Below are 46,376 nucleotides of genomic sequence, written 5' to 3'. Positions count from 1 at the left end.
AAGAGACAGAAACAAGCCATCTTATTACCTCCTGTGTCTAAATCAAATTTATACAGTGAATTTACCTGGATTTCCGGCAAATCTTCAGTCCATTCAACTATACTACCTGTCATAAGCCGCTGTCAAGAATTCATCAGCCAAAACCTCTTCTTTCCCGGCAGATTTTGGTGTAAAATAGAAATATCAAAGAAAAGGAGCCCAATATGAACACCCTTGCGTCATTCACAGCGACCGATACTCTATGGATGCTGGTCTGTGCCTGCTTCGTTTTTTTTATGCAGGCCGGATTCACCTGCTACGAAGCCGGTCTTGTACAAAGTAAAAATGTGATTTCCGTGGCCATCGAGAACATCTTCAATCTGACTATCTCGATCGTACTGTTTTCCCTGGTGGGGTTCCCGATGATGTTCGGGGCAACCATTTTTTCAGCCGATTCTTCTGCAGAAACTGCATTTGTATTCCTGCAGATCATGTTCGCGGCAGTTTCTGTCACTATATTCGCAGGGGCTCTCTCTGAGCGCACAAAACTGGCGCCGCTGCTTGTCGCCGGTGCCGTCAGCGCCGCCCTGATCTATCCTCTCTTTGGCAGATTGGCCTGGGGCAGTCATCTCAGCGGAAACGCCTCCTGGCTGGAAAAGCTGGGATTCCTCGACTTTGCCGGAGCCAGCGTAGTACATATGACTGCCGGTTTTGTCGCACTGGCCGGACTGCTGGCCGTGGGAAGCCGCAGCAGGCAGCACACCGGTAAATCCAATATTCCTCTGGCCGTTTTAGGGGTATTCATCCTGTGGTTTGGCTGGTTCGGATTCAACGGAGGCTGCATCCGCCCTGGAGATCCTGCACTGTCAAAAGTATTTTTAAACACCTGTATGGGAGCAGCTTACGGGACTCTGGGAGCACTTTGCAGCAACCTGCTTCTGAAACGCAATGGCGGATATCTGATTTCGCTGTTCAACGGAGTTCTCAGCGGACTGGTCTCCATAACCGCTTTGTCTGCCTACTGCAGTTTCTGGGCCGCTATGATCGTGGGATTTATCGCCGGGATCCTGGCGGATCTCACATCGGTGCTTCTGGAAAAACTCCACATTGATGATGTAGTCAATGTGATCCCGGTGCATCTGATCGGCGGGCTGACCGGGATCCTTGCACTGCCCTTCTGTATCCCGGTTTCTGCACTTCCGACCGACAGCCGGCTGGAACAGTTCGGAGTACAGATTATCGGAGCATGCATCTGCTTCTCCGCATCCTTCGGCATATCCTTTATCGTGTTCCTGTTGATGAAACACACGACAGGTCTTCGCGTCACAAAAGAAGAAGAAGAAAAAGGACTCAACATCGTAGAATTCAGCGATATCTACTCCTGGCAGAACTACATCGAAACATCATCTTACGAACAGGAGATACAAGAAAAAAATGATCTCCTCCGCAAGCAGACCCGGCTTCTGGCCGTTACCGAAGAGCAGGAAAAAAAGAGACTGGCCAAGGATCTCCACGATGGTGTAGGGCAGAGTCTCTCCGCCTTGAAAGTGATTCTCGGCATGGGGAAAATGCAGGCGAAAAAAAGCGAGAATCCATCGTTACAGAAAACTGCAGAAAAAGCAGCTGATCTTGCCGATCTTTCTCTGAAAGAAATGCGCAATGTCCTGAACAACCTGAAACCGGAAGCACTTGAAAAAGGCGGTTTGAAAGCCGGGCTGTCTGCCATGACTGAAAACCTGGATCAGATCGACGATTTTACCTGCCGCCTGAACCTGATAGATCCTCTGCCGGATTTCGATGAAACCGTAGAGCTGAATCTCTACCGACTGGTGCAGGAATCCCTTACCAACGTAGTCAAACACGCCCAGGCAAAAGAAGCCGTAGTCACCGGTCAAAGCAGTCAGCGGATCGGATTCTACACCATCCGCATCAAAGATGACGGCATTGGCTTTAACCCTGAATCTGAACAGCTTGGCGTCGGTATCCCGTCAATGAACGACCGTGTCAAAATGCTGGGTGGAACCTTCCATCTCTACAGCATGGAAGGAAAAGGAACGGAAATCATCATGGAGGTGCCACATCATGGAAGAAACCAATAATATCAAAATTTTTCTCGCAGATGACCACAAGATCCTTCGAGAATCATTGGAATTGCTCCTTTCTCAGGAAGATGACTTCACCGTCATCGGACAGGCTGAAAACGGGCTGGAACTGGAAAGCCGTTTTATCGAAGAGCAGCCGGATGTGCTGCTGATGGATATTTCCATGCCGAAACGAAATGGATTTGATACTGCAAAAGCGATCGTAAAGGCGTTTCCTGACATCCGCATCATCTTTCTGACCATGCATAAAAGCGAAGAAATGCTCTCCAAAGCATTCCACAGCGGATGCCGCGGCTACATCCTAAAAGAAAATGCCTTTGAAGAACTGGCTACTGCGATCCGCACCGTTATGAACGATGAGATCTACGTTTCCAACGCTTTGACGCCGATGATGCTGTCAGGCTTTCTGTCTACAGAAAAAGAACCTGGCGAACTTTCCGGGCGGGAGCATGAGATTTTAAAACTGCTGGCCGAAGGCTACAGCAACCGGGAGATCGCTGATATGCTCGCCATCTCCGTAAAAACTGTAGAAACACATCGCGCCAACATCATGCGAAAGCACAACTTCAAGAACATCACCGAGCTGGTGCTCTTTGCAGTAAGGAACCACATCATCGAACCATAACGCCCTGCAAAAGCTTTGCAGAAACTTCGACGCTATGCTTCCGGCAGCGGTCTCGACAAAAAATCAGGGATTTCCCCATAAGGTATCAGGGTTTCCCTGTATTTTCTTTTTTTGACCTTTCTTTTATACTGTAAACAATCAAAAACAGATTTGAAAAGAGAGGTGATTTCTCATGATTAACACTGGCGATACTGCGTTTATGATGATTTGTGCAGCGCTTGTTTTCATTATGACTCCGGGACTGGCATTCTTCTATGGCGGTCTGGTTTCCAGAAAAAACGTACTGACCATCATGATGCAGAGTTTTATTTCAATGGGTGTCGTAACGATTCTCTGGTTTATCATCGGATTCTCGCTGACATTTGGTCCGGATGTACACGGGTTGGTCGGAGGATTGAAATACATGTTCCTTCACGGAGTCGGCATGGAAGCCAATCCGGATTACGGAAGCACGATCCCATTTATGTCCTTCTTTAGTTATCAGCAAATGTTTGCGATCCTGACACCTGCTCTTATCACAGGTGCTTTCGCAGACAGAGTAAACTTTAAAAGCTATCTGGTATTCCTGGTTTTATGGAGTCTGCTGATCTACATCCCTCTGGCACACTGGGTATGGGGCGGCGGTTTCCTGCAGCAGATGGGAGTCGTTGACTTCGCAGGCGGGATCGTTGTTCACGCAAGTGCTGGTCTGGCTGCTCTGGCTTCCGTTTTCTTCGTTGGAAAACGTACTGTTGTCAGCAAAGTGGAAATGGAGCCGCATAATGTAACACACGTTGCTCTGGGAACGGCTCTGCTTTGGTTCGGCTGGTTCGGTTTCAACGCCGGCGGAGCTTTAGGTGCAAATTCCCTGGCTGCGACTGCATTCATCAATACCGACCTGGGCGCATCGGCTGCTATGGTTACCTGGCTGATCATCTCCTGGATCCGTGAAAAGAGTCCAAGCTTCGTTGGAGTTCTGACTGGTGCTGTTGCCGGTCTTGCCACGATCACACCTGGGGCTGGATTTGTAAAGCCATGGGCTGCGATCATCATCGGTGTTCTGGCAGGTATCATCTGCTACGCCGCCGTGCAGTTACGCAAAAAGCTCGACTGGGATGACGCTCTTGATGTTTGGGGCGTTCATGGTGTTGGCGGTATCATCGGAACGATCCTGTTGGGCGTATTCGCTTCAAAAGACGTCAACGGGATCAGCGGTTTGATCGAAGGAGATGTACATCAGTTCGGAATACAGATTTTCGGAACACTGCTGGCTTCTGCTTACGCATTTGTGATCACGATGCTGATTCTGAAGGTAGTCAACAAATTCCTGCCGGTACGTGTTACACCGGAAGAAGAACGAATTGGACTGGATGCATCCTTGCATCACGAAGAAGCATATCATTTATAGCCTATCAATACATCTAACATAAAAAATACACTGCGCTGCATGGTTCAGATCTTTCTGCCATCGGCACAGTGTATTTTATTTTCGGTCTTATTCCAGCGGTTCATCCAGGACGATACCTTCCACATACAGTCGTGCGATCTGTTCCATGACGCCAAGCTGCCTTGCAGAACACACGCTCAAGGAGCCCATGATATTTTCCTGCAGGATCTTGATCTCCTTTTCTTCTGAGATCCCGTCTTCCGCACCTTCTAAAAGAAAGTCAGCACCAACTCCTAAGATCTGTTTCAGCCGGTACAGATTTTTCATGGAAACACCTTTTTCTCCATATTCGATATCGCCAATAAATTTCGCCGTAACACCCAGCTGTTCTGCCAGTTCCTCTCTGGAAAGCCCCAGGAGTTCACGCCGCTTTCGGATTCGTGCTCCAATAGCTGACTTGTTCAATTCTTTAAACTCTGCCATACATATTCCTCCTCATTCTCGCGGCTACTCCTTATAGTTTACACGTTTCCCCTTCAAAAGTCGTCTAACTATCAGCGTATTATACATACACTTTTAAGGGATTTTGCAAAAAAATAAAAAAACTTTCGTAAAAAATGCAACATTTTTCTACAAATACATTCTATTAAAGAAAGAACCTTTTTTCATTATGAGACAAAGAAAGGAGCAACCCATGTATCATTATGACGCTGTAAACCCCGATGCGAATCTTGATGCTCAGCATCGGATTGCTAAAAATCTGCGGTTTCTACGTATCGCTCACACTATGAGCCAGGAAGAAGTCTGCAAAAAGATCGACATTTCGCGTTCGCAGTATTCCTGTCTGGAAAGCGGGACAAAAGAAGCCACATTCCCGCAGCTTTATGCATTATCCCTGTTATATCACATCAGCTTCGAGTATATGATTTCATTTGATCTGTCTGTCGAAGCAACAGATCTTCTGCAAAAAAAGATCCATTCTATAGAAAGCCGTGAATTTCAGAAAAAATTTCTCGCCCTCTCTTCTAAAAACCAGCTCCGTATCACAGAGGAGCTCTTTCAGATCTCTACTGCCGCGAAAGGAGGGAATACAAATGAAAAATGACTTCCATACACTGATCACTAATATGAAAGCTCTGAGAATCTTTTCCGGCAGCAGTCAGGAACAGACATCTGCAAGCCTCCATCTGTCACGCAGCACATATGCCTCCTATGAATCAGGACTTCGCACGCCGGATCTTGATACCCTCCAAAAGCTTTCTGCTCTCTACCATGTTTCGTTGTCGGATCTGGTCTATGCATCTATGGAAGAGCTGATCATGCTGCAGATCCACTATCAGAAAAATGAAAGTCTTCTTCAGGATGTGCTGCCCCTCTACGAGTCACTTTCTCCGTTTGACAAAAGCCGGATCATGGAGCAGATCGATATTCTGAAAAGGGAGGAGCTTCTTGTTATTTCACTGTACCACAGCTGTGATCATAAGCTGTAGTGTGTACCAGCATACCTTCTATACAGAAAAAGCAGCACTTTTGTTTTATCCGAGTGCTGCTTTGCTTTTTTGTTATAATTATAATGCTGACGATTTTGCTGCCGTGTGTCCACGGTCTCCTACATATGGATGTGAAAAACGGTGCCCAGTTTTCTGTGGTGATAAGAACGATATGGGTATACCATCTTCCCGATCCCACGATTATAGATCTGATAGCCGACACGTCCGATCCAGTGTTCCTTACGCTTGGCTTTTTTCGTGATCTCTCTTTCAGTTCCAAACGCTTTGATATCTGCGCCAAATTTTACTGCTGCAATAAGATCGTTATTGCAGTGGATCTGTGCATTGATCTCCGTGCATGCCATTCCGATATATTCCGGGACATGTGCGTCCGACCCTGCAAATGACGGCATATCAAACCGATCTGCCAGATCTTTCGCCAGACGGTTGGAATTAACAAATTCGCAGGTATTGAAGGTCTCTATGAAATCAAAGTGCTTGATGTAGCTCATCTTCATTTTCTTGAATCCCATAGCACTGGATGTCGCCACTCCAAATGGATGAGCCGGTCCCAGGATCCCTCCCAGAGAATGTACCAGCTTGATCAGCGTGCTGCATTTCAGTCCGCGTATCCGCAGTACTCTGGGATAGATGCCATCCGGCAGGATCACCAGTATATGTCCTGCGTCTTTTGTATCATATTCTATACCGCGAATAACGGTAAAATTTCGGTATTTCGGATCGTTCTTTATGGCATCCCATGCCTTGCAGCCCTTATAGCTGTTATGATCCGAGATCATAAATCCATCGTACCCCAGTTCCATAAAACGATCTGCAAATTCTGCTACAGAAACCTTGGAATCAATGGATCCTTCCTTGGTATGACAATGTAAATCAAATTTCAAATCTATCGCCTCTATCATTGTATAGTATATAAAAGTTTCCTATTTCAAACTTTCACAATATAATAGTATTCCTTTTTTTTAAAAAAAACAATGTTGAAACTGTGAAAAAATCTTAAAATTATGTAAAAAAAATATCTATCCTGGATAAAATATGCCGCCAGAGCCCACCTCTATTAAGTTTTGTATGGATTCCGCAAAAAATAGTTCTTTCAATATGCAAAATTCTTAAAGATTACGCTTGCATCTGTCACGTTTTTTTGCTATATTATAGAGGTGCCTTGCGAAAGGTACCAATAGAAATTCGGAGGATTGACCGAGTGGCTAAGGAGCTCGCCTGGAAAGCGAGTAAGGTGTAACAGCCCCGTGGGTTCGAGTCCCATGTCCTCCGCCAGAATTCAGAGACCTGTTTCAGGTCTCTTTTTTATTGAAATTTTATGGGCAAAAAGTGGTTGTTCTTAATGATGAGGCATCCGGGAAATCATGAATTCCCAGATTACGAAAAAAACAGCCTTGATTTGGATTTTTTACTGCTTATGAGCTGTACCTTCGTTCATGAATTCCCATTTTTCAAAATAAAACAGCAGGCTGGGAACTGTTTCACGAGATATTTACAGCGCAGAGAAAAACAGTTCCCAGATAAACAGTTTTTATATCTTTTGAGGAATCATGACGAGTGCTGCCCATGGATCTTGAAGCATTTCCAGCATTGAGCTTCCCATATGGCTTCGAAAAAATCAAATCCGGGAATTCATGACGCGAACAAACATCTGAATCGAGAGATTGATTCCCAATTAGATCAGATAATTTTCGATCTGGGAATTCATAAGGAAAGTCACAACCGCACTTGACAAAAACAGAGTCCTGTTCCCTAACAGAAAAACAAATGATGATCACCATAATCATGAACTGTCTGTCATGATCCCGGGATCATCATCTGCCTTATCTTATTTCAGTATATTGAACCAAATTGTTTTTATCACTACGAAGTGATCTGTTATGCAGCTCCGTTTTCATATGTGTTTTTAAACTCTTTCGCCAGGTCGCACGCCACTTTGATGCCGTGTTTTTCCAGGGTGCCCTGCAAAGCTGCCAGTGTAGCTGCTACATCTTCTGCATTGGCGTTTTCACCCATGTGACCGATGCGGATCACTTTGCCTGCCAGCACGTCGAAGCAACCGGAAATCATGATATTATAGTCCTGCATCATACCTTCCAGGATCTCCTTGTCAGTGATACCTTCCGGAACTTCCAGAACAGTTACTGTATTGGAATATCCTGATTCCAGGTATAGCGACAGACCACCCTTGACCAGTGCATAACGTGTTGCCGCTGCGATCTTCGCATGACGATCGTAAACACTGTCATCCGCCATGAAATTATCCAGAGCCTGACGCAAACCAGTGATGTCACTGATCGGCATGGTATATGGGAACCACTTGTTTTCGTAGTAATCCTTGAATGTCATGATATTGGCATAAAAAGATGCGATCGGCGTTTTACGATGCTCCATAAAGTCGAATGCTCTCTGGCTGACCCAGACCATTGTCAGCCCCGGAGGTGCCGAAAGAGCTTTCTGAGAACCTCCGCAGAGAATGTCAATCTTGCTCTTTGCACAATCCAGAGGCTGCCCGAACATGCCCGCTACGGAATCCACCACGCTTAAGATACCAAACTTATCCAGTATATTAGTAAGCGCTGGAATGTCGTTGATGACGCCGCTTGGGGTGTCGCAGTGAACTAATGTCGCATAACGGAAGTCACTGTCTTTTTCCAGATATGCTTCCAGACCAGCAGGATCTACCGGATTCTTGTAATCCGTCGTATAAAGCACCGGTTCACCACCGTAGATCTTGACGAAATCTGCAAAGCCCTTGCCAAAAATTCCATTGTCGATCACCAGAACTCTATCACCAGGTTCTGTCAAAGAAGCACATGCTGCTTCCAGTCCCAGAATGCCTTCGCCTCCCATGATGATCGCTCGGCTTTCCGTGTGCAGCGCCTCAGAAAACAAGTCGCAAGTTTCCTTATAGAACTCATAAAATTCCACATCCTGATCCGGATTAGTGCACGGGATACTCCGCGCCGCCAGTACGTTTTCTCTTACCTGTACCGGCCCTGCTGTCATGATTTTGTACATATCTGCCCTCTCCTCTTATTTTACGATTTTGCGAAGCTGCTGGATGAAAAGCAATACGATAATGCCAGCAAATCCTACCTGGACCACGTTGCCCGGTATAGATCCCAGCGGAGCGATCCAGTTGCCGTAGAGAATCACTTCTGCAAAGTAGTAGCCTACCACCTTGATGATCAGAGCCAGAATGATGGAGATAACGTTCGTCACCATCATATGTTTAAACGGCTTCTTTTCTGCCAGAAGACCTACCACGTAGCCCATGCAGCCCACGATAATAAACGTGAACGGCGCCCATGCGGTCCATCCGCTCATGAGGTCGAACAGCCCCATGCCGAAAGCTCCCGCGATAGCTCCTGTCTTTCTGCCGAACAGCATTGCCGCCACGAAAAGAGGCACATTGCCCAGATGGATCAGTCCGCCGCTGCCCATGAAAGGAAGTCTGATATTGATCAGCCAGGTAGCAACCAGCGTCAGTGCGATAAAAAGTGCATTGATGACAAGATAATAAGTCCTGCTCTTTTCGATGGTATTCGTATTTGTAGTCATTGTTTTTCTCCTGTTTTTTTATTAAGCCAGCTTCAATATTAGACTACACCATAATTATACTTTTTAAAAGATATACTTTTTTCTTTTTTATAGAGGTCAGTTGAGGCACAAAACACATTTTCTTTTGAACTGTACTTTAAGAATGGAGTATTCTAAGGAATCCGTTGTATGGGGTGATATATGAGTTTAAGAACAAACAGATTTCATGGTAGAACTTTCTGCAGTAATTCGGCATAAAAAAACACCCTGTCAGGTTCTGCAGGGGGATCAAAATCAAATCTGTAGATCTGTAGGTGTTTTACCGTTCGGATTTTAAAATTTTCTCGGTTTCTTCTGCCAAAGTTGTCTGGAAGTCCAGAAGTTCGTGACTGTATTCCCGATCCATATAGCAGGACGAGATCATAAAATCTGCTGTTGCCCGGTTGGTCGCTACCGGAATATCGTAAACAACTGCGATTCGCAGCAGCGCACGGATGTCCGGATCATGAGGCTGTGCTTCCAGCGGGTCCCAGAAAAAAATCATCATATCGATCTCACCTTCTGCGATCCTTGCGCCGATCTGCTGATCACCGCCAAGCGGTCCACTCTTGTACGGCTTTACCGGAAGGCCTGTTGCCTCTGCGATCATCTTCGATGTTGTTCCAGTTCCGCATAAGAAATGTTTCTTGAGTTCTTCCTGATTTCTCACACACCACTCTACCAGATCTTCCTTCTGATGGTCATGAGCAATCAATGCGATCGTCTTCTGCTTATTCATTACTACCTGTGTCATATCTGCTCCTCCTTTCTCTGTAAATTTTTCTTTTGATTTGGTCATTTTCCTTTTGACAACTTTATTATATCGAATATTCGGTGCAAGTCCAGAAAATCGAGACTCTTTTTACATATATTTAACAAAGAAGCGTGCAGACTTTACCTTTCCGCACGCCCTTTCAAAATCCGTTTCAGTGTTATTTTACACTTTCTTCTACCGCTTCCGGCATTTGACTGATCTCGATCACACCTTTATGACGGATTTCTTTTTTGTCCAGATCCTTCAGAGCCTTCGGCACTCTTACACCAGTCTCTTTCTCCAGTGCCCGTACATATGCGAAGCCATCGCTTTCTTCACCCAGTCCGATAGAATGTGCTACGCTGTCTGCAAATTTATAAGCACTGGCCGTAGATGCTATGATCGCAGGCGTTTCATCGCCTGTTTCCTCTACATAATCCTCGTATACTTTATATGCTACTGCTGTGTGGGTATCGATGAGATATCCGTTTTCGCGATACATTTTTCCAATGGTTTCATTGGTATCTTCCACCGTCGCAAAACCGCCATAGAAATCCTTCAGGCCTTCGCGGATCTTGTCACCGACTTCATACTTTTTCTCCTGTTCCAGAGCAGTCATCAGGCGACTGATCTCCTCACCATCATTGCCGGACAGATGGTACAGCAGACGTTCCAGATTACTGGAGATCAGAATATCCATAGATGGCGAATTAGTCAGATAGAATTCTCTATTGATATCGTAAACACCCGTATTGAAGAAGTCCGTCAAGACCTTGTTCTTATTGGATGCACAGATGAATTTCTTCACCGGAATTCCCATCTTGCCGGCGTAATAAGCCGCCAGGATATTTCCAAAGTTTCCGGTCGGCACCACGATATTAACAGGATCGCCGGCCTTGATCTGACCACGTTCTACCAGCTTTGCATAGCCGTATACGTAGTATGCCACCTGAGGCACCAGACGACCGATGTTGATGGAATTTGCAGAAGAAAGCTTGCATCCCATGGCAGATAATTTTTCTGCAAAGTCTCTGTCGTTAAAAATCTTTTTTACGCCGGTCTGCGCATCGTCGAAGTTTCCTTCGATCGCAAACACATGAGTATTGTCACCTTCCTGCGTTACCATCTGGCGTTCCTGTACCTGACTGACGCCCTGGTTCGGGAAGAATACGATTATTTCTGTTCCCGGCACATCTGCAAAGCCTTCCAGGGCAGCTTTTCCGGTATCTCCGGAAGTTGCCGTAAGGATACAGATCTTTTTATCTTCTTTTTCCTTCTTCATAGCAGTTGTGAGCAGATATGGCAGAATGGAAAGTGCCATATCCTTGAATGCAGCAGTCTTGCCATGATAGAGTTCCAGGAAATCCGCTCCGCCTGCATGGGTCACAGGAACGATTTCTGCCTCCTCAAACTTGGAGTCATATGCTCCATCCACGCAGCGCTTCATTTCTTCCTTCGTATAATCTGTAAAAAATGCGCCGATGATCTCAAATGCCACTTCCTTATATGGTCTGCCGACCAGTTCTTCTATTTTCTTTGGAAGCGCCGGGATCTGATCCGGCACATAAAGTCCCTTATCTTCAGCAATTCCCTGAATAACAGCCTGCGCTGCCGTCTTGATATTTTTACTGCCTCTCGTGCTCTGATACTGTATCATTTACTTCATACTCCCTTCCACTATATCTACGATCACATCCACATCCGCCAGGGCGCCTTTCCCCAGTGTGCCACATGCCAGCATGGATTCCTTTGGTTCTATAAACTGGTAGCCAAGACTCTTCAGCTTCTCGATGTTCTCCTGTACGATCGGATTTTCATACATGTTGGTATTCATAGCCGGTGCGATATAGATCGGCGCCTGGTTTGCAGCCGCCATGACCACCGTTGAGAGAAAATCATCTGCGATCCCATGAGCGATCTTGCCGATGATATTGGCTGTTGCCGGTGCGATCAGCACCAGATCAGCCTTTTCTGCCAGAGAAATGTGTTTCACTTCTTGCGGAGTGATCTCCTCGAACATATCCATATATACTTTATTCTTGCTGAGAGTCTGCAGCGTCAGCGGTGTAATGATCTTACTGCCGCTCTCCGTCAGGATCACATCGATATTATGCCCCAGTTTTTTTAAACGACTGATGATATCTGCCGCCTTATAGGCAGCGATGCTTCCTGTTACGCCCAGTACAATATTCATCTACTTGCTCCTTTCCCGGCAGGCAGTCATAACACGCTGCGCGATCCGGTCTGCAATTTCTTCATTCGTTTCCATTGTATCACAAGATCCGTCTTTATGGATCAAATATCCTTTATGAAAATCTGCGCCGATCTCCTGCAGGTCGTTGGCCAGGACGAAATCACAATCGTTTTTTTCCATCAGCCGTGTGCCTACTGCGATCAGTTCTTCGTGCGGAACGCCACTGAGCAGTTTGAATCCTACCAGCAGAGAATCCGGGCTCCATTTTTTGATGTTCCCGATCACCTTGGGGGATCTCTTCATATGAATGATCAGATCTTCGATATCAGAGCTGATCTTATTGCCTGAAGGATCTGCCCCACCATCTTCCGGGTCTTCTCCGCGGAGCTTTTCCAGCGTCGTCACTTCTTTTACTGTGTAATCGCTGACAGCCATAGCATGTACGACTGCATCGATCTTCTCCTCCGCCAGGATCCTGCCAAGTTCTCTCTGCAGATCCGCAACTCCTCCGATCTCTACCGGGATCACCTTCTCGTGCTCCGGATGTCGAGCCCGCGTTCCATGGAGGTAGTATACTGCTTCCAGCTCATCTGCGTACTGCTGTAAAAAAGCCGTTCCAACAGCATAGCCCAGTCGTCCCGTTGAAGAATTGGTAATAGTTCTCACATCATCGATCTTTTCACTGGTGCCACCTGCAGTAATTACTATTTTCATCGTTTTTCATTCCTTTTCACTGCTTTCGCAATATAATTTCATGGATTGAATTATAGCCTTTTCCCTTGATTCTGTCAACTTTTCATGCACTTTTTTATCGTATATGATATACTTGAGACAAGGAGGTCACATCTATGAAAAAATTTCGAGTTTTCATGCTCGCAGCGCTGAGCATTTTACTGCTATCATCCATTGTCGCCTGTGGCACGACAAAAGTATCAGGCGAAGAAAAGACTTACTCTAATGCTGCAAAGACTTTTTCCGTCCAGCTTCCAGCAGAAGACAAGGGATCCTGGAAAGTGAACAAGGACGCAACAGATGATGTCCTGGATCTCTCCGATGAAAAAGATACGATCAATATTCAGGTCCAGTGCCTGCCAAAAAACGAAGCTCAATACATCGCAACCGATCTGGATTCCTATGAGCAGTACGCTATGATCAACACCTTGGAGGATCTTCTTTCCAGCATGAAACTCAAGGACACCAAGATCGATACTCCTGATTTCATTACAAAAACTGATGCCCAGAGCATCACCCTTGAAGACGGGGATAATACGGTGAAAGGGATCGTTGTTTTTATGGAGAGTGATTCCTCCTATTATACCTATCTGATCATGGCAGTAGATAAAACTTATGATGCAAATGAGGACGTACTGCTAAGCAGCATCATGAGTCTGAAAGAACTATAATGCCCTGCAGTACTTCTGCAGCATCTTGAAAAGTACAAAATCTCCAGAAATCGATACATTATCTGGAGATTTTTATTTGTATTTTGTGTCATCTTATGATAACTGTTTCACGTAGCAAAACAATATATGCTCTCTTGGTCAAGTGGTCAAGACGTCGCCCTCTCACGGCGGAATCAGGGGTTCGACTCCCCTAGGGAGTACCAAAAAAATAATCCTGAAAGCGTTAGCTTTCAGGATTATTTTTTATTATAGCTAATTGGGTTTGGGGCGAAAGAAAAACGAATCGCTTACTGCCTGCTTTCTCCCCTTATTTTTTATTCTGCTTTTCTTCCCTTCCTGTCGATCCAGTGCTTAAACAGGTTGATGCCCAGTACGGCTGCGCAGCCTGCAATAAACCATATGACATGGAACGTTTCCACGCTCATGGCAGGCTTTGGATCTTCCAGTGTCATCGGTCCCATGACGATAGCATAAAGAGAAGCCACCATCATCCCCAGGATCGCATACATCGCTGCACTGCGATGCTGTTCCAGCATTTTCTTGATGCCTCCCAGCGAAAGGAACACTCCCACTATAACACCAGCCAGAAGAAGCAGGATCAGCCATACGTTGTGAAAATCTCCACTCATCATCTGTTTGATGGTTGCCAGTGCCGGAACGTATAATCCGAAGCTCATCAGCAGCGTCGATCCCGAAATCCCCGGAAGCACCATGGCAGAAATGGCCAGCGCACCGGCTATGATCGTATAAATCGCTGTGAATGGGGAAAGCCCCAGATCCGACACCATAGAAGAAAAGTTCATACGCGTCAGCAGCACCAGGACCGCCGCACCTATAACAGCAAAAACAAGACAGGAATACTTGCCTTTGATCGCATCTTTTTCCTCGGAGATCACCAGTGGGATAGCCGCAATAACAAATCCTAGAAACAGTGAACTGATCTCATAAATTCCCGTTGTAAACAGATCTGCCAGCAGGGAAACCGCCATCAAGAATCCAACGATCCATCCTGCGCCTATTTTCAACAGAAACATGATCGCAGTTTTTTTCTCCGCCAGATTACCATGAAACAAGGTATGCAGCGATCCAATAAAATTATCATAAAATCCAAGAATGAATGCGATCGTGCCACCGGATACCCCAGGCACACTGTCGGCAAGCGCCATACAAAATCCACCAAATATCGTATAAATCATCGTTGTTTCCTTTCCCTTACGAACTTCATACTTTTTATAACACTATTTTCCCAGCTTTCTTCGAACTAAAGATTTTCCTTCCTTCAGCACGCGTTTTCCTCCAGTCATCATGACTTTTCCGTAAATAGCAAACAAAAGCAGCGGGCAAACAGCCTGCATCACGATCCAGCCCGGAAGATCCAGCACGATAAACGCACACTGTATCAGCAGGATCACCGTTCCCAGAATCAGCTTCACCGTGTGAAGCTGCATCGGGATCAGCTTGTTCGTACTGATAGCACGCACGGTGAACAGCACCATATAACTGATCATGGTAGCGATCGCCGCACCATGTACCCCCAGAGGCGACGGTATCAAAATCAGATTCAGTACAATGTTTGTGGATGCTCCCAGAAGCGATGTCCAGAAATACAGATTACTCCGCTTTTTCACCATGTAAATAGTCCCCAGGAATGTCACAAACGAAGAGTATACCGCTGATACACAAAGTATTGGTACGTACTGCCATACGGAATAGTACGCCTTTGCAGCCAGCACCATGATCTCAGGCTTTGCGAAAGCGATCAGGAAGCTGCCGAACAAAAACAACGCCGCCTGCAGGAGTTCCCAGATCCTTGAGAAAAAGTAATCTCTTTCTTCCGTCTTGCCCTGTGATTCTGTAACAGCTGAGAACTGCCAGGCTTCCATAAAAATACCTGCCAGAAGTGCCATGACGGTAGGGATCTTACAGGCGATAGTGTACATGCCGTTGGCCTCGCTGTCGATAAATGCCCGGATCATATACCGGTCCGAAACGCTGGTTACCCACCAGAAGATCGTTGTCGGGATCATCGGAATACTGTATTTCAGCATGCTTTTTAAAATGGACAGATCCGGCTTCCAGGTCACATATTCCCACAACCGTTCCTTGAATACCAGGAAAGTAGTGCAAAGAAGGTCTGCGATGGAAATCGCAATAACGTATCCGATGATGCCCATATGAAATCCTGCCAGGAACAGAATATTCAGCGTTACTACAAATGCCGTATTCAAAATACCCTGGATCGCATAGATCTGCATCCTGCCTCTGCCTCGCGTAAACTGTGCGCACAGAGAATGGATGCAGGAGCATATAGCATACACCAGAACCAGCACGACTTCATAGTTCAGTTTCCCCATAGGATAAAGAACCAGTGAAAGCAAAGCGAAAAAACATCCTCCTGCAAAAAGCACAAGAATCCCTGAGCTAAAAACATTTTTGCGCAGGGATGGGCTGTCCATAGCAAAGCGAAATACGCCGTCTGTGATCCCGAACGAAACGACCGGGATCAACAGATTCGCCGTCTGAGTAATAAGGTCTGCAGTCCCGTAATCAGACGGCGAAAGATACGCCGTATAAAATCGCACCATGAAAAACAGAAGGAATTTTGAAGCAAACGTACCGATACTGATCAGCGCTGTGTTTGCTGCAAGAGTTCTGTATTTGTCCATTTATTAAGCCTTTCTTTTTTTGTAAATTTTTCTCCTTCTTCTTTAAAGCTGCAGGCTAATTCACATCTGTTCTGCTTAATATAGCAGCCGGTGTCTTACGGATCGTCCGGAAAACCGGAAGCAACCCAAATACTAGGTTGAATCCATAGATCAGTACCAGGCTGAGCACCAGCACCGTCGGATTGATCAGGAACATTTTGCTGAAATAAGAAATCGCCGAAATCCTGTGGAGAATATATGCCATCAATGCGAATCCCGGAAGACTTGCCATCGTTGTAATAGCAAGGATCTCTCCTATAAACATCTTATAGATGTCATTTTTCTTGACACCGATCGCCCTGTATACACCTACTTCCTTGACACGAGACAGGAAGGAAGCTCGTATGATCAGGAAAATCTCAATAAAGGAGATCGCCAGGATCACACCTGCCAGAATGAGTGTCGAAAAAATAGAAGACCATTTTTCTTTCTTATATTCCTTCTCACTCTGCCCGTAGGTATCCTTTACATTGATCTTCTCCGCATTGAGCTGCTGCAGTGCAGCCTCCTTATCCTTCGGGCATACTGTGATATTTGCCTTTTCCCGTATCACATTATACTTCACTGTGTTGCTGTTTACCAGCATAAAATCACTCTCTGACGCATCTTTATAATATCCGACCACTTTCAGCTTCTTTCCATTGACCTTCTGATCGATGGTTTTGCCGATAGCCATATCGTCCTTGTTTTTCTCATTGACCATGACCTCGTAATCACCTGTCGGCCAGCTCCCCTTCGCAACACTGACAGAAGAGGCTTTCAAATTATAGTCCAGGATCGTTCTGCTTCCGGATGATTCTCCGGAGCCTTCCGATGAATCGCCGATCGCCATCCCGCTGTCCTGTATGTCATCTGCTGACTGCGCATTGGAGATCAGATTGATGAACAGACTCTGATCCGTATAAATGCACGGGCTTCCCAGGTTTGAAATGCCAACGATCTTCATCTCCGGCATCTGCGGCACCGTTACTTTCTGATCCAGAAAAGACTCTACCGTGCCAAAACCGGCGGTTTTACTTTCCTGATCACTGATCACGGATTTCAGCACCATACGATCCACCACTATTTCACCGGCATTTTCCGGCATCCGCCCATATTCCAGGTCACTGACGCTCAGTTTCTTATAATCTGACAGCGATCCGGTCAGCGAGGCACTGGCAGAACTGGTCTGCAAATAGCCCCCATACGGCATGCTCATTCTGATGGAGGAATCTCCCGGCATAATATATTCATAGTTTTCATCCGCTTCATATTTTAAATACGTATCTACATCGATTTTCTTGCCGATGATCGTCAGATAGGATTTGTCCTGCTGCACGAATTCATCATCCGTTATATTCAAAACTCCGAAAATGTTGCTGATGGAGTATGTGATAAAGATCGCTGATATCAGAAACCCCAGCAGAAGTATCTTTTTCAGGATGTTGTAGTTGAATACTGTCTTAAAGCCTCTTTTGATCGTCGTCCATGGATTCAGTATCGAATGATACTTCCGCACCCCTAAAGTCGCCAGTTTCTGCGGATCAAAGCTGTTTTCCGCCGAATCCTCCCGGCTCAGCTTCCGATAATGATCATCAACAAACTCTATGCTTGAATCTTCGTTTACGATTTCGATCCTATCACCCGGTTTGTTGGTTCTAATATAAATATTGCCATTTCGGATCACGATGTCAAGATCCAGATCCCCTCCGCTTTCGTTATAAAAATCCACATTATAGTGATCCGTCTTGAGCCGCTTGTGATCCCGAATATCCTTAAGATAGATCTTGTTTTCTATACGATAATCCAGATTGTCCGCATGTTCGTTGATCTCATCAGAGATCACCTTGCCGTCCCTGATCCGGATGATGCGGGACGCATAGAAATCCGCCAGCTGTTCCTCATGAGTCACCAGTATCACCAGTTTTTCCTCAGAAATCGACTTGATGATATTCATTACTTCCAGCGTATTCTTGCTGTCCAGGTTCCCCGTCGGCTCATCCGCGATCACAATGGCTGGATTCTTGACGATCGCACGGGCAATGCCGACTCTCTGCCTTTCTCCTCCGGAGAGCATATCGGCATACCGGTTGCGATACCGGTACATACCCACTTTGTCCAGAACGTAATTAACTTTCTCCTCGATCTCTTTCTTGTCTTTGACACCGACCATCTTCAATGCAATGGCAACGTTATCAAAGACCGTCATATTGTCCACAAGATTATAATTCTGGAAAATATATCCTACATTGAGATTTCGGATCTGATCTATCTTCCCGGCACGCCTGCCGTTCAGCTTTTCCCCATTGATGTAAATGTTTCCGCTGCCGATCTTATCCAGTCCGCCGATCACATTTAACAGCGTGGTTTTCCCGCATCCGCTGGGACCAAGAAGCGCCACCAGTCCTTTGTTCTCCATCTGCAGAGTCGTATCATTGATGACATGGATCTCATTCTTTTTCCGGCGGTTAAAGTATTTATTGACATGCTCTAATCTTACCATGATTATTCCTCCTCCCGGAACGACCCCATCGCCGTTTTCTTAAACAGGCTCCTTGCAAACTTCCCTGATATGAGATATCCCATTACGATGAGGATCGCATACAGGATCACATAATCCGTCACCTGGAGATATTCCACCAGCGTCCTGACATATTCCACATGGATCACTCCCATGTTCACAAGAACCACTACTGCCAGGAAAATCATATATGCGATATTGATCACCGTAAACATTTCCACGTCCAGTATCCTTCTGATATTCTTCCGTGCCAGCCCCAGCATCCGCAGAATACTGAAATAGCTGACGCGAGAGCGCAGAATAAGGCGAATAACGAAATAAGCAATGAAGAACAGTGCAATAATGATAAGGACAGCAATAGGCACCTGGATGATAGAAACTATATCATCCACATAATTAACCATGGCGTCTTTCAGCGAGAGAGTCGTAAAGCCCATGGTTTGCAGTGCATCCTTCGTCCCCTCAAGTTCCTTAAGGTCCTTTACATAAACCGTCGCCTGATAATTACCTTTGCCAAACAGGGTGCTGTAGTCCGCCGGGTTTATATAAATCGATCCGTTGTTCGATTCATAATCCTTCACGCCCGTCAGTTTTTCGAAGTTTTTTTTCGTATACACATCTGCGATTTTCAGGGAAACCGACTCCGTATAGTAAATATTTTTCACGGAGACAGATATGGTCTGATCTTTAGCCTTGCCCTTTTCGTAGAAATTGTTCAGTTCTTCTGAACCAACTGCTGTTCCCTGAACCACCTTGTCGCTCGGCACGATCCGGTACATAGCACTGCCCTCGGCCGCCTCCTGCGCCTTGCCGTTGATGGTGGTCGTCACCTTACTGTTAGTACTGTACGTATCTTCAAGCATTTCCTGTAAAAGCGCACTGTTCAGAAACAGGTCGCCACCATACGTGTAGGAATTCTGATTGTACGTCTTGTACGCTACCCCTACGACCTTTACCGTCAGCTCCTTGGACTCGCCTACATACACCTTGTAATCCTTGTCCAGAATATCCTGTATCATATCATCTGAGAAATAATAATCCTCTTTATCACCGGTCAGGATCACTTCATTATCCGCTTCCGGCATCCTTCCTGCCACCAGTTTCCCTGTAAACTCATTGATCGGCCTTGGAAACGCTTCATAGGAAAGATCGCCTTCCTCCAGATTCACCAGAGAATCCAGCAGCACGTCACAGGCTGCCACACTCTTGACATTATCTATCTGCCGGATCGCCTTCATGTCATCTTCCGTAAACTGAGACCCATCACTTTTTTTCAGTACGATACGATCCGGACTGAAATTTTGGAAATAGGAATTATAGCCCAGATTGGAATTTTCTTCTTTACTGTGCTGAAATGATGTGTATTCCGAGGTGACTGCCACTACGACAAATAAAAACACGATCAGCAGTAAAATGAATTTCGGAATGATGTTGAACGTATTGCGAAGACCCAGCCGTATTTTACTGGGCACAGAGATTTTACCTGTTGCTTTTCTTTCAGCTCCTGCAAAGGTAAGGCTGCGGTTTTCCTCGGCGATACGAACCGGCGAACCGATCCGTTCATCCTCCACCACCTTACCATCATGCATCTTGATCTTACGGGTCGCATATGCTTCAAACTGCTCAAAATTGTGAGTGACTACAATGACCAGCTTGTCTCTGGAAATGGCACTTAAAAGTTCCACGATCCCTGCTGCAGACTCACTGTCCAGGTTCCCCGTCGGCTCATCCGCAACGATAATATCCGTATCCTTAGCCAGTGCTCTGGCGATAGATACCCTCTGTTTTTGCCCTCCGGACAATTTAGACACCTTGGTCTTAGCATAAGCAGCAAGCCCTACTCTCTGCAAAATTTCAGCAATGCGTCTCTTCCTGTCCGCTTTGCTGTATCCATTGATGCGCAGTATCAGTTCTACATTCTGATACACCGTATAACTGTTTACCAGATTAAAATGCTGAAAAATATTCCCGATATACTGCTTTCGATATTCTTCAAAATCCGAAGCCAGGTAATGGCTGGTCTCCTTGCCGTCGATGTACATTTCTCCTTCTTCATAGGAATCCAGCCCGGAAATGACATTGAGCAGCGTGGTCTTGCCGCTGCCGGACTCTCCGGTGATCACGACGAACTCTCCTTTGTCCAGGGTCAGATTGACCTTGGATATACCGCTGGCGATCATACCTTTGCTGTAATAAAATTTTGAAACATTTTTTAACTGTATCACTGCGCGCCTCCTTAAGGTTTGCTATAGAGTCATATGCTCCATTTTTCTCCGGCCGGCACGGATATCTTCTGCGATTTCCCGTACCACTTCATGCTCGGAGAAATGATGTTTTACTCCTTCAATCTCCACATACGTTTCATGCCCCTTGCCCAGCAGGATGATCATATCACCCGGCAGAGCATGGGTAATGGCATAGGCGATGGCTTCTCTGCGGTCGTTGATCTCAATGTACGCAGCATCATGCTTCGCCAGTCCCACTTTAATATCGTTGTTTATGTCTTCTACTTTTTCAAATCGAGGATTATCACTGGTCAGAATACAAAGATCCGCCAGTTCGCCTGCCGCTTCTCCGATGTCATAGCGACGCACTTTGCTCCTGTTTCCTCCACATCCGAATACAGCTACGATCCGCCCCGGATCGTATTCCCGCAGCGTCTTCAGAACACTTCTTGTGCTGACATCATTATGAGCATAATCAATGATCACATTGAACTTCTTCGAGATGGGGATCATTTCCACTCTGCCTTTGACCTGAACATCCTCCAGGCCCGCCAGAACGGCATCGTCCGGAATTCCCAGCTCATGGCACACCACCATGGTCGCCAGAGCGTTGTAAACAGAAAAACGTCCCGGTATGTGGATCTTCGCATCACAGTTCATCATACCGCTTGCTTTAAAATGCATGCCCAGCCTGCCGTCTTCATTTAGAAAACGAATATCGGATGCCATAAGATCCGCTTTTTTTTCTGCCGAAAAAGTCTTGACTTCACAGGTGCTTCCCTCTAGGATCTGCTGTGCATACGGATCATCTGCATTGATGATGCCGATCCTGCACTGACGAAACAGCCGGCGTTTGCACGCTAGATAATCCGCGAAATCCGGGTGCTCCGTCGGACCGATATGATCTTCCGACAGATTGGTGAAAATACCGTAATCGAACTCGATTCCGGCAGTACGGTCAAACTTCAGACCCTGAGAAGAGACCTCCATGACCATGTATTGGCATCCGGCATCCACCATAGCTGCCATAGCCTTGTGGATCTCATAGGATTCCGGCGTCGTATTCCTGGCAGGGATAGAAGTCTCTCCGATGACCGTTGCGATAGTTCCTATCAACCCGGCCTTTCGCCCGGCCTGCCGTAGAACATCCTGTATGATATATGTCGTTGTGGTTTTCCCTTTTGTTCCCGTCAGACCAATGGTCGTCAGCTTCTTTGCAGGATAATCGAAGTATGCTGCCGACAGATATGCCAGCGCATGACGCGCCGACTCCACTAAGATCACCGCGACCTCCGGCGGGACGCCTTTGCAGGCCTCTTCCCGTTCCGCCACGATCACCCCGGCACCCTTCTCCACCGCATCGGGGATGTACTTGTGTCCGTCGGTAACAGCACCCACCATGCATACGAACATAGTTCCTTCTGTCACTTTTCTGGAGTCATAGATCACATCTGTAACTTCTGTATCCATGCTGCCCTGCAGCAGCCTGTACTCGATCTTCTCACATAAATCCGAAGTCTTCATAATTCTCCTCTTTTTCAATTCCTGTTCATCATATCCTACGAAAAGATAAAAGGCAACGCACTTAAATAAATCTTAAACGATTCCGCTGTCTGTATTAAAAGACCTTTTCGCGCGTCGTCTGCTCATCTTCTTCCGCTTTTTTTAATATTTTTCCATTGGGATCTTCTCCGTCGGCGCCGGGAATGAAACAGAAAGTTCCTCCAAGTCTTCTTCCGTCAGATGAATATCCGCCGCCTGTGCATTTTCTTCTACGTGATCAAAGCTCACAGCCTTCGGGATCGCCACCATATCATCGTAACGCAGCACGAAAGCCAGCAGCAGCTGCACGATAGAGATCCCGTGTCTGTCTGCAACCGCCTTTACATGAGGATCGCTCATCAGTACAGATTTTGATACCCCATCCTGGGTCGTCAATGCACCTGCCTGTCCCACCGGACTGTAAGCCATAAACGGCACTCCTTTTTCCCTCTGCCAGTCAAGCAGATCGTATTCGATGCCGCGTGTCCCCAGATTATATAACACCTGGTTGACAGTGCACTTGTTTCCATCCGGCACCTTCCACAGGTCCTCCATATCATCCACGTCAAAGTTGGACACGCCCCATCTTCTGATCCATCCGCGATCCTTCAGGTCTTCCATACAGTAGGCCACTTCTGCCAGATCTGCATCTTCTCTCCAGTGAAGCAGATACAGATCGATGTAATCCGTTCCCAGAAGTTTCAAGGATCGCTCTACACTGCTGTAGATGTGTTTACGATCTGCGTTTTTCGGATAGACCTTGTCACAGATGTAAAGGCTTTCTCTTGCAAAGGGCTTTGCAGCATTCCCGGCAATATTCTCCGCCTTGCCATCTGCATACATTTCTGCCGTGTCGATCAGAGTCATGCCCAGCTCTATGCCGTGGCGCAGTCCTGCGATCTCCCGTTCATATTTATCATCATCTTCTCCCATTTGCCAGGTTCCCTGCCCAAGCTGCGGCATACTGGAACCGTCCGGCAGATAAACTTGCTTCATCCGTATCCTCCATTGCAATTCACTTATGTCCAAGTATATAATATAATCAACTTGTTTATTTTACCACATTACCGTGAACGATTGTTGTTGATCCGAAAAAAGGAGTCGAAAATGCTGCCGGAAAAAATTTATTACCCACATGATTTTCCTCTTACCATCACGATTGCCGAATTGAACGAAGTGCCTCTCCACTACCATCTGGACGTGGAACTTGTCGTCGTTTTACAGGGAAGTATCACTCTGAAAAGCGGCAGCTGCACCTACACTCTGCCAAAGGGGAGCATCTTCGCCAATAACGGACGTGAAGTCCACGGATTCTGGAAAACCGACGATTCCCAGAGCACCATTGCCGTGATTCAGTTCAATACAGCTTATTTTGCCCAGTATTTCCCTCGGCTATCAAAAAGTACCTACCGTACATTCGCTCTGCGGGAAACCGATACACGTTTCGACAGGCTGCGGGAAAAAGTCCTTACGCTCCTTTCGCTCTACATGACTAGAGGGATCGACTACAAGCAGCATTGTATCGAAGAATCCATCCACCTGATCGATTTTCTCAATGAGAATTTCAACCTGTTTTCTTTTGACGAAGGTCTGGTGGTGAGTCCTGCCTACGACAATCTGGTCATGATCGAGCGGATGAGTCGGATCATCCCCTACATTTATGAGCATCACGAGGAAAAGATCACTCTGGAGGATCTCGCTGAGATCGAGCATCTAAGCACTTACTACATTTCCCATATGATGAAAGACTGCCTTGGCCTGAATTTCCGCGAATTTTTAAGTTTTTCCAGAGTAGAGTTCTCCGAGATGATGCTCCTTCAAACGGACGAAAAAATCCATACTATCGCACGCCGCATCGGGTTTTCGACAACAGCTTATTATGAAAAGTTTTTTCTGCGCTGGTTCGGCAGACTGCCGGCGGAGCACCGTGAGCACTACGCTTCTTTCTGCAAAAGTCCGACGCGGCCGGAAAAGCTTGGCACTGTAAATAACAATGCCGTTCTCTCCATGGTGCAGCAGCAGCTTTCTGTGGTGCAAAGCCGCCACACGGAGAATCCTGTCCGCCAGCAAAAGCTGTACGTGCGGATCTCTGCAACCGAACGAACACGTGCTGATTTGAAGCGGGAGCTGATAGTGGATATCACGCAGACAGATCTGCAGAAATTCAACTGCGATCTGCTGAGCAGCGATCTTCCTAACATTCTTGAGCAGCTGGGATGTAATCAGGTTATTCTGACGTCCTCACAGACGGAATCCCACCTGTCTGCAGATCAGATCCTGGCGTTTCGCAAGCAGCTGACTGCCAAGGGGATCACACTGGTGGAACGGGAAAAATCGCCGCTCCAGTCTGTACCGGTATACGGACTGGACTCTATCGCCAATATGGTGTACGTATTTCAGTCAGAATTTCTTTCTTCCCGTCCGCGCCATGTCAAACTGATGGATGGAGGTGACAGCGCCGTGCTCCTGAAAGGCGACAGCGGACTTCTGACGGCATCAGGACTGTTCAAACCTGCCTATTACGCTCACCTGATCCTCTCTAAATTCCAGGGAGAGCTTATAGCTTACGACCCTCACTATGTGGCAATACGAACCACCGGTGATCGTCCCTGCTATCTGATCGCTGTCCTCAACTACAACGACAGTACTTCCCGGATCTGCACCGGGGCTGCTGCTCTGGGAGAAGTGCAGGAAGCAATTGAACGCTACCGGGATGAACTGGAGCTGAACATCAGCCTGTACGGTCTGAGCGGGACATTTTCCATCAAAAAATACTCCTTCGATCATTCTGATACTCTATTTGATTTCCTGGAGCGCATCGGATTCCCGAAAGAGTATGATTCTCCCATGGATTTTGACCTTAATTATTATACAGCACCAAAGACTGATGTCTTTACAGAAGAAGTGGACCAAACTCTGCATCTGAATTTTTCCGTCATCGGTACTGGACTGCAGATGGCAGTCGTGGAGAGCCTGCCGGTATAACCCGCATCGTCACCTAAACTACCACGGGCGCAGCGCGCTTTGCAGAAAAAACTTCGAAATCAAAAAACAGCCGGACGGCAAGAGTCTCCTCACATAAGACCTCTCGCTGCCCGGCTTTTTGATGGTTATTGTTCTGCCAAATGAGCAGAGTTTTTATTAATACAGTGCCGAAATGTTCTTTTTATCGGCATCTTCTGGTGGAGTAAAATCCATATCTTCATATTTCACCCACTTAGTCTTCTTCACCTTCTTATAAACAAAGAACATGATGATGGACAGCGGAATGATAGCGTAGCACGTGATAAAGTCAAACCAGTTGAAGTCGGAGAATACCCAGTAGTTAGCTCCCAGACATATGATGATGCACACAAAGATAACAAACCAGGATCCGAACGGATAAAACGGCGACTTGTATTCCAGCTCGTCCAGCGAACGTCCCTGCTTGATCCAGCCGCGGCGGAAGCGATAATGTGCCACACTTATGGTCATCCAGTTGAATACACCTGCGATCCCGCAGAGATAATAAGCTGCTGTGTATGCCACCCCGTCTCCGATAAGGGAGGCGAAAAATGCTGTTGCTGCGATACAGGCTGTTACGATGATAGCTCTTACAGGAACACCGTTAGCACTCAGCTTGGCAAAGAATCTCGGAGCGTCTCCTCTCTTGGCCATATGCTGCAGCGTTCTCGATGCACTGTACATAGAAGAGTTACCGCAGGAAAGTACAGAGGTCAGGATAACGGCATTCATCAGAGATGCTGCTGCTGCAAATCCCGCTCTCTGGAAAATGATGGTGAACGGAGATGCTGCCACGTTATCTTCCGCTGCATCCAGCAGTGTCGGCTCCGTAAACGGGATCAGTGTCCCTACTACGAAGATCGTTCCCAGATAAAAGATGATCAATCGTAAGAAAATGCTCTTTACTGCACGAGGCACATCTTTTCTCGGATTTTCTGATTCTGCTGCAGACAGCCCTACCAGTTCCGTATTGGAGAAAGAGAATGCTGCGACCATGAAGATCCCGACGATTCCTCCGATCCCGTGTATAAACGGAGCTTTTCCTTCTGATCCGCCATCCAACGTCCAGTTGCTGAATCCCTGGCTTCCTGTTCCGCTCATGATCCCCAGGATCATCAGTATGCTGACGATGAGGAATACAATAGTAACGATCACCTTGATCCCGGCAAACCAGTATTCTGCCTCACCAAATCCCTTTACAGTAAAGAGGTTTATCGCCAGCAGGATCGCCAGGAACAGCATCGCCCAAAGGGACGAATTGGAATTTGGAAACCAGTACTTGATAATGATCGCCCCTGCGATCAGTTCTGCCGCCACGGTCATGGCACTGCCAAACCAGTACGACCAGCCATTGGTAAATCCCCACGCCTTATCTATAAAACGATCTGCATATGATGTGAATGCACCTGGGATCGGCAGTCTCGTCGCCATTTCTCCCAGCGCTGTCATCATAAAATATACTACGATACCCATGACCGCATATGCGACCATAGCACCACCCGGACCTGCATCTCTAATGGTACCTCCCATCGCCAGGAACAGTCCTGTTCCGATGGACCCGCCAATGGCGATCATAGTTAAATGACGTCTCTTAAGACCTCTCTTAAGTACGCGCCCTTCCTGTGTTTCCATTCCTCGTGCTTCCATTCGCTACACTCCTTTTTGTAAATTCTTCTGTTTCTGTCAGTACGTGATATGTGCCTTGCACCCTATACGCTCAAATGAGCTGTACGATCGATGATGCTGTCCTGAGCCGCCTTGTCCAGCTCTGTGAAGTAAGCCATGTAACCGGCTACCCGCACCATCAGACCTTTGTATTTTTCCGGGGTCTGCTGCGCTGCCCGCAGTGTTTTATCATCTACGACATTGATCTGTATGTGTTCGCCGCCTTCTTCAAAATAAGTCTTGATCACACCTTCGATGATGTCCAGACCCTTTTCTCCCTGGATACCCTTCGGATCAAATCGCAGGTTGAACAATGCTCCATCATGGAATCTGCCCTGATCGATGGAAGCAACCGATTTGACTGTGGCTGTAGGCCCCATCAGATCTCTTCCCATTGTCGGAGAACAGTTATCACAATACGTTTCGCCTGCCAGTCTTCCATCCGGTGTTGCTCCACAGACCTCTCCGTGAGAAATGTTCACGGTCTGAGACAAGTTGCAGAAAGAGTAGTGTCCATGTCTGGAATCCTCCCAGGACTGTACCAGATCGGCACAGTATCCCAGCATTTCCCTCGCCACACCGTCTACATATTCATTGTCGTTGCCGTATTTCGGCGGTTTGTTGATCAGGAGCTGACGCAGACGTTCTTCGCCTTCGAAGTTCTTGTCCAACGCTTCGATCAGCTGATCCATAGTCACGTCATGATCCTTGTATACCACATCTTCTATAGCCACGATGGAATCAGCCAGGTTGGCCGATCCAGTGATGAACATGCCTGCTGTGCTGTACTTGGCACCACCTTCCTGTACAGACTTGCCGGATTCCACGCATCCTTTCATTGCCATAGATGCGAAGATGACCGGATAGCGAAGCATATGATAAGGTACCATAAGATCGTAACCGTCCTTGATCATACGATAGAAGTATGCAAGCTGCTTCTTCAGCGCATCTTTTAACTCCTCTATATTCTTAAAGTCTCTCGGATCTCCTGTTTCCAGTCCGAGCAGTTCTCCCGTCTTAGGATCTCTGCCGTTATGAAGTACCAGCTCCAGGACTTTCGGTGCATTGACATATCCAGCATCCGGAGATCCATCGGTGCTACCGCCTCCAGGTCCCGGCTGAATGCATCCTACGATGGTCCAGTCTCTCGCTTCTTCGATGGTGCATCCTTTGCCCTGTGTCATCTTTATGGCAGCTTCGTCATTGAAAAATCCCGGATTTGCCATGCCCTGCTGGATCATTTCCGCGCCCTTGCGGATCAGCGCTTCCGGCGTACCGTCAAAGACTCTCACCGCCAGTACCGGCTGCTTGGTCTGCAGATCTGCTGCTGCATCCAGACAAAGATACGATAACTCGTTGGTCGCATCCTTGCCGTCCGGCGTCTGTCCGCCGACTACGAGGATCTCCCACATCGGGTATCCTGCAAAGGACTTGGCGTACCATCTGTCTCTTACTTCGTATACTTCACAGGCCTTCAGATAGAAGCATTCCAGCATTTCCAGCATTTCTTCCTTAGTATTTCTTCCAGCTTCCAGATCCGCCTTGTAGAAGGGATACATGTACTGGTCGAATCTGCCGAACCCGCAGGCTGTAGTCGGAGCCTCGATATGGAATGCCACCTGGATGAGCCATACCATCTGTAACGCCTGATGGAAAGTCTGCGGTGGATTTTCCGGTACGACTCTGCAGTTTTCCGCGATAGCCAGCAGTTCTGCTTTTCTCTTGTCATTGCTGCATTCTGCTGCCTGACGCTCTGCTTCATCCGCCATGCGATGCGCATAAGTGATAAGTCCGTCACAAAGCACGATACAGGCATTCCAGAAGTCTACCTTTTCCTGTTTTTCCTTAGTGCCGCCTCTGACTTCTGCGATATTAGCTCTGCATTCCTCCATGAAGCCCTTCAGACCAATGTCCATGAACTTCTGGTGGTTCGGAGTCGTTTCTCCGGAAACGCCGTTTCTGCAGCCAACAGAGATCAGATCCTTCTGTCTCGCATTTTCTATGTAATCAGGAAGCACTTCACCGGCGATATCCTCCATCGCTCTGCCTTCCCATTCTTTTAAAGTTTCCAGGATCACTTCCCGGTCTTCCGGACTGATGTAATACGGATCTGTCTTTCTTACCGGAAAATCATCTATATCTTCTGTCAGCCACTTGCTGGAAGTGTATTCCGGAAACAGGTTCGCTCCCTTGTATTTATTCGTCGGCGTCCCGACTACAAGCTCATCTTCCATGATCAGTGTCGTCATATGCTCCATAACGTAGCGGACTATTTTCGCACGGAATACCGGGATCGCATCGCCCGCAAACTTCTTGTGCGCTTCCGTAGCCAGCACCAGACGTTCTGCTGTGATCTGAGGGATCGTATCAAAGTACTTCTCCCGGATTTTTCTAACTCTATCTGTCATCATATTGAACATTCCTCCCTTGCGGTCTGAATTTATTTTCTCTTTTTGTGCATATGCACCGTTTTCCATTGTGTTTATTATAGGAAAACACAACCCCCGCGCTCAATAATCGGATTGCTAAAAGAAATGATCGGATTGCTGTAATCAGCACGCTTTCACATCTCCTTCCGTAAAATCCTGTGCTCCTTCCTGCAAAATTCGGTTGCCAGGCGCTTCCTCCTGCGGTATGCTATAACAAAACACGAAAGGATCCAACTCTATGCTTTATAAAAAAATCCGAAATCTCATTGCTGTACTGGCAGTCATGATCGCACTGCTTCCAGCCTTTTTATATTCAACGCAGCACATCTATTACGGTCCTGCGTTCAGTTTTATCACGACGATCGCAGCGCTGCTTTGCTTCATCACATCAGCACTGATCCAGCTTTTTCACAATAAAAAAGAAGGCCTCCCGCTTTCCGGTCCGCTTATCTTCGCCGGCGGATTCGCCTTCCTTCTTCTTTATGTCATATACAAGTTTTTGTTCTAAGCTCCCGCCGCCCTGATTCTGTCAGCTTACGGTCGAAATGTCATATGGATATCATAGATCTCACTTTTGGTTCCCACCCGCATATTAGGGCCAAACACTCCGACGCCGGATGTGACGATACTGTGCATCCCATCTTTCTTTTTGTATCCATATGCGTTCTCCCACAGCAGATTTATGGTCAGATTTCCAGGAAACATCTGTCCGTCATGGGTATGACCGCAAAGCTGTGCATCCACTCCGGCATCAGCCAGTTCCTGCAGCTGTCTCGGCTCATGCTCCAGCACGATGATCGGCTTGCTTTTATCGATATTCTTCGTGATTTCTTTCGGTGTCTTTCGCTTCGTGATGCCCCGTCCCGGTCGCTCGTAATCCGGTCGGCCATAAAGATATACGCTGTCATCGATCCATACGCCTTTCTCCTGCAAAAGTGTGAGCCCCGCTTTTTGCATAAAGGCATCCATCCGCGGATCGCTCTGCTTTTTCTCATCCTTTCCCCCAAAGGTAAATCCCGCCAGGATCGGCTCCTGGATATCGTGATTGCCGTAGGTAGCGTAGACGCCGTCCTTCGACTTGATGCCCGAAAGAGTTTTTGCAACCTTATCCGGCTCTTTGATCGCCTCGTATTCATTGTCGAAAATATCTCCTGCCACCAGTACAACATCCGGATCCAGTGCATTGATTTTTTTCACCATCTGCTTCATGTGATCGTTTCCGATGCTGTAACCCAGATGCAGATCTGCCACCAGAACGACATGAAGAGAATCCAGGGTTCCTCCGCTTTTTTCAATGGTGATATCCTGCTGTGTCACGACCGTATGACGTGCCGTGTAGATCCCCAGTACCGAAAATGCACATATCACACACAGGCAGATCGTCCCCACTACCGCATGACCTCCTCTGGAAAACAGTTTTTCCTTGTGGGGAAACCGGGTCCGCTTCAAAATAAACCGCAGCAGATCCGCGACCACGACGGTCAGAATAATGTACAGCAAGATCCCCAGCCAGTAGTTACTGACCATTTTCAGAAATCGTTGAAAATCCGAATGTGGCAGCAAAAATGCGATGACAATGCTGAGTGCCAGAAACGCGTATAGGATGAACATTCCGATCTGAACGCCCTTGTGTTCGAATACATGATGACAGCTTCCCATCCACCGGATCGCCCGTCGCCACAAATACCAGCAAAGCAGCAGGTAACATGGTGCTAAACATATCGCTATCATAAAAATTCCTTTCTGCAGCTCTAAGGCGCTGGGGATTCTGTCCTCTAAACGCAATTTAGGGCTGGTATTTCTATACAATTTATGCAATAATAATGCTATCTTTTGATTGGAGGTATCACCAATGCGTATCGCGATCTGCGATGATGATCCCAAGGCGAGCAACTCCCTCTATCAGGATATCACAAAAATTGCAGAAGAACAGTTAAACACACCACAAAACACAGAACCTTCACTTGATCCCGTCATGACGCGCTCGGATATTTTCGCGGATCCGGATGAACTGCTTTTTGCTGCAGAAAGCGAGCACTATGATCTGGCTTTCATCGATATCGAGCTTGGTGATCAATCCGGGATCAGACTGTCCAATCACCTGCTTCGGATCCACCCGGATATCCAGATCATTTTCTTCTCCGGATACGATGATTACTATCTGGATGTTTATAATGTGGATCACGTATATTTTCTAAAAAAGCCAGTCGATCCGGAGCGTCTGAAAACCGCACTGTATGCAGCACAGCGCAGGATCCTGTCCCTAAAAGACAAATTCCTGACGATTTCCAACAAGCAAGGGGTATTTCGCATCCCGCTTCAGGAGATCCTCTTCCTGGAAAAGAGCCGCAGGCTGATCCTGGTCCATACAGCAGATGGTGAGGTTTTTAAGACCTACGGCAAGTTCTCTGATTTTGAAGACAGCCTGGATTCCCTGTTTTTTCAGTGCCACACGAGTTACATCGTCAATTTCCGATATGTTTCGGAAATGAGCGACCGCAAATTTCTTGTATCGGCTCGCGCCGGACTGCAGGTATCAATAGCGCACCCCCTTCACGGGTCTGCAGAAGGATCCTCGTCTCCACTTTATTCACCAGCGCAGGCGATCCCTATCAGTAAAACCTATTACACTCAGGCACGGGAAGCCTTCCTGAAATGCCTGAGGCGCTAATAATAAATTATGGTATAAAAAATATCGTTCCAAAACAGATACTTGTCCGTTTGGGAGCGATATTTTACCAAATGCAGTGAGCTTTCACCGCTTATTCTTCGCTATCTTCCTCGTTGTTCACCACGCCTTCGATATAAAGCCGTGCAATTTGCTCCATTACGCGAAGCTGTTTGACATTGCATACGCTGAGCGATCCCATGATATTTTCATTGAGCATCTTTCGCGGCTCCGTCTCGTTTTGATTGGACGGATTCCCATCCATCAGATAGTCGACGCTGACGCCAAGGATCTGCTTCAGGCGATAAAGATTCTTGACAGAAGCTCCTTTTTCTCCATATTCCAGATCTGCGATAAATTTTGATGTGACATCCAGCCTCCGTGCCAGTTCATCCCGAGACATCTTCAGGAGTTCTCTACGTTCACGAATCCTTTTACCCATCTCAACTCTGTTGAGATCTTTTATTTCCATTCGTTCTGTCATTGTCCACCTCCCTGCACCGCAATGTGTTTTACCTAATATTGGTATTTCCATTGTATGGCATTTAGGCGGTATTTTCAAGTGTTTTTTTGATTTTACTTATAATTATATTAGTGTAACCGAATTATTTTGATCTTTTAGAGAGCGAACTTCATTCTCGATCATATTTACGCGTACTTTTATCACTTCCGTTTCCGCTCCGGCCTTTACCGAGCGATCGAACTTATCTTCCAAATCAAGATGACCTTCTGCAATAACCCGGATGTTTCGATTCGTAACATTCTCAATGGTAGTTCTTAGGGAAAATACTTCATGTTTTACTTCAGCCAGTTCATCTCGCATCTCATTCATCATCAGCTGTAGCTGATCTGTCCTTCCCTCCACAACAATCATGCGATTCTGCAAATCTTTTACATCTTGTTTGAGTCCTGTTACTTCTACCTTTAATACGCTGACATCCTGCTGGAGCTTATCAACATCCGTTTTGAGCCCAACAACATCCGTTTTAAGTTCAGCAACATCCGCTTTGAGTTCAGCAACATCCGCCTTCAGCATCCGAATATCATCTTTCATGATATTGATGTCTTCCCGCATATCTGAAAAGTCCCGGCGAAATTCCTGCAGCACCTCTAAAATACGACTTTCTTCATTGAACATAATCCCTACCTCCATTTGTTGTCCCATAATACCGTTACCTATATTATAGTCCCTAAAAAAGGGGATGGCAAGCAACTGGTAGTTGAATGTAATGAATGCGCTGAGTCCACCCTTGTTTTTTATTCGTATTTATCTCTCACGTTTTCTCACGCAGTCTTTATCTCCTCGGACTCTGCCGTCGCCTCTGCTCTCGCTCCTGCCTACTCCTCAAACAGCGGCGTGGAGAAATATCGTTCGGCGGTATCCGGCAGGACGGTAACGACAGTCTTACCTTCTCCCAGTTTCTTGGCAAGCTGGATGGCAGCAGCTACGTTAGTGCCGCTGGAGATGCCGCACATGATACCTTCTTTTGACGCCAGTTCCTGCGCTGTGCGGATGGCTTCTTCATCCTTTACGATATAAATATCCTGATAGATATTCTGGTTGAGGATATCCGGGATCACACCGTCACCGATTCCCATCTGCAGGTGCGATCCTATGGATCCACCCGAAAGGATAGCTGCGTGCTCCGGCTCTACTGCCCAGATCTCCATGTCAGGATTGGCGGATTTCAATGTTTCTCCGATGCCTGTGATAGTACCGCCCGTACCGATCCCTGAGCAAAAACCGTGAATCGGTCCATCCACCTGCTCCAGGATCTCCTGGCCCGTATGAGACCGATGAACCTGCGGGTTTGCCGGATTAATAAACTGCTGCGGTACAAAAACGTTAGGATCTTCTTCTGCCATTCGCATAGCAGTCTGCAGACATTCATCGATACATTCACCAATGTTGTTATCATCGTGGATCAATATCAGTTCTGCGCCATAGTGATTGATCAGCTTTCGCCGTTCTTCACTGACAGAATCCGGCATAATAATGATCGTCCGATAACCCTTTACAGCTCCTACCAGAGCAAGACCGATGCCCTGATTTCCACTGGTCGGCTCGACGATGATCGTGTCCTGATCAATGACGCCCTTTTCCTCTGCGTCGCAGATCATATTATAAGCGGTTCTCGTTTTGATAGAACCGCCCACGTTTAGACCTTCAAATTTGACCAGAATGCGCGCTGCGCCTTCCGGCACCATATGATTCAATTGGATCATGGGAGTATTGCCCATAGCATCCAGGATGTTTTGATAGACCATGTTGTTACAAACCTTCTTTCTGATGCATTGCTATACTGCCCATTATACTGCAAAATCCTTCGCTTGGCTATGGCTAAAATCCTATTACTTTCACTTCATACTCCCTACGCATATTCTCAGCCAGCCCACAGTCCGCTGACTCCGGCAGCTTCCGCAAAGAATTGTGTTCTTCGCCGTACAGTTTATCCATGGCGATCCATGCGATCCAGGATGCCTGCAGCGTTACTTCACCGATCAGATCCCGGCTTTCTCCGATCCGATCCGTAGGAAATTCGCAAAGGACCTCGGCCTGACCGCCCTGGTCATCCGCCAAATAGATCCGCGATCTTTCTTCGCCGATCACGTACTGCATCACCAGTTCTTCCTCGCTATATTTCTCTAAAAATGCTGCCTCATCGTAGTCATTTTCCTGCAGCCACCGTGCAAACACCTCTTTCATTCGCTTTTCCATTAAAGAGTCCATCCTCTCATCCTGTCTTTTCTGCATCGTCTCCATCTGAATTTCCCTCCCGTCATGCAAGTATTTCTGATGAAATGGATTATACCACCGCCTGACGCAATCAAGAGGTTCGTTGTAATTTTCGGCTCACCAAATGTAATAATCGACCATTTCGGCTGTCTGCTGTCGCCCGCCACTGAGCGTCTAAAGTTTTTACAAAAATTCTAAATTTAACTATCCCCCACCCATCCTTGATGCTATAATTATTCTATTATCTATATAATTGCAATCTAGGGGGATTTTGTTTTGATTTATGCAATCGCACTTTGTCTGTATGTACTTTGTTATCTGGTCATTCAGGTCATGTTTCTGTTCTACGGCTGTCACGTATCGCAGCATAAAAGAAAAGTTTTCGTGATCCTAGTGGTCTACACAATCATCTTCAAGGGAATGGATTTTCTGCTGAACAGCCCTGATCCGTCAGCATTATCTACGACCACCTACTGGACCTACTGGGCCGTCCACACTCTGGATACGTTCATCATAATTGCTCTGATGGCAGTTTATGCAGACGGTACCCTGGGACGAAACTGGGTCAAGTTGTTTTTCTACTATGACCTGGTCACCACCGGAGCCAATATGCTGATCCAAAACAAGCTGGTCCTCTTTTTAACAGATCATCATCTGGTGGAATCTGCTTCCCTGTTTTCCGCCAGCCATCCCAAGGATCTTCTATGGATCCTCGCCTGGACATACACTGCCGCAGCCATCGCACTATCTATAGTATTGTTTCGCAAACCTCTGAACCGGCTTATCAGCAAGATCCCGGAAAACCTCTGCCTGCTCCTCATGGGGATCACTTTCCTGATCTATATCGGCAGAGTTTTCGTCATGTTTATCTACCGGGGGCAGTTTTTCCTATTCGACAACCGATATTCCCGCGACACTCTATTCAATGCAGACGTTATACTGGTCATCCTCCTTTTGATCACGCTGTATCTGCTGATCACTGTTGCTCGGCAGAAATACCAGCTGCAAAGGATCCAGCGTCTGGAGAGCAATATGCAGCTGCGATATTACCAGAACGTTTCTATGCTCCACGGGAGCATCCGCAGCCTACGCCACGATCTTTCCAATCATCTGGCGATACCGGAAGGAGGCTACCGTGACTCTCTGCTGACCATCTGCGATCGGATAGACAGCCAGATCCACAGCCAGCTTTCCTGGCAGTCCATAAAGAACGAAGCCCTGTCCTCCCGCGAAAAATACGAAATCTTCCGCTACCTGCAAAACATTTTGCAGAAGAAAAAACTTCCGCCGGAAGTTCTTTGCATTGATGAAACAGAGGACGCCCTTCACTTTACGATCCGCTCACCGAAGCGGCTGTCCCTACTGATCCTGAAACATCAGGCCATGTTCAAGCTGACGAATCAAATCGCCAAAACCCACGGAGGCTCCGCTTCCTGGACGAAAGACACAAATCGTTATATCTTCACGTTATCCCAGCTTTCCTAAAGGAGGAGTCCCTTGCTGCAAACCATCATTGCTGACAGTATCTTCATCCCCATGTACGTATTTCTCCAGTTGTTCGTCTGTCTGAAATGCGTTGGGATCACAACTCATAAAAAACGGGCTTTCTGGATCATTTTGATTGCCACCCTCGTGCTGGAGATCATCAACTGCTGGCTACAGGCTCAGCCCGGCTACGCAGATTCCATGCTTTTACAGACTCTGCATTCCATCGTCCACGCTCTCAGCACCTTCATCATACTGGCGGTCATCGGCATCGACGGCAGCGGGTATCTGCCGCGGAATTTCATCCTGATTTTCTTCTACATGGACTTCCTGACGAGCCTGCCCATCGCACCGTCAGCCCTTCTTTGGAACATGGTGCTCTATAAATACCTGCCGGAAGACGGCAACAACGTAGCGGGCAGCTATCACGCTTCCCTTGAAATAGACGTGATCAACCTCGTCGTCTGGGCGGTGATGATCCTAACCATCATAGGCGTGTCGCTGCTGTTCAACCGGAAGCTGAAAGCCCTGCTTTCCAAAGTGCCGGACATCATCTGTCTGCTGTTTTTCGCCATCACATTCTTTGCTTACGTGATCCGGGAAACCGTACTCCTGACTCATCAGCAGTACATCGCAGCCAACTACATCACCGAGGAAGCCTTTCTTCCGGTCATGTTCAACTTGTGTCTGATCCTGCTTCTTCTGCTGGCGGTCATCATCCTGCTGCTCCTGTGGCTCGTCCTGCAAAAGCGTCAGCTGCAGCACATCCAGCGTCTGGAAAGTGCCATGCTCCTGGACTATTATCAGAACGTCTCGGTGCTCCACGGGAGCATCCGCAGTCTGCGTCACGATCTTTCCAATCATCTGGCGATACCGGAAGGAAGCTACCGTGACTCTCTGCTGACCATCTGCGACCAGATAGACAGCCAGATCCACAGCCAGCTTTTTTGGCAATCCATAAAGACCGAAGCCCTGTCCTCCCGCGAAAAATACGAAATCTTCCGCTACCTGCAGCTTATTCTGCAGTCTGCAAAGCTTCCGCCGGAGGCTCTTTGCATCACCGAAGAACACGGCTCGATCCGCTTTACCATCTCTGCTGCAAAGGGGCTGCGTCTGGCGCGTCTGAAAAACCGCCCGTTATTTCTCCTGCTCAAGCGCATCGCTGTCTCCCACGGAGCACGGGCAGCATGGAAAAAGGCGGAGCACGGCTTCACACTTCAGTTTACGAATTTTACAATAAAGGAGAACGATCCATGCTGCATATCTATCAAATGATCCTGCTGCTGGGAACCCTTCCGATTTTCTGCTGCATCCAGCTGTTTCTGGTGTTCAAATGCATCGGCGTCAGCAGTCATCGAAAAAAGGTTTTCTGGCTTATCATAATATATACCATCATTTTCAAGGCGGTCGAAACAGGGCTGGAGCTGGTTCCTGAGTATCACACGACTCTGACGATCCAGATCACCCATTCGCTGGTCCATGCGTTCAATACGTTTATCCTTCTGACGATCATCGGGATCTACGGAGAAGGATATTTCCCGCGAAACTTTATCAAAACCACCTTTTACTACGATTTCCTCACCACTCTGCCCTGCACGCCGACAGCGTTTTTGACCAAGTGGCTGGGAGATCGGTTCCTGCCGCCAAACCCGGGAGAATACTGCAATTATCCAGCCGGATGCATCATCCTGCTGGCTCTATGGATGTCCTTCCTCTTGACCATCATGGCAGTGTATTATTTGTTTGGGAAAAAGCTCAACTGGCTGTTTTCCAAGATCCCAGACTGGATCTGTCTGGCATATTTCCTTCTGAGCTTCGTTGCCTATGTCGCACAGCAGTTCATCCTGCTGTCCAGTAACAATTACATGGTCAATCGTGGGACTGACGCCAACTTCTGGCATAATTACGTCTGGGACTTTTCCTACGCACTTCTGACGATCATCCTGCTGATCACCATCCTGCTGGCGCGTGCGGCATTCCACCGGAAACAGCTCCAGAGACTGCAAACCCTGGAGAACACCATGCTCCTGGACTACTATCAGAACGTTTCCATGCTCCACGGGAGCATCCGCAGCCTGCGCCACGATCTTTCCAATCATCTGGCTGTGCCGGAGGAAGGATATCGGGAATCTCTGCTGAGGATCTGCAAAGAGATCGACGGACAGATCCACCGCCAGCTGGCATGGCAGACGCTGGACGTCCCGCAGCTTTCTTCCCGTGAAAAATATGAGATCTATCAGTATGTGCAGCAGCTTTTGCAGAAGAAAAAACTTCCGACGGAAGCTCTTTGCATCACAACAGAAGAGAATCAGGTATCGCTTGCCATCGACACCACCGGAAGACGTTCGCTGCACCCGGCGCTGCTCCGCAGCTCCAGCTTTTTCCGGATGCTACAGACTATTCTCAAACAGCACAACGGCACCGCCACCTGGCAGAAAGGAGAAAATTCATGTACTCTACACCTACACTTTTAACGATCCTCGCATTTCTGGCGCTGATCAACATCGTCATCATCATCTCGCTGTACCGTGTCAACCGGAAGCGGAAACAGCAGAATGAAAAACTGATCTCAGGCTGGCAGCTGCAGAACCAGTACATGGATCACAATGTGGAATTCTGCAAGCGTGCCGGAGAGATCACAAAACAGGTGCGAGACGCTATCGAAGCATTTGATTCCAAAGAAAAGGAGGAAGACTGTTTAGAAGAATGCAGCCAGCTGCTCCGCTATATCCACGGCGGGAGCACGGCACAGGAAGCACTTATTGCCGACAAAAAAGGAAAATGCGAGCAGCTGGGGATCCGGTTCGAAGATGAGATCCGCGCGCTGCCTGACCCGGCAGTCATGCAGGAAATCGATATGATCTCCCTCATGGGGAATTTACTGGATAATGCCATCGAAGCATGCCAGGCCAGCGGTCAGGAAAAACCGTACCTGCGGTTTTCCAGCATGATCCGCAAAAAAGTATGGATGATAGAAGTTTCCAATAGCAAAAGTTCCGGCCTTTCGCCAAAAAAAGAAGGCATGAATACCACAAAAGAAGACACTCTGAATCACGGCCTGGGCATTGGGATCATCAGCTCAATCGTCTCATCCTACAACGGTTCCCTCTCCATGGAGGATCACGGCGACTACTTTGAAACGAGCGCACAGCTGTTTCTGAAAAAGTCATCACGCCGAAACCGTCGAAAAAAGAAATCTGTATATGAATAAAGAGGCTTCAAAATCAAGAGTGTGCTCCCAGCGGAGTCCCTCCGCAGAATTCCCCGCCATCTAAATATGAGAGGAACTTTTCCCGCACATCGACATAATAAGTCTTGCTGATGGGCACATTCTTGCCATTTTCGCAAACGAATTTTTTATCGCTTAGCTCGCGTACTTTTGTCAGATTGACGATATAGCTATTGTGACAGCGGGCAAACCGAGGATCCAGCTTTTCCATCAGATCCTCGAACTTTCCATAATAAGAGAGCTCCCGCTCCTGGGTATAGACATGGATCTTTCTCTTCTCGCTTTCAAAGCACAGGATCGTATATAAAGGGATCTTGTAGATGCCCTGTTTGTTGCTGATGACCAGATAACTTTTTTTCATATCCTGCAAACGGGAGCCCGCCTTGTTTAACGCCTTCATTAAAAAGACCGCTTCGATCGGCTTCTTTAAGAAGTACACGTGATCCACGCTGTATACGTCCAGATAATACTTATCCGTCGACGCCATGAAAATGATCTGAGAATGGGGCTGTACCGCCAGGATCTTCTGTGCCAGCTGGATCCCTTCATTATCCCGGCTTATATCGATCAGGATAATATTAGATTCCTCCGGCCTTCCTGTTGTATAAAAATCCAGATCTTCCTTATTGGAAAACAGTCGTACTTCTTTTAACCTCTCTCCTGCCAGCCTGCGGATCCGGTGTCCCAGATCCTGCATAAAATCTCTGTCCTCAGAGCAAATCAAAATCTTCCACATATCATTCACCTCTAAGTTCGATAGTTTAAATCAATCTTCGAGTTTTTGCTGTGATGTTGTAATAAAAGGGCATCCAAATGGAACGATTAAATTTTTTTCGAAAAATTAGCACTCACCTCTTGACAGTGCTAACAAAAGTGATATAATACAATTGTACCGAGGGGTACGGGAAATGAGATTAGAAAAAAAGGATGATAATCCAAAAAAGGGAGAGATGACTTATGATGAGAAACAGTTTGTGGAACAGAGATTTATTTGATGGGTTTATGAATGACATGTTTGAAGACGACTTCTTCGGAGGTAAAAATCCGCTGTACGGTAAACATGCCAGGAACATGATGAAGACCGACATCAGAGAAACGGATGAAGGGTATGAACTTGACATCGATCTTCCAGGATTCAAGAAGGATGAGATTCAGGCAGAACTGAAAAACGGATATCTGACAGTATCCGCAGCAAAGGGACTCGATAAAGATGAACAGAACAAGAAGGGCGAATATATCCGCAGAGAACGTTACACCGGTTCTATGAGCAGAAGCTTCTATGTTGGCGAGCACCTGAACGAAGAGGATATCAAGGCGAAATACGAAGACGGTATCCTGAAGCTGTCCGTACCGAAGAAAGATGCCAAGGAACTTGCACAGAATAAATACATTGCAATCGAAGGGTAATCGCTACCCCCATAATACACCTCTAAAAAGAGCGGCGCAGGTCGCTCTTTTTTTATTCTATTTGTTTACACTTTTCAAGTGCGGATTTTATTCCTTCAACCACCGTATCTATTTCCAGATCAATCCATTTTGTTTTAGCACGATCTACTCTTTTTAAATAGTTCTTATTCTGAAAAGTAAATTCAAGTCTTGCCAAGATCTCCTGTAAATTATTCTCCCTCATGCGACTATCCGAAAAAACACAAGTGTCAAGACAACGGCATAGTGCATAAGAGTCAACATGCTGACTAAGATAATACATATCAAATATATCTTTATATCTCGTAGAAATTGTGCCCAGTCTAAGAAGGGATTGCAGTTTTTCTGCAAACATCTGCTCATTTGTATTGATTAGTACGCTTGCCCCTTCTTCATCAAAAGCAATATCAAAACAATATTCCTCCTGCTCAAGATTCAGATGCGTATGTACCCCGATGTCTAATTTGTTAACAATCATATTCCCAGCATCGTCCTGTAACTGGATAAAGACTCTTTTCCCTTTATAATCCTGCTGCTTCAGTTCTTCAATCTCACCGTATCTTTTTAAAGTAATGCCGTCCAGACAATTCAGCTTAGAAATAAAGGTATCAATAGCCTCATTTGATAAGGATAATCTTATAAAGTCAATATCCAGATCCTGTGTCGCTCTACGTATATTACGAGTTTTGCTCCGCATAACAACGCCGCCTTTAATTGTAATATTCCTAGATAAAGAACTGGTTGCTATCGCTTTGAGAATAATATCCTGACAGACTTTTGCCTGTGCATCAGCATCGCCGTATCCATTTGAAATTTCCAGTTTAATCAGCTCGTTCAAATCCACCTAGAACACCTCCAACTCTAAAGCCTCCATAATCATTCGAGTTTTTGGCATCATCATGATCATATTCTGTACTGCAGAAACGTCAAGCTCATAAATAATTTTTCTATAGTTTCCCAGAATTTCCTTGTAATAATCAAACGGCAGTTTGTTTTTCTTCCTTAAAAGTTCCACCAGCATACGTTCTTTGGTATACATCAATATCTTAGTGTCCCCAGATGGAATATTTTTCGCTCCAACATGCAGCACATCGCTGTTTTCAAAGATCTGTACAACTCGAGGATCTTTTATCTTCGCTGCACTTTTCTCTGTTGTAAGATAATATTTGTCCGGAATCACATCAGTTAGCCCATGATAGTAAAAAGCGCTATCCAGAGAAAATACCGCCTTAGGATACTTTGCAGAAATAATCTGATATTCTGGAACATATTTTACATCCGAATAAATTCCTTTTTCCTGTTTGAAAATTTCGCCGGATGCAATCATCTTATTCATATTATATTTTGATCCACATCTTTGCAGGCATTCCTTATAAGTGAATATCATAATTTTTCTCCCTTTGTCTGTAATTTTATATTTTTTACAGATATTTAGGAAAGTTTATCATATATCGCTTACTATTACAAGAATATATGCATGATAAATGCCTTTGTTTTTATGATTGTAACCGCGAAAACTTCATTTCGTCAAACAATATTCTTGATTTTGTAATCAACAAGTCAATATTGGTAATAAGCACGGCAAGAACCTTTAACGACGCTTCTTAAAAATCATCCTATACCGCCTTGCGATACACCGCATACGCGAAGCCGGCCGTGATAAATTCGGCGATGGCAAAAGCCATCCACACGCCCTTTGCACCAAAGATACGGCTGAGGAGAAATGCTGCCGGAACAATAATGATCAGATAGCGTGCGAAAGACACAAGCAGGGACTGGGAACCCTTTCCCAACCCTTCCAAAACACCGGATACAGTGATGGATACCGCCGAAACGATGAAACCAAAGCTGATATAATGGAGTGCCGTCACACCGATGGAAACAGTAGATTCCTGAGTAGTGAACAGACCGATAAGCGTGTGGGGCAAGATCCAGGAAAACAGCATGCCGGCCGCCATGACCCCTGCCGTCAGTTTCAGTGTCACCGAAAATATCTTATGTACACGCTCCAGTTCTCCGGCTCCGTAATTATATCCTACCAGCGGACGGATCCCCTGAATGATCCCATTGGCCGTCAGGTATATAAAAGTCTGCAGTTTGTAATAAACGCCAAGCACCAGCACATAGCTTTGGGAAAATCCTGCCAGGATCCCGTTAAGTGCTGAAATCAAGACGGAAGGCAGTGCCATATTAAGCGTTGCAGGTATCCCGACACCGTAGAGACGAATCATAAGCTTGCGATCCCATGCCAGTTTTTTTCGACTCACCTGAACCGATAGCGAGCCTCCTGCATATACGCCCAGGTACACCAGCAGTGTCACCGTCTGCCCGATCCCCGTTGCATAGGCAGCACCCGAAATCTCCATCCGCGGAAACGGCCCGATGCCGAAGATCATCAACGGATCCAGCACGATATTGGTCACAAATCCGCAGATCATACTGATCATGGACACTTTCATGCGACCTGTCGCCTGAAATATTTTTTCAAAAGCGATCCCTACCGTCACCATGATGGCAAATGCAAACGCCCGGCGTGAATATGCCAGTGCCATGCTGATCACCACTTCATCAGACGAAAACATCCGTACAAACAGCGGCATCCCGCCAATGCAGAAGATCATCAGAAGTATACCGTGAATGATACTCAAAAACACCCCTGAAGATGCTGCATTGTCCGCCTTGAGCTTATCGTCCGCACCCAGATAAAACGCCACGCAGGCATTGATCCCTATGCCGAATCCGACGGCAATAGATGTGATGAGATTCTGCACCGGATACACCAGTGCCAGCGCCGTCATGGCTTCCTCGCTCAGCTTCGCCACGAAATAGCTGTCCACAATGTTGTAGAGCGAATTCACCGCCATGGAAATAACCATCGGCAGTGACATGGAAAGCACCAGGGGTAAAATCTTCTTTTCCTTCATAAATGTCTGTGTCATTACTGTATCTCCACCTTCTCCAGCCTTTGCTGCTTTCTGCAGCACATAAAAACACCGCATAGCGGATATGCTCCGTTATGCGGCGAAAAAGATCTCTCTGAAAAGTCCACATTTCCGCCAGGATCCTGTCCGGCTCCAGCGGTTTTATGGATGTATTATAAGATAAAATATACGGCATGTCAAAGGGATTTCAGGAGATTTTCCGAAAGCTTCCGGCACACTGTATTATGAGGCTGAATCTGCAAAGATTTCTCAAACGCTTCCTGGGATGCCTCACGATCGTGGTCGAAGGCTTTGCAGAGCCCGATCCCGTAATATGCCTCGTAGCAACGACTGCAGATCTCATCGTGGCACGGTACAGCGGCAGCTGCACGCCCAAAGATCTCATAGGCATGCTGCGGCGATCCCGCAAAGTACAGGAAAAATCCATACTGGCACAAATGATCCGGGCGGCTCAATTTTTCCACGGAAACGTGTTTTTCTGCAAAGGCCTTAAGTCCCTGTTTCGCGTAGTCGGCCGCGCCGCTTCGTTTTCCCCAGAGAGCCTGACACAGCACCATCCAGCTGTAGTATTCCAGTTCTTCCGGCTCCCGGTCGATAAGCTTCCTTAGAAGCCGCATGGCACTCCGATAATTTCCTCGCAGCACATACAGAATCGCACAGAGCTTTTCCCCGTCATAGGAACTAAGACTTTCCGCCATCTTGCCTGCAATGGCAAGTCGCCCTTCTTCCAGGAAAAGCCGGACGGAAAGCTCCCCGTAGTCGTCGTTAAACACCGTCACACCGGCGTTTTTACGAATTCGTTTCAATGTGCGGGAAGCACCTTTAAAATTGCCCCTGGATCGTTGGATTTCATACAACGTATAAAGCCATTCCGGATTATTTCCTCCACTATCTATAGCCGCCTGCAGCACGGCTTCTGCTTCTCCGGATTTTCCCTGCTTACACAGACATATCGCCATCTCTGCATAACACGGAACCTCTCCTGACGCTCGATCATCAAGCTGTTTTTCATAGATTTCGATGGCCTTATCATAATTTCCTTTTTTCATAGCATAGGCACTGCAAAGCTCATAGGTTTCCCTTTCCTCACCGCCTTGTCTGACATAGGCTGCAATGTCTCCGGCAAAAGCCTCATCAAGCCCCAGTTCCATGGCACACCCGGCTTGAACCAGATAGTAATCACGATTCCCCGTATTGGTGATCATTCGTTCACAATACACTAACGCATTCTGCCAGTTTCCTTTGTCGATCTCATAATCGATCACCTTTGCCAGCGCTCCCTCATGATATGGATCCGCTTCATGAGCCTTACGATAACATGATATGGCCTGCTCCGGGTTTACTTCACAATCCTCGTGAGTCTCTCCCAACATCATCCAGAGCTGTGCGCAATCCGGTACTTCTTTCAACGTATTTTCCAGATTCCGTATTTGAGAAACCACGACTGCACCAGTAGCTTCTCTCATAAGGAAATATCGTTCATACACTGAATGCAGGAAATCCTGGTCTGCATTCTTCTTTTCCGCACGTTCCTCTTCGATCAGCTTTCTGTAAATTTCCTTTGCTTCGCGGAATTTCTCTTCCATCTCACAGATCTGACCTTTTAAATAACGCCTTCTCTTTTCCTCGATCTTTCCATAGAGAAGATCCGTTTCATTCTTAGCATCCTCCAGATTTCCCTCATCGATCGAGACCTGTGCCATTTCATACAATGCACGAGAAAAATCAGGATCATTTTTCAATGCAAGTTCAAATAATGCATGCGCTCGTTTATATTTTTCCTGCTTCATCATGCAGCGGCCCAGTTCGTAAGCAAAAAACGGATTTTCCGGCACATGAAACCGCAAAGAGCTGTAAATGCGAACCGCCTCTGAGATCCTGCCTGATATCATACACATTGCTGCATAGGTCAATCGATATCGCATCTTATTCGGGTATTTATTGCAAAGGCTCTCGATGATCTCATATGCATCTGCCGCCTGTCCCTTTTGAAATAAAAGACGCGCTTTCATCTCGCGAATCCGATCAAAATCCTCTCCAGACAGCAAAATATTACCCTTGTAACACGCTTCTATCAATTCTTCTGCAAAGGGCTGCTGCCCTATCGCTAGGTATGCTTCAGCCAGGTTTACCGTCCAGAATCCGTTCGCCGAACCTGCACTTCGATTCTTTTTACAGATTCTGATCGCCTGGTCATACTGTCCTGTTAGCATCACATACTCACAAACCACGAGACACTCATCTTCCGAAAGCTCCTCTACATTGCGACTGTCTCTTATACACATCTGACGCTGCCGACGAGCGA

The 46,376-nt window shown here is 46.7% G+C and carries 39 protein-coding genes, 2 tRNA genes and 1 pseudogene; 16 read left to right on the top strand and 26 right to left on the bottom strand.

The genetic code is table 11. From position 1 onward, the window contains the following. Positions 1-203: 203 nt before the first annotated feature. The 3 genes from H8876_RS08490 to H8876_RS08480 all read left to right on the top strand — a co-directional run bounded on the left by H8876_RS08490 (position 204) and on the right by H8876_RS08480 (position 4,093). Positions 204-2,078 (top strand): histidine kinase, encoded by a 1,875-nt coding sequence (locus H8876_RS08490; protein WP_249287384.1) that lies wholly within the window; start codon positions 204-206, stop codon positions 2,076-2,078. Further along, positions 2,062-2,706, top strand: coding sequence for a response regulator (locus H8876_RS08485; RefSeq protein WP_177265458.1), 645 nt, complete (start codon positions 2,062-2,064; stop codon positions 2,704-2,706). The genes H8876_RS08490 and H8876_RS08485 overlap by 17 nt, the downstream gene beginning before the upstream one ends. A 172-nt stretch (positions 2,707-2,878) precedes the next feature. Further along, positions 2,879-4,093 (top strand): ammonium transporter, encoded by a 1,215-nt coding sequence (locus H8876_RS08480; RefSeq protein ID WP_249287383.1) that lies wholly within the window; start codon positions 2,879-2,881, stop codon positions 4,091-4,093. An 87-nt stretch (positions 4,094-4,180) separates the two neighbouring features. Here the strand turns inward: H8876_RS08480 and H8876_RS08475 are convergent, their stop codons facing one another. After that, positions 4,181-4,555 (bottom strand): helix-turn-helix domain-containing protein, encoded by a 375-nt coding sequence (locus tag H8876_RS08475; protein WP_177264296.1) that lies wholly within the window; start codon positions 4,553-4,555, stop codon positions 4,181-4,183. Positions 4,556-4,766: 211 nt separating this feature from the next. Here H8876_RS08475 and H8876_RS08470 point away from each other — a divergent pair, with 211 nt between their 5' ends. Together H8876_RS08470 and H8876_RS08465 are read left to right on the top strand one after the other, a co-directional pair. Further along, positions 4,767-5,177: a helix-turn-helix domain-containing protein gene (locus tag H8876_RS08470; RefSeq protein ID WP_177264297.1), complete on the top strand. Its 411-nt coding sequence runs from the start codon at positions 4,767-4,769 to the stop codon at positions 5,175-5,177. Beyond that, positions 5,167-5,562, top strand: a complete 396-nt coding sequence (locus H8876_RS08465; RefSeq protein WP_249287382.1) for a helix-turn-helix domain-containing protein — start codon at positions 5,167-5,169, stop codon at positions 5,560-5,562. The genes H8876_RS08470 and H8876_RS08465 overlap by 11 nt, the downstream gene beginning before the upstream one ends. A gap of 119 nt (positions 5,563-5,681) precedes the next feature. On the opposite strand, the gene H8876_RS08460 is transcribed toward H8876_RS08465, so the two are convergent. Beyond that, the gene (locus H8876_RS08460) at positions 5,682-6,467 is read right to left on the bottom strand and encodes a PHP-associated domain-containing protein (protein ID WP_177264299.1); all 786 of its coding nucleotides are present in this window, start codon (positions 6,465-6,467) and stop codon (positions 5,682-5,684) included. 303 nt (positions 6,468-6,770) lie between these two features. On the opposite strand from H8876_RS08460, the gene H8876_RS08455 reads away from it, so the two are divergent. Continuing rightward, a tRNA-Ser gene (locus H8876_RS08455) sits at positions 6,771-6,858 on the top strand. 603 nt (positions 6,859-7,461) lie between these two features. Here the strand turns inward: H8876_RS08455 and H8876_RS08450 are convergent. The 6 genes and pseudogenes from H8876_RS08450 to H8876_RS08425 all read right to left on the bottom strand — a co-directional run bounded on the left by H8876_RS08450 (position 7,462) and on the right by H8876_RS08425 (position 12,827). Then, complete coding sequence (locus tag H8876_RS08450) at positions 7,462-8,604, bottom strand: pyridoxal-phosphate-dependent aminotransferase family protein (RefSeq protein ID WP_249287381.1); 1,143 nt, start codon at positions 8,602-8,604, stop codon at positions 7,462-7,464. A 15-nt stretch (positions 8,605-8,619) separates the two neighbouring features. Then, on the bottom strand, positions 8,620-9,147 hold the full coding sequence (locus H8876_RS08445; protein WP_249287380.1) for an ECF transporter S component: 528 nt from the start codon (positions 9,145-9,147) through the stop codon (positions 8,620-8,622). A gap of 298 nt (positions 9,148-9,445) precedes the next feature. After that, on the bottom strand, positions 9,446-9,919 hold the full coding sequence (locus tag H8876_RS08440; RefSeq protein ID WP_249287379.1) for a methylglyoxal synthase: 474 nt from the start codon (positions 9,917-9,919) through the stop codon (positions 9,446-9,448). A 178-nt stretch (positions 9,920-10,097) separates the two neighbouring features. Next, a complete protein-coding gene (gene thrC, locus H8876_RS08435) occupies positions 10,098-11,576 on the bottom strand; it encodes a threonine synthase (protein ID WP_249287378.1) in 1,479 nt (492 codons plus the stop codon). A gap of 15 nt (positions 11,577-11,591) precedes the next feature. Continuing rightward, a pseudogene (coaBC, locus tag H8876_RS08430) lies at positions 11,592-12,113 on the bottom strand (bifunctional phosphopantothenoylcysteine decarboxylase/phosphopantothenate--cysteine ligase CoaBC); the annotation flags it as partial. After that, positions 12,114-12,827, bottom strand: coding sequence for a phosphopantothenoylcysteine decarboxylase domain-containing protein (locus H8876_RS08425; protein WP_249287377.1), 714 nt, complete (start codon positions 12,825-12,827; stop codon positions 12,114-12,116). A 134-nt stretch (positions 12,828-12,961) separates the two neighbouring features. On the opposite strand from H8876_RS08425, the gene H8876_RS08420 reads away from it, so the two are divergent. Beyond that, positions 12,962-13,516, top strand: coding sequence for a hypothetical protein (locus H8876_RS08420; RefSeq protein ID WP_249287376.1), 555 nt, complete (start codon positions 12,962-12,964; stop codon positions 13,514-13,516). Between the two features lie 128 nt (positions 13,517-13,644). Next, positions 13,645-13,719: transfer RNA gene (locus H8876_RS08415), tRNA-Glu, on the top strand. A 111-nt stretch (positions 13,720-13,830) separates the two neighbouring features. Here the strand turns inward: H8876_RS08415 and H8876_RS08410 are convergent. From H8876_RS08410 to H8876_RS08385, 6 genes are all read right to left on the bottom strand, one after another. After that, entirely contained in the window at positions 13,831-14,712 is an 882-nt protein-coding gene (locus tag H8876_RS08410; protein ID WP_249287375.1) for a DUF368 domain-containing protein, read from the bottom strand. A 42-nt stretch (positions 14,713-14,754) separates the two neighbouring features. After that, a complete protein-coding gene (locus H8876_RS08405; protein ID WP_177265068.1) occupies positions 14,755-16,182 on the bottom strand; it encodes an oligosaccharide flippase family protein in 1,428 nt (475 codons plus the stop codon). Between the two features lie 55 nt (positions 16,183-16,237). Continuing rightward, positions 16,238-18,703, bottom strand: a complete 2,466-nt coding sequence (locus H8876_RS08400) for an ABC transporter ATP-binding protein/permease (protein WP_249287374.1) — start codon at positions 18,701-18,703, stop codon at positions 16,238-16,240. Positions 18,704-18,705: 2 nt separating this feature from the next. Beyond that, complete coding sequence (locus H8876_RS08395; RefSeq protein WP_249287373.1) at positions 18,706-20,946, bottom strand: ATP-binding cassette domain-containing protein; 2,241 nt, start codon at positions 20,944-20,946, stop codon at positions 18,706-18,708. Positions 20,947-20,967: 21 nt separating this feature from the next. After that, positions 20,968-22,470, bottom strand: a complete 1,503-nt coding sequence (locus H8876_RS08390) for a UDP-N-acetylmuramoyl-L-alanyl-D-glutamate--2,6-diaminopimelate ligase (RefSeq protein WP_249287372.1) — start codon at positions 22,468-22,470, stop codon at positions 20,968-20,970. 141 nt (positions 22,471-22,611) lie between these two features. Beyond that, a complete protein-coding gene (locus H8876_RS08385; protein WP_249287371.1) occupies positions 22,612-23,484 on the bottom strand; it encodes an aldo/keto reductase in 873 nt (290 codons plus the stop codon). A gap of 111 nt (positions 23,485-23,595) precedes the next feature. Here H8876_RS08385 and H8876_RS08380 point away from each other — a divergent pair, with 111 nt between their 5' ends. Next, the gene (locus H8876_RS08380; protein WP_249287370.1) at positions 23,596-25,473 is read left to right on the top strand and encodes a helix-turn-helix domain-containing protein; all 1,878 of its coding nucleotides are present in this window, start codon (positions 23,596-23,598) and stop codon (positions 25,471-25,473) included. A 156-nt stretch (positions 25,474-25,629) separates the two neighbouring features. Here the strand turns inward: H8876_RS08380 and H8876_RS08375 are convergent, their stop codons facing one another. Further along, positions 25,630-27,138 (bottom strand): amino acid permease, encoded by a 1,509-nt coding sequence (locus tag H8876_RS08375; RefSeq protein WP_249287369.1) that lies wholly within the window; start codon positions 27,136-27,138, stop codon positions 25,630-25,632. Positions 27,139-27,200: 62 nt separating this feature from the next. After that, positions 27,201-29,567: a glycyl radical protein gene (locus H8876_RS08370; RefSeq protein WP_249287368.1), complete on the bottom strand. Its 2,367-nt coding sequence runs from the start codon at positions 29,565-29,567 to the stop codon at positions 27,201-27,203. 256 nt (positions 29,568-29,823) lie between these two features. On the opposite strand from H8876_RS08370, the gene H8876_RS08365 reads away from it, so the two are divergent. Then, the gene (locus H8876_RS08365; RefSeq protein ID WP_249287367.1) at positions 29,824-30,093 is read left to right on the top strand and encodes a hypothetical protein; all 270 of its coding nucleotides are present in this window, start codon (positions 29,824-29,826) and stop codon (positions 30,091-30,093) included. Between the two features lie 26 nt (positions 30,094-30,119). Here H8876_RS08365 and H8876_RS08360 read toward each other — a convergent pair whose 3' ends face one another. Continuing rightward, complete coding sequence (locus tag H8876_RS08360) at positions 30,120-31,316, bottom strand: metallophosphoesterase (protein ID WP_249287366.1); 1,197 nt, start codon at positions 31,314-31,316, stop codon at positions 30,120-30,122. Between the two features lie 121 nt (positions 31,317-31,437). On the opposite strand from H8876_RS08360, the gene H8876_RS08355 reads away from it, so the two are divergent. Further along, positions 31,438-32,256, top strand: a complete 819-nt coding sequence (locus H8876_RS08355) for a LytR/AlgR family response regulator transcription factor (RefSeq protein WP_249287365.1) — start codon at positions 31,438-31,440, stop codon at positions 32,254-32,256. Between the two features lie 91 nt (positions 32,257-32,347). Here the strand turns inward: H8876_RS08355 and H8876_RS08350 are convergent, their stop codons facing one another. The 4 genes from H8876_RS08350 to H8876_RS08335 form a co-directional block, all read right to left on the bottom strand. Next, positions 32,348-32,737 carry a helix-turn-helix domain-containing protein gene (locus tag H8876_RS08350; protein ID WP_177264953.1) on the bottom strand — a complete coding sequence of 130 codons (390 nt, stop codon included), beginning with the start codon at positions 32,735-32,737 and terminating at the stop codon, positions 32,348-32,350. A 102-nt stretch (positions 32,738-32,839) separates the two neighbouring features. Continuing rightward, positions 32,840-33,391 (bottom strand): hypothetical protein, encoded by a 552-nt coding sequence (locus tag H8876_RS08345; protein ID WP_249287364.1) that lies wholly within the window; start codon positions 33,389-33,391, stop codon positions 32,840-32,842. A 200-nt stretch (positions 33,392-33,591) separates the two neighbouring features. After that, positions 33,592-34,521, bottom strand: coding sequence for a cysteine synthase A (gene cysK / locus H8876_RS08340; protein ID WP_249287363.1), 930 nt, complete (start codon positions 34,519-34,521; stop codon positions 33,592-33,594). Positions 34,522-34,594: 73 nt separating this feature from the next. Continuing rightward, the gene (locus tag H8876_RS08335) at positions 34,595-35,017 is read right to left on the bottom strand and encodes a hypothetical protein (protein ID WP_249287362.1); all 423 of its coding nucleotides are present in this window, start codon (positions 35,015-35,017) and stop codon (positions 34,595-34,597) included. A gap of 249 nt (positions 35,018-35,266) precedes the next feature. Here H8876_RS08335 and H8876_RS08330 point away from each other — a divergent pair, with 249 nt between their 5' ends. The 4 genes from H8876_RS08330 to H8876_RS08315 are packed head-to-tail and all read left to right on the top strand — an operon-like array spanning position 35,267 to position 39,686. Then, on the top strand, positions 35,267-36,475 hold the full coding sequence (locus tag H8876_RS08330; RefSeq protein WP_249287361.1) for a hypothetical protein: 1,209 nt from the start codon (positions 35,267-35,269) through the stop codon (positions 36,473-36,475). Positions 36,476-36,487: 12 nt separating this feature from the next. Continuing rightward, positions 36,488-37,750, top strand: coding sequence for a hypothetical protein (locus tag H8876_RS08325; protein ID WP_249287360.1), 1,263 nt, complete (start codon positions 36,488-36,490; stop codon positions 37,748-37,750). After that, complete coding sequence (locus tag H8876_RS08320; RefSeq protein WP_249287359.1) at positions 37,729-38,949, top strand: hypothetical protein; 1,221 nt, start codon at positions 37,729-37,731, stop codon at positions 38,947-38,949. The genes H8876_RS08325 and H8876_RS08320 overlap by 22 nt, the downstream gene beginning before the upstream one ends. Then, a complete protein-coding gene (locus H8876_RS08315) occupies positions 38,925-39,686 on the top strand; it encodes a GHKL domain-containing protein (RefSeq protein ID WP_249287358.1) in 762 nt (253 codons plus the stop codon). Before H8876_RS08320 ends, H8876_RS08315 begins: the two co-directional genes overlap by 25 nt. Before the next feature lie 13 nt (positions 39,687-39,699). Here the strand turns inward: H8876_RS08315 and H8876_RS08310 are convergent, their stop codons facing one another. After that, the gene (locus H8876_RS08310; RefSeq protein ID WP_249287357.1) at positions 39,700-40,440 is read right to left on the bottom strand and encodes a LytR/AlgR family response regulator transcription factor; all 741 of its coding nucleotides are present in this window, start codon (positions 40,438-40,440) and stop codon (positions 39,700-39,702) included. A 221-nt stretch (positions 40,441-40,661) separates the two neighbouring features. Between H8876_RS08310 and H8876_RS08305 the strand changes: the two genes are divergently transcribed. Continuing rightward, complete coding sequence (locus tag H8876_RS08305; RefSeq protein WP_249287356.1) at positions 40,662-41,111, top strand: Hsp20/alpha crystallin family protein; 450 nt, start codon at positions 40,662-40,664, stop codon at positions 41,109-41,111. A gap of 52 nt (positions 41,112-41,163) precedes the next feature. Here H8876_RS08305 and H8876_RS08300 read toward each other — a convergent pair whose 3' ends face one another. The 4 genes from H8876_RS08300 to H8876_RS08285 all read right to left on the bottom strand — a co-directional run. Further along, positions 41,164-41,973, bottom strand: coding sequence for a nucleotidyl transferase AbiEii/AbiGii toxin family protein (locus H8876_RS08300; RefSeq protein WP_249287355.1), 810 nt, complete (start codon positions 41,971-41,973; stop codon positions 41,164-41,166). After that, complete coding sequence (locus H8876_RS08295) at positions 41,974-42,516, bottom strand: type IV toxin-antitoxin system AbiEi family antitoxin domain-containing protein (protein ID WP_249287354.1); 543 nt, start codon at positions 42,514-42,516, stop codon at positions 41,974-41,976. 229 nt (positions 42,517-42,745) lie between these two features. Continuing rightward, a complete protein-coding gene (locus H8876_RS08290) occupies positions 42,746-44,128 on the bottom strand; it encodes an MATE family efflux transporter (RefSeq protein ID WP_346727850.1) in 1,383 nt (460 codons plus the stop codon). Between the two features lie 119 nt (positions 44,129-44,247). Beyond that, on the bottom strand, positions 44,248-46,376 hold a 2,129-nt coding region (locus H8876_RS08285; RefSeq protein ID WP_249287353.1), incomplete at its 5' end, for a tetratricopeptide repeat protein.

It is taken from the genome of Lentihominibacter faecis (assembly GCF_014306095.1).
Lineage (GTDB): Bacteria > Bacillota > Clostridia > Peptostreptococcales > Anaerovoracaceae > Lentihominibacter > Lentihominibacter faecis.
Note: the sequence above shows the minus strand (reverse complement) of the source record. Positions and strands in the feature narration are given on the sequence as shown.

Coding starts and splice junctions, on each gene's coding strand:
- H8876_RS08485 (WP_177265458.1), top strand. CDS start 2,062: ATGGAAGAAACCAATAATATCAAAATTTTTCTCGCAGATGACCACAAG.
- H8876_RS08370 (WP_249287368.1), bottom strand. CDS start 29,567: ATGATGACAGATAGAGTTAGAAAAATCCGGGAGAAGTACTTTGATACG.
- H8876_RS08490 (WP_249287384.1), top strand. CDS start 204: ATGAACACCCTTGCGTCATTCACAGCGACCGATACTCTATGGATGCTG.
- H8876_RS08345 (WP_249287364.1), bottom strand. CDS start 33,391: ATGTTCAATGAAGAAAGTCGTATTTTAGAGGTGCTGCAGGAATTTCGC.
- H8876_RS08465 (WP_249287382.1), top strand. CDS start 5,167: ATGAAAAATGACTTCCATACACTGATCACTAATATGAAAGCTCTGAGA.
- H8876_RS08365 (WP_249287367.1), top strand. CDS start 29,824: ATGCTTTATAAAAAAATCCGAAATCTCATTGCTGTACTGGCAGTCATG.
- H8876_RS08335 (WP_249287362.1), bottom strand. CDS start 35,017: ATGGAGACGATGCAGAAAAGACAGGATGAGAGGATGGACTCTTTAATG.
- H8876_RS08440 (WP_249287379.1), bottom strand. CDS start 9,919: ATGACACAGGTAGTAATGAATAAGCAGAAGACGATCGCATTGATTGCT.
- H8876_RS08290 (WP_346727850.1), bottom strand. CDS start 44,128: ATGCGGTGTTTTTATGTGCTGCAGAAAGCAGCAAAGGCTGGAGAAGGT.
- thrC (WP_249287378.1), bottom strand. CDS start 11,576: ATGATACAGTATCAGAGCACGAGAGGCAGTAAAAATATCAAGACGGCA.
- H8876_RS08390 (WP_249287372.1), bottom strand. CDS start 22,470: ATGAAGACTTCGGATTTATGTGAGAAGATCGAGTACAGGCTGCTGCAG.
- H8876_RS08470 (WP_177264297.1), top strand. CDS start 4,767: ATGTATCATTATGACGCTGTAAACCCCGATGCGAATCTTGATGCTCAG.
- H8876_RS08425 (WP_249287377.1), bottom strand. CDS start 12,827: ATGAAAATAGTAATTACTGCAGGTGGCACCAGTGAAAAGATCGATGAT.
- H8876_RS08375 (WP_249287369.1), bottom strand. CDS start 27,138: ATGGAAGCACGAGGAATGGAAACACAGGAAGGGCGCGTACTTAAGAGA.
- H8876_RS08380 (WP_249287370.1), top strand. CDS start 23,596: ATGCTGCCGGAAAAAATTTATTACCCACATGATTTTCCTCTTACCATC.
- H8876_RS08445 (WP_249287380.1), bottom strand. CDS start 9,147: ATGACTACAAATACGAATACCATCGAAAAGAGCAGGACTTATTATCTT.
- H8876_RS08400 (WP_249287374.1), bottom strand. CDS start 18,703: ATGGTAAGATTAGAGCATGTCAATAAATACTTTAACCGCCGGAAAAAG.
- H8876_RS08480 (WP_249287383.1), top strand. CDS start 2,879: ATGATTAACACTGGCGATACTGCGTTTATGATGATTTGTGCAGCGCTT.
- H8876_RS08410 (WP_249287375.1), bottom strand. CDS start 14,712: ATGATTTATACGATATTTGGTGGATTTTGTATGGCGCTTGCCGACAGT.
- H8876_RS08385 (WP_249287371.1), bottom strand. CDS start 23,484: ATGAAGCAAGTTTATCTGCCGGACGGTTCCAGTATGCCGCAGCTTGGG.
- H8876_RS08295 (WP_249287354.1), bottom strand. CDS start 42,516: ATGATATTCACTTATAAGGAATGCCTGCAAAGATGTGGATCAAAATAT.
- H8876_RS08355 (WP_249287365.1), top strand. CDS start 31,438: ATGCGTATCGCGATCTGCGATGATGATCCCAAGGCGAGCAACTCCCTC.
- H8876_RS08475 (WP_177264296.1), bottom strand. CDS start 4,555: ATGGCAGAGTTTAAAGAATTGAACAAGTCAGCTATTGGAGCACGAATC.
- H8876_RS08320 (WP_249287359.1), top strand. CDS start 37,729: ATGCTGCATATCTATCAAATGATCCTGCTGCTGGGAACCCTTCCGATT.
- H8876_RS08420 (WP_249287376.1), top strand. CDS start 12,962: ATGAAAAAATTTCGAGTTTTCATGCTCGCAGCGCTGAGCATTTTACTG.
- H8876_RS08405 (WP_177265068.1), bottom strand. CDS start 16,182: ATGGACAAATACAGAACTCTTGCAGCAAACACAGCGCTGATCAGTATC.
- H8876_RS08310 (WP_249287357.1), bottom strand. CDS start 40,440: ATGTGGAAGATTTTGATTTGCTCTGAGGACAGAGATTTTATGCAGGAT.
- H8876_RS08360 (WP_249287366.1), bottom strand. CDS start 31,316: ATGATAGCGATATGTTTAGCACCATGTTACCTGCTGCTTTGCTGGTAT.
- H8876_RS08305 (WP_249287356.1), top strand. CDS start 40,662: ATGATGAGAAACAGTTTGTGGAACAGAGATTTATTTGATGGGTTTATG.
- H8876_RS08350 (WP_177264953.1), bottom strand. CDS start 32,737: ATGACAGAACGAATGGAAATAAAAGATCTCAACAGAGTTGAGATGGGT.
- H8876_RS08450 (WP_249287381.1), bottom strand. CDS start 8,604: ATGTACAAAATCATGACAGCAGGGCCGGTACAGGTAAGAGAAAACGTA.
- H8876_RS08315 (WP_249287358.1), top strand. CDS start 38,925: ATGTACTCTACACCTACACTTTTAACGATCCTCGCATTTCTGGCGCTG.
- cysK (WP_249287363.1), bottom strand. CDS start 34,521: ATGGTCTATCAAAACATCCTGGATGCTATGGGCAATACTCCCATGATC.